The sequence below is a fragment of the Psychrobacter sp. M9-54-1 genome (genome assembly GCF_016613355.1).
Lineage (GTDB): Bacteria > Pseudomonadota > Gammaproteobacteria > Pseudomonadales > Moraxellaceae > Psychrobacter > Psychrobacter faecalis.
Genome location: NZ_JADGFW010000022.1, coordinates 1 through 57,671 on the forward strand (window position 1 = coordinate 1; position 57,671 = coordinate 57,671).

Below are 57,671 nucleotides of genomic sequence, written 5' to 3' on the forward strand. Positions count from 1 at the left end.
TTTTGAGCGCTTATCCCGAATTGGGGTTAAGCACGTATATGCAATAAAAAAAGACCTTGCCACATTATATGACAAGGTCTTTTTTTATCTAACTCTATTAACCTGCTAAAAACTAGCCTTTAAGCTTTTTGATAGAGGCAACATTACAGCCTTTATAAAGGATTTCACGGCTAGCGTTTTGGATATTAGCCGATGATTTATGATAGTTATTCAAACGCAGCGCACCCGTCATAGTACTAAAGTTGTCTTCATCACCAAACACGGTATCGACATCGTCAGAACGACCTAAGTTAATTGGTAAAAATCTTTTTTTGCCATTTAGATTGGCTTCTGCAAAGGTCGGTAAATACTCTTTGTTAAAACCGTAAGTCACGCTGATTTTCTTATCGCTTTGGCAAGTATAGTTGACTTGTCTAATTTTAACAGCGGTATCATAACTCTCGCTTGGCTCCATCACTTGGTCCGAGTAAGCCATGGCAGAACCAGAACCCAACATCGCCATCATAATACCCGCTGATGATAGAGCGGCAGTTAACTTTTTCATAAATTACCTCAATGATATAAATAGAATAGTCATAGATAAGAAAAATATGGACGTTAGCGGCGAACTATTTTTAGTTAGTCTAATCGTTCGCTCTTATTATCTTTGTCGTGATTTAAAATTTTTTTTAAAACTTTCATTCACGAGCCCTTATCTATACACATATTCTAATTAAAATTTTTGTTTGCGCTGTTATAACTATTAGTATGCTTGTTGTCTGAGCGTAAGACATTGTTGCGCGCGATGTATGCGCCTTAATTCATAGGCAAAAAAAAGACCCTGCTCATTCCTCTATAAAGGATGGCAAGGTCTTTTCAAATAACTGACTTCTCAGTGGAACAAATATCACACTGCTACAAGGAAGATGAGCGCAAATTGCACCTGTCGTACATTAAGCGAGTCTGACACCGTAGCAGGTCGTTATTCGGTCAACGACTTAAGAAGGATGCACCATATCAGCAGGGGTTACCCACTCATCAAACTGCGCTTCAGTTAATAGTTCTAGCTCAACGGCAACTTGCTTCAAAGTTTTGTTTTCTTTATAAGCAGTCTTGGCGATTTTTGCTGCGTTTTCATAACCGACATGACGGTTCAAAGCAGTCACTAGCATTAATGAATTATGCAAGAAGTCATCGATTTTGTCTTTGACTGGCTCAATACCAACCGCACAATTTTCATTAAAGCTATTGCACGCATCACCCAATAGCTTGATAGATTGCAACAAGTTAAAGGCAATCACTGGCTTATAAACGTTAAGCTCAAAGTTACCTGACGCACCTGCCATGCTGATGGTGACGTCGTTACCCATCACTTGCGCGACGACCATGGTCATTGCTTCTGACTGGGTTGGGTTTACTTTACCCGGCATGATAGATGAGCCTGGCTCATTTTCAGGAATCGTCAACTCGCCTAGACCACAGCGAGGACCTGATGCTAACCAACGGACGTCGTTAGCGATTTTATTTAAGCTGCCAGCTAGCGTTTTGAGTGCGCCAGAAGCAAATACTTCAGCATCACGAGCGGCTAGCGCTTCAAATTTATTTGGTGAAGTGACAAACGGTAAGCCTGTTAATTCAGCCAATTGCTCAGCCGCTTTTACCGCATAATCAGGATGGGCGTTTAGACCTGTACCAACCGCTGTGCCGCCTAGTGGCAATTCATATAGACCTTGTAGCGCGTTATCGATACGAGTTAATGAATGGTCAAGCTGGCTGACATAACCGCTAAATTCTTGACCTAGGGTCAAAGGCGTCGCGTCTTGCAAATGGGTACGACCAATTTTAACGATACTATCGAATTCTTTGGCTTTAGCATCTAACGTATCGCGCAATGCTTTTACCGCTGGGATAAGCAGGCTATTGATCTGACGAGCAGCAGCAACACGAATCGCGGTTGGGAAGCTGTCGTTGGTAGACTGTGCATGGTTAACATGGTCATTCGGGTGAATCGGCGTATAGCTGCCGCGCTCATTGCCAGCGATTTCGTTAGCACGGTTGGCCAATACTTCGTTCATGTTCATGTTTGACTGGGTACCAGAACCTGTCTGCCATACCACCAATGGGAACTGATCCGTTAGACCGCCGTTGATGACTTCGTCAGCAGCTTGCACGATTAAATCGCGCTTATCGCCTTCGATACGCTCAAGGCTCGCATTGGTAATCGCAGCGGCTTTTTTCACTAATGCCATTGCTTCAATCATCGGGCGTGGCAAGGTCTCGCCACCGATTTTAAAGTTCTCACGGCTACGCTGAGTTTGCGCACCCCAATAAGCGTCAGCTGGGACTTCCACGTTGCCCATGGTATCTTTTTCGGTACGAGTTGCCTGATTCTGTGTCGACATAACTACCCTCTTTGATGGTTTGTTGTATAGCTGCTTTGAAAAAAGTGCAACACACGCTGCACATAAAGGAAAATACGATGTAAAGTGGCGTTATGATAGCATGACTTATCACAAATTTCTCCAAGTCCGTGAGGCTAACTGATGTCTAAAAACACCGGCCAACAACATTCTGCTACTGCATTATCTGATTCGCTTTCTAAGTTATCGGCTGATGACGCTCACTCAAAAAACGATGTCAAAACCGCTGATAGCTTGGCTAATCCACCCAGACGACAATTTACCCGCCAGCGTCGGCAATTAACGGCTGGCGAGCGTAGACGATATGCGCACATGGCAAGTTTACATTTAATCAAGTTGCAACAGCGCTTACCTCCGCATGCGCGTATTGGCTTATATTATGATGGCTTTGGTGAGCTGCCCACTCAGCCACTGTTGGACTGGATTATACGTTCGAATTATCAGCCGTATCTGCCAGTGGTTGGTTCGCTAGGTCGTACTAGAAATGGTAATGATGATAAACGTCTGCGCTTTGTGCCTATTTATCAGTCGAAACTGCTGAATATACCGACGCGCATTCACAGCTTAGGTATGAATCAAAACCATCATCGCAGGTTATTATGGGCACGAGAGTTAGACGTCATTATCTGTCCATTAGTGGCGGTTGATAATAGCGGCAATCGTATGGGCATGGGTGGCGGTTTTTATGATACAACGCTTGGTAAAAGCCATCAGGCAGGGTTAAAAAAACCATTGAAAATTGGTTGGTGCTATGATTTTCAAGTGGTTGAGCAATTAGAACGTCAACCATGGGATGTACCATTGGATGGCATAATTACGCCAAGTGGCTTGAGGTGGTTTAAACGAAATCAGATTACAAGCCGCCATGACAAAGCATCTAGCGCTGATAGTGTTGATACGTACTTACGAGCATCGGGAGATGATGACGCTAGAGAGAAGCTCTACTACAGTCAAGAACAATCCTTCAACTCCGACGAATTAGCAAAGGTGGTTAATGAGAAACGCTTAAATGAGTTGCTGGCGCAAAGTGATGAGTTTTTGGCTAGTTTAACTGGTGAGATTGGGGATTTTGAAGATGACAATAAAGACCCATAAAGGATTTGCAAAGTCAACAATGAGCTACTTTCGCTCAAAACCACTAAGGGTAGTTTTTACTATCTTGTGGATCATTTTCGTCGGTCTTATTATCACGTTAGGTTTTAGCACAGATCCCTATTTACTTCACGTTCAGAATATTCCTCCTCCGCACCCCTATCCTATAGAATTAGTCGTTATATTAATAATGGCGATGCTGTTTCACTTAAGCCTACTGGTAACTATGGATGTATATATGGATAGTCGCTGGAAGTTCTTCGCTATGCTGTTGACTAGCATTTTATTTTTATTTGGTTTCGGTATGATGGCGATGCATGCACCGCCGTCATTAGGTGGAATGATTTTTTGGACATTCCTGTCATCTTTACTATTTTTATTGCTTTGCTTTCGGCAGGTCTGTTTATTTTTTTTAAGGCGATTTTTTCGTAGAGAATCAGTTTAATAACAAGGTAATTGATATTTTAAAGCTGGGTTAAAAATCTAGCCTACACCAAACTCTACTTAACTTTGATAGCTTTACAACACCATCGCCGCAATCCAGCCAAATACCAATAACGGAATATTGTAATGGATAAAGGTCGGTACCACACTGTCTTTGATATGGTCGTGCTGACCATCAACGTTTAGACCAGAGGTTGGTCCAAGCGTCGAGTCTGACGCAGGCGAACCGGCATCGCCAAGCGCGCCAGCTGTACCGATAATCGCCACGGTTGCTAAAGGTGAGAACCCTAAAGAGATACATAGTGGTACATAAATCGCCGCCAAAATAGGAATAGTTGAAAAAGACGAACCAATACCCATGGTCACAATCAAGCCAATGAGTAGCATAATAAACGCAGCCATCGCTTTATTACCTGCAAACAACGATGCCGCACCATCAACCAACGGCTGAATCTGTTCGGTCGCTTTCATCACTTCGGCAAAACCTTGGGCGGTAATCATAATAAAGCCAATCATCGCCATCAATTTGATACCGTCATTAAAAACGGTATCAGCATCACGCCATTTGACCACGCCGGTTGCCATAAAGACGCCAAAACCAAACATTGAGCCGAGTAATAATGAATCGGTATAGAGCTGTACGACAAAGGCTGTGACGATAGCAATTAGCGCGACGATGGTTTTCATTTTACTTTGCGTTTGGGCATCGGCAGCTGTTTTGCTTAACGCGTCTTTTTCTACTACCGCATCGCGAGCCTCTTTATCAATGGCTAATTGGGCATACTGGCGCGGCTTACGATAGCTGATAAATACCGCCACTAGCAAACCAACGAGCATACCAAGTGCCGGAATCGCCATAGCTTTGGTGACCGAAATATTCGATACATCAATACCGGCTTCACCGACGTTTTTAAGCATGATTTGATTAAGATAAATATCGCCAAAGCCATAAGGGATAAACATATAAGTGGTCACCAGACCAAAAGTAATCAGACAGGCAATTAGGCGTCTATCGATTTGCATGCGATTAAAGGCAAGCAATAAAGGCGGTACAAGCAGAGGAATAAAGGCGATATGAATCGGGATTAAGTTTTGGCTAAAGCAGCTCATGGTGACGAGCCCTGCAAACAGCATGTATTTAATCATGCCGCCTGCACCTATACCTGCCCCGCCAGCATCAATGCGTTTAATCACCGCCCCTGCCAAAGACTGCGGTAAGCCCGAATGCGCAATCGCTACCGCGAAAGCGCCCAATAAGGCATAAGACAACGCGATTTGCGCGCCATTACGGATACCTTCTTGAAAGGCATTCAAGGTATCGGTCATACCAAGACCCGCAATCAGCCCACCTGCCAGCGCGCCGATTAATAAACTGAGTACCACGTGTACCCGCGCCAAAGACAGGCCTAGCATGATGACTACCGCTAGTAGCACCGCATTGATGGTCATATTCTCGCCCCTTACCCTATGTTTTTTGGTCCGCTATTGACTATTGGCACGCTATTATCACATTGCCGACCTATTTATTTCGCCCTAGCGTTTTAACTCACACGTTAACCCATATAGTTGCTATTTGAACGGAGCGGTTAAGACGCGCGTCATTTTACCTGATTTTAGCTATAAATCCCACGCGCAAAACTGAGCAGACAGGAGCGACCCTGCAAATAAAGACGCAATATTGTCATGATTGTCATGACGGCTCGTCATATAGCCTTGCAATTTCATTTAGCAACACCATTTATCTAAACATGAACCACTAACTTGACTTTACAAGTCTGGTGAACGAGGAAGAATATATGAGTGAACATAAAATTGCCCAAGACAATATCGACATCGATGTCGACGTTTCATCTAACGTTGCTGATGATAAGGCGCTAAATACTTCATCTGACGATACCTTAGAAAACGTCTCGGCGTCTGAAACTATTCAAGACAGCGCTGAAGACATCGAAGCTGAAAACGTTAAGGCAAAAGATGGCGAAGAGAGTTATCTGCCGCTACTAGCATTGCGTGATGTGGTTGTTTATCCGCATATGCAAATTGCCTTATTTGTCGGCCGTGCGCCGTCGGTAAAAGCCGTGGAATTGGCACAAGCTGAGTATGGCAATAAAGTATTGGTCGTGGCGCAAAAAGACTCGCTAACCGAAGATATTGATCAAGATAACTTGTATCAGTACGGAACGGTGTGCCGCATCGTCAGCACTATGCCGCATGATAGCGATGAAAATTGCATCAAAGTATTGATCGAAGGTCAATACCGTGCGCGCGTTGATAATATTGAAAATCACGACGAGCTATTGATGGCAAGCTTTACGCGTGCTGATCTCGATATCAGCATGAGTGAGAGCCAACAAAAAAACACCATTCAAGCCTTAACGACGTTATTTGAAGGCTATGCCGATGCTCGTCTGCGTAATGCTCGTGAGCTAACTCGCGTGGCGAAACGCATCGATGATTTGCTTGAGCTGGTATATTTTATCTCAACCCGCGTGTCGATGGATTTGGATATTAAGCAGTCATTCTTAGAAGAAGACGATATCAAAACCCACATCAATACCTTGACCGAATATCTCGTTAAACAAAGCGCTGAGCAAAATATCGAGCAAGATATCCAAGATGCCGTTCGTCAGCAAATGGAAGACAATCAGCGCGAATACTTCTTAAACGAGAAGATGAAAGCCATCAAAAACGAGCTGTCAGATATGAATGACGGCGCGTTCGATGAAGATGATGTGGCTGAGCTTGAGCAGCGTTTAGAAGATGCTGACTTGCCAGAAGATGTGCGCAAAAAAGCCGAGCAAGAGCTGAAAAAACTTAAAATGATGCCGCCTGCATCGAGTGAATCATCAGTGGTGCGCAACTATATTGAATGGATTTTGGATACGCCGTGGAATGCGACGACCAAAGTGTCTATCAATTTAGATAAAGCGAAAACTGTCTTAGACGAAGACCATTATGGCTTGCAAGATGTGAAAGACCGCATCTTAGAATACCTTGCCGTACAATCGCGGGTGAAAAAACTGCGCGGTCCGATTCTTTGTTTAGTCGGTCCTCCGGGTGTCGGTAAGACCTCATTGGGTGAGTCAATTGCGCGCGCAACGGGTCGTAAGTTTGTACGTATGGCACTTGGTGGCGTCCGCGATGAAGCGGAAATCCGTGGTCATCGCCGTACTTATATCGGTGCGATGCCAGGTAAAATCGTTCAATCACTGGCGAAAGTCGAAGTTAAAAACCCGCTATTCTTATTAGACGAAATCGATAAAATGGCGCAAGACTTCCGCGGCGATCCAGCGTCAGCATTGCTTGAAGTATTAGACCCTTCACAGAACGATACCTTTAACGACCATTATTTAGATATGGACTTAGATTTATCGCAAGTGATGTTTATCTGTACCGCTAACAGCATGGATATTCCACCTGCCCTGCTTGACCGTATGGAAGTCATTCGTCTGCCGGGTTATACGGAAGAAGAAAAGGTCAATATCGCGCAGAAATACCTTGTACCAAAAGCGATTAAAAATAATGGCCTGAAAGAAGGTGAAATTGAAATCGTTGAAGCGGCATTGCACAGCATCGTGCGTAGCTATACGCGTGAAGCAGGTGTGCGTAACCTTGAGCGTGAAGTCAATAAAATCTGCCGTAAAGTGGTTCGCGGTTCGGTTGAAACCCATGGTGCACGTGCTCCGAAAAAAGCCGAACGTGAGCTGGTAGTAGTCGATGACAAAAACATCGATGACTATTTAGGTGTGCATCAGTACGACTACGGTCTAGCAGAAGAAGAGCCTGAGATTGGTCGCGTGACTGGGCTTGCTTGGACACAAGTCGGTGGCGAGCTATTAACCATCGAAGCGGTGGCGATGAAAGGTAAAGGCGAGCTGAGCTTTACAGGGTCACTCGGCGATGTAATGAAAGAGTCGATTCGTGCTGCCATGAGCGTAGTACGTGCCCGCGGTGACAGCTTAGGGATTGATTACGAGACCTTTAAAACTACTGACGTCCACGTGCATATGCCAGAAGGCGCGACCCCGAAAGACGGTCCATCGGCTGGTGGTGCGCTCACGACAGCGCTGGTCTCTGCCTTGACGGGCATTGCCATTCGTCCAGATATTGCGATGACAGGCGAGATTACCTTGCGCGGTAAAATCCTACGTATCGGTGGTCTCAAAGAGAAGCTGCTAGCTGCGCATCGCGGTGGCATCAAGCACGTCTTGATTCCAGCGACCAACGAGCGTGACTTGGCCGATATCCCTGATAATGTCAAAGAAGGATTGACCATCCAGCCAGTAGCGACGATTGATGAGATATTAAAAGTAGCATTGGTCAGTATGCCAGTGCCGCTGAAACCTGCCAAAGTGACGGTTGATAAAACCTCAGGCAAAGCGCTGCATAACTAATCTGATTAGTTACTAATCCAGTCTTACAAATTAAAGAGCCGCTCATCGTCATGATGGGCGGCTCTTTTTTGGCAATAATAAAAAACAATCTAGTTAAGACCTTGTGCTATATTTTAGACAAATGTTTATTTGGTAATAATTATGATTTTAAAACACTTGATTTTAAATCGTTTCGCTCTATGTGCATGTTCAGCTGTCTGGTTTTCAGTAAGTCTAATGGGTTGTCAGCCTAACGTTGTTCCGAGCATTATGACAACACTTCCTGTTCCCGACAAGATGACGTCTGCGCCAACACAGCAAACGCCAGCTATTAAAGGGCAGGCTCCAGAACCTACTAAAGCCACAACTCTGCAATGGGCAAGCCATTATCAGTGGCAATTGGCACACGTCAAAGATCAGAAAGGAAACCTTGTTAATATCGACACGGCTAATCCCATTACTTTAGCAGTCGCGCCCAGCTCATTAAGCTTATTTCAAGGCTGCCAGCATTTTTCAATCGACTTTGGGTGGATGGATGCGCCACCTTTTGAGTATGGTAGCGATCTTAGACAAAAACCCTCTGACTGTAAAAACACCCCTAGCAATAAAATGAATCAAGGCGATATAGAAGCGCTATTTCCTAAAAACGGCCTATTAAAATTAGGGATTACGCTGTCAGCAGTAGCAGAAAATAAGCTCGACAACATTCAAATGGCACCGAAAAATTTGATGATTAAAATCGAGAATGGCAATACATTAATATTCACAGGTAAGCCTCTAGCCTTTAGAAAACCAACGGGATTACCAATTGATAATGCATTACTAGAGCGTTACGATTGGCAGCTAAAGAGCGCCGTTCGTAATACTTTTGATGTTAATAGAAAGATTATATCTCGACAATCTATTGGTGATTTTTATCATCCAGAGTTTCCAGTATCGTTGATATTTAGAGGATATGATGATAGTCAATATGCGTCATTTAACTCAAACTGTAATGGCGTCGGTGGTCCATATATTTTGATGAGAGATTATACCTTGCTAGTTGGCTCAGGAATGCAAACCGTCATGGGCTGCGGCATCACTGGCAATAGAATTGAAAATGAGCTTTCTAAGCTGGTTAGTAACAGTAAAAGCACCCTGAGCTTAAGCCTACAGCCGTCTATTTCATCAGAATCTCAGTCAAAAAACCAAACCGATTTTCCGCGCTATAACCTATTGCAAACTTTTGATTCAGGCGAAACACTCATTTGGAAAAACGAAGTAAAGAAAATACCTTAGCCTCTATTCATTTTCATATTTTTTAAAAAGGATTTTACAATGCTCCTGCCAACTATAAAGCGCTCATTAACTATTATCAGCTTGTCTGTAGCAGTGGGATTAATGGGTTGCCAGTCGGCGCCATTGAATAGTACCCAGCAGACCACTATCGTCAACACACCTATTACTAAAGATAAATCTAACTTTACTGACCAGATAGTAATTAAAGAATCACAAGTAATGCAATGGGTAGCTCATTATGATTGGCAGTTGGCACAAGTGATTAATCAAAACGGTAACATAGTCGACATCGAAAATTTTGCACCGATTACCTTAGCAATAGAACCCAGTGCAGTCAGATTTTATCAAGGCTGTGAACAGTATATGATAGATTTTCAGTCGATGTCCGCGCCGCCTTATCCCTATTATTCTCATCTTGCTAAAGTACCCACAACTTGTCATGACGACAATAATACTGATACTGCAATTAAAGAGGATAATAGTATTCAATCGTTATTTGTTAAGTACGCACCTGTTAGGCTTAATTTTGAGTTATTGCCAACTTCGCATTTAACATCAGAATCAGCGCCAGTCGTCACACAAGCTGCCACTAAACGCTTGGCACTTAATATCGAAAACGGTAATCGCTTAATATTCTCAGGCACAGCCAAAGCGATACCTACTGCCACTGGATTGCCCATCACTAACGAGCTTTTGGAGAAATATCATTGGACGCTGGTGAGTGCCGTCAGTAATGCTTATGATAAAAAAGGGGAGTTAAATAGAAAACCTTTGGGCAATTTTTATCACCCTGATTACCCTATTTCAGCGAGCTTTGAGAGTTGGCCTAACAATCAATACGCATCCTTTAGCTCAGGCTGTAACGGCTCGCGCGCGCCCTATTTTTTACTCAATGATAATACTTTCAAAGTCGGCACCATCATCAGCACTGTAATGGGCTGCGGTGAGACAGGCAATAGAATCGAGTCCGCTTTGTTTGATTTGATGCGTGATAGCAGCAGTCAGCTAATGCTAAGTTTGCAGCCTTCACAACCGCTATCGCCAACAGCAGACAATCAAACTGATATGCCTCGTTATAATTTATTGCAAACGATGGCAACAGGCGAAACCCTCATTTGGCAAAACGAAGTAAAGAAAACGCTGTAAACCTTTTTCAAACGCATACGTTATTTACATTTATTAACTGATTGTTGCGCATTTGATGAATAGTTATATTTAAACCTTAGCTATACTGATTGCGACATTGAGCAATGTTTGAGTATTTTGATAAATAACAGAAATTTATCACAACAAATAAATATAAATGGAGATAATAATGAATAAGACGATGCTTGCAAGTGCGCTATTATGTGGTTCAGCTCTAGCGATGACAGGTTGCCAAACCGTCAAAGGTCAAATGCAAACGGGCAATCCACTTAACCAACCTGCGTTGAAATCTACCATCAATGCAGTCGCTGGTAATAAAAACGAAGTGGGTCAAGTATTTTTACGCCCAGTCGATGGCGGTGTCCAAGTTTACGGTAAGCTAATGAATTTGCAGCCCGGCAAGACTGTGGCATTGCACATTCATGAAACCGGTAGCTGTGCCGATATGGGTAAAGCGGCTGGTGGTCACTTTAATCCAGACAAAAAACCGCACTCTCATCCTGATGATATGAATGGTCATCCAGGAGATTTGCCGAACTTAACCGCCGATGCGAATGGCGTTGCTACTATCAACTATGTGAATAAGAAAATCTCTGCCGCTGATGCAGGTAAATACAGTGTTAACCGTCTAGCCTTTATCGTCCATAGCGGTGCTGATGATTATAAGAGCCAGCCTGCTGGTAACGCAGGCGATCGCGTTGCTTGCGGTATCATCGAAAAGAACTGATAGCCCAAAAGTTAATAGCAAAAAACCTCTTAGATTATCTAAGAGGTTTTTTATGGTTTAAAGATAAGGTGATTAAAGAGGTTTACTCTTCTACCCACTCGCCATTACGCCAGTACACGCCCCAACGGGTGGCTTTGCCGTTTTTCTCAGAGCCAATATACTGCTCTTTTTTCTTCCGTGACCAACGTAGAATGGTTGGATTGCCATCTGGGTCTTCGTCTGGACCTGCAAACAGATACTGGAACTTATCTTCCATCTTATCTTTGATTTCGCGTAGCTCAGCCAGCTTTGGTGGACGGGTCTCGCGTACTTTTGGGAACTTAGACGCCGCTAAGAACATTCCAGCCGCTCCTTCACGCAAGATAAAGTAATCATCATGTTTGGTCGATTTTAGCTCCGGCATATGGATTGGCTCCATACGTGGCGGTGCCGCTTCACCGGTTTTAAGCACCTTACGGGTATTGTCACATTTCTGACAAGCAAAGTATGGCCCAAAACGTCCGGTTTTTAGTTCCATCTGTCCATCGCATTTATCACAGTCGATGGTTGGCGCATCTGAACCCGGTACTTCAAACTTACCTTCTTCTAGGATATAGCCGTCGCAATCAGGATTATTACCACAGATGTGCAGCTTTAGACCACCATCGACGATATAGCCATTCATCGCCGTTCCGCATTTCGGACAGCGTTTTTTCTCCATCAAATCTTTAACTTCGGCTGCTTCATCATCGCTGTCGCCATCATCAAGATTGGCAAACGCTTCGACTGGCATCAAGTTCTTGGTACCTTTGCAGCGCTCTTTTGGCGGTAAATTATAGCCAGTACAGCCTAAGAATACACCCGTTGAGCCGGTACGTAGTTGCATCGGACGATCGCAAATATCGCAATGGACGTCTGGCACATCGGTTGGATCATTCGGACGCATACCATCTTTTTCTTTGGCACGATCTAGAGTCTTTTTAAAGTCGCCATAAAAGTTATCGAGGACATCTTTCCAGTCGGTATCGCCTTCAGCAACATGGTCAAGCTTGTCTTCTAGCGCAGCGGTAAAGGTATAATCCATCAAATCTGGGAAACTTGCCGTCAATCTGTCGGTGACAATATCGCCCATTTTTTCAGCAAATAAACGTTTATTTTCAAGCTTCACATAACCGCGATCTTGAATGGTTGAGATGATAGACGCATAAGTCGAAGGTCGACCGATGCCTTTTTTCTCAAGCTCTTTGACAAGGCTTGCCTCTGTGTAACGCGGTGGCGGCTTGGTAAAGTGTTGACTCGGATCGAGCTTATCGAGCGTTAACTTATCACCTTGTTTGACATCAGGTAATAAAGTATCGTCAGTCTTCGCTGGTGGCATGACTTTAGTAAAGCCATCAAACACTAGGGTGCGACCGCGTGCTTTTAGCTCGACATCGCCGGCAGCGACAAATAGATTCACGGATAAGTATTTCGCAGGCGTCATCTGACAAGCGACAAACTGACGCCAAATCAGCTCATATAGACGAATGGCATCACGCTCAACGCCTTTTAACTGCGTCGATTTCATATTGACGTTAGACGGACGAATCGCCTCATGCGCCTCTTGTGCGCCTTGCTTATTGCCATAGAAGTTTGGCTTTTCTGGCACGTATTTGTTGCCATAACTGTCTTCGATATAGCCACGTACGGCGGCTAATGCATCACCAGACAAGAAAGTCGAATCGGTACGCATATAAGTAATATGACCAGCTTCGTATAAACGCTGCGCCAAAATCATGGTTTTCTTAACTGAAAAGCCCAAGCGCGTACTGGCAGCTTGCTGCAATGTCGAGGTGATAAACGGCGCACTCGGACGCGACTGCGTTGGCTTCTCTTCGCGCTCTTTCACGATAAAGTCGTTTGAATTAAGAACTTCTAGGACTTTATCGGTCTGCTCTTTATTAACAAGCTTTAGCGTTTTGCCGTCTTGCTTGGTTGCCTCTAGACGAATCGCAATGTGCTCAGCGTCTGCCGCTTTCTTGGCTTTACTATCAGCAACATGAGTATCGGCGTGAATCTGCCAGTATTCTTCTGGAATAAAGGCGCGAATCTCATGCTCACGCTCGACGACCAAACGCATGGCGACCGACTGCACGCGACCAGCTGACAGACCGCGAGCGACTTTTTGCCAAAGTAGCGGCGATACCATAAAACCAACGACGCGGTCTAAAAAGCGCCGCGCTTGCTGCGCGTTCACGCGGTCAATATCGAGCTTTGAGGGCTGTTTAAAGGCATTTTGAATGGCGGATTTAGTAATCTCATTAAAGACCACGCGCTCATATTTACTGTCTGCGCCGCCGATGACTTCTTTGAGATGCCAAGCAATCGCTTCCCCTTCTCTATCCATATCCGTTGCTAGATAGATTTTGTCAGCGTCTTTGGCGAGGGCTTTTAGCTCTTTGATAACCTTGGTCTTATTAGGCAATACCTCATAGACAGCCGCCCAGTCATGTTCTGGGTCGACGCCCATGCGCCGTACCAATGCCTGCTGGGTTTTTTCTTCTTTGCTTAGGCTGTCATCTTTTTTACTCGCGGCTGGCTTCTTCGCGCTTTTGCTCGCGCCCACTGGCAAATCACGGACATGACCGATACTTGAGCGGACGATAAAGTCGTCGCCTAAGTATTTATTAATGGTTTTTGCCTTGGCGGGTGATTCTACAATCACCAAAGACTTGCCTTTGGGTTGGTCTTTTGCCGTGGCTGGGCTTTTTTTGGTTGCGGTTTTTGCCATAAGTGACGACACCATAATAAGTAAATTAAAATAAGGATAAACTCGGCAGCTGGCAATTTATAATAGTTAGTTATAATGGCTCAGCGAATTATTGTAGTAATGGCGGCCGATAAAAACGGTTATAAAACAAACAATAACCATAACGCATAGATACAGTTATAAAGACGTTACACTGCAAAGCGTTAAGCTGTCAACTTAAAATGACTGAGAGTTTGCCAAAAGGACTTGCATATTGCCTCTTTATGGAGACGAAAAAATTTTTTACTAGCACCGTGCGTTTTTTATGCCGACTTTTGCATCTGTAATGCCCATTTCTCAAGGTTCTCTTTCATGATTAATAAGTCGCTTTCAATCGTTTGCTGCTGATAAGCAGGATTGGTCGCCGGACGCACATAAGCAATATCTTCCCAATAAATAACAATGCTATTCGACTTCACCAATAACGCTTTCACAAATGGCTCGATGCTGGCTGGCAGCGCTAAAGGTTCTTTATCCAAGCTAAAATTGGCTTGTACAGGTAAGCTATTGTTTAAGCTGTTGTTGTCGCTGCTATTGTTATCACTACTGCTGGCGTTACTTGCCGGACGCCATTGTCCATCTAACACCTGATAGCGAGTTAATGGCAGTTTGACATTATCGAGCACCAAACCATATTGCCCAATCATGCCGCGACCATACTCATTGTCACGGCCTTTTACCCAATCAGGGCAAGTAACTAACTTGGGATTGAGCTGCAAACGGCGCGCCGTCATACGCAGCTTATCCAAACGCTGGTCGATACCGCTAGGTTTGAGCGCCATCATACTCCCTAATACAAATAGTACAATGGCGATCGCAATCCACATTCCCATAACAGTCTGACCTTTTAACAAAATTAATGGTGTGCTAGTGATTAAAACGTGCTGAATAATCTATCAGCGTGGCTCTTTATATAACAGCTTAAATATAAACGGCGACTATCTAGTCGCTTATAATGAGCGTAAACCTTTAAAAAACAAACGCTCGTAAATACTATCTTCTATAAAGGGCTAGTTGCTAGGCACACCTGACATTTACCAACGCCTTGCTATTTATAGTGGCATATCAAATACTTAGTACATAAAACCACTGATTCGATAACAAGATGCAAAAAGTTGGTCGCCTAAAAAGGTGCTATGATAAACCATAATTTTAAGCGCGCGCAGGTTTATTATGAATTATCTTCTTAAACAAAACTCATCGACTGCTGCATCAGTAAGTAAAGGTGTCGGCAAACTTATGGGTAAATCTGGGCTGACCATCTCGCTAGTAGGCGTAGCTTTACTGACTTTATCGGGCTGCGCGACCACCCAAAGTCTGACGCCTGAACAATGCCAAAATAGCAATTGGCAAGAAGTCGGTTATGTCGATGGACTTCATGGACGCTCAGGTGCTTACTTTGGCAATTATACCAATCAATGCGCAAGTGTCGTTGGCGCAACGCCAAACCGCATATTGTGGGAGCAAGGTCGTCAGCAAGGACTAAAAAACTACTGTACCGAGCTCAATGCCTATAAACTTGGCCGCGAAGGTTATGATTGGCAGCCAGTTTGTCCGCTCGAAGGCATCGAAAAACTTGAGGAAGCCTACGCACAAGGACGCTACTATTATATGCGTCAGCGCGACCTTGATTATCTGCGCTCGCCGTATCCGTTCGGTTATGGACCTGGACGCTTTGGCTATGGTTATCGCCCGTTTGGTTATGCTTGGTAATTACTATGATTAATGCTCGCTATAGCCAAGACCACTTAAAAGTGTTATAAGCTAATTATCAAATTCAATTGTTATTATAAAGACCATGACTTACTCACTAGATTTTCGCAAACAAGTATTAAAAAGCTTAGACGAGGGTATGACCTTTGCCGGGGCGGCTGAATTCTATAATCTCAGCCCAACCACCATACAAAACTGGAAGAGACGTGTTCAGAGCAAAGCAACCAGGCAAACCAAACCCTATAAAATACCAGATGACGTGCTACTTAATGATGTCAAAGAACATCCTGATGATTACCAGTATGAGCGAGCACGTCGTTTAAACTGTAGTAAAACAGGCATTTATCATGCCCTAAAGCGCCTAGGTATCAGTCAAAAAAAAGACATTAGAGCATCCAAAAGCGTGCCCAATAAAAAGAGCGGCGTATCAGGGAAAGCTTGATAGCTTTACGCAGCAAGGCTATCCCATTGTTTATATGGACGAAAGCGGCTTTGAGCACGAGACCATTCGCTCTCATGGTTATGCACCGATTGGTAAGCCTTGTATCGATAGCTACAACTGGCAAGGTAAAAAGCGAACCAACGTTATCGGTGCTCTCTATGAAAAGATGCTGTTTGCACTAGATTACTTTAAGCACAACATTAACAGCAGCATATTCTACGAATGGTGCAAACAAACCCTAATCCCAAGTCTTAAAACCAAATGCGTGATTTTGATGGATAATGCTCGATTTCATAAGAGTAAGCGTATTCAAAAGCTACTTAATAGACATGGTCATCGTATTTTATGGTTGCCGCCGTACAGCCCAGACCTAAACCCTATCGAAAAGAAATGGGCACAGGTGAAGTTTCTGCGGCAAGGCTGGATGCAAAATGACTTATCTAAATTATTTTATGATATTTATCCTGGTCATAACAATTTTATTTTAAACTGACTATATATAGTCAAAATATCCTGAAAGCGCGACGGTATTGCTGATACCAATTTTTTGTAGCCTCTGTCTGCGTAGGCACAGCAAGCAAGAAAAATTGATATCAGCAGTGCGTGATGTATCGATATTACTTTTCACTCACTATATCACCCACCGAATGCCATACAGTCTACTAAATTGGCTTAAGGGTTGCTAAAAAAAGATAACCTCGCAAGGTTGCCCAAGCGAGGCGGGAGAGAAAGTTTATTATTTTAATTATTCTTGTTATTGTCGTGGTTATTTTCTTATTACTAAGCTTACTTATTTATCTTGCTAGCTTATTGTTTTAAAAACTATTTTTACTGCTCAACTGTATTAATCAGTCGTTTAAACCTTACTCGTTAACAAAAGCCACCTTCGTTAATCCTGCTTGACTGGCTGCCGCTAATACTTGCGCCACGGTATCATACCTACTTTCTTTATCGGCACGCAGCTGGATAGAAGGATCCTTGCCATTCGCCGACTGTTCTTGCAGACGCACTTCTAATGCTTCTATACTGATAGGCTTGTCATCCCAAAACAAACCTGCATCTTTATCGATGCTAATTTGAATCGCCTCGGGCGGTGTTTCATTGACCTCGGCACTGGTTTTCGGTAAATCCAATGGCACCGTTGGATTCAGTACGGTCGCTGTCAATAAAAAGATAATCATCAATACCAGCATGATATCGATAAGCGGAATAAGATTCATCTCATTCATGCTTTGACTGTCATCGTCACCCAATTGAAATGCCATAATTGTTCTCAATACCGTTAATTGTCGTCTTTGCTGCTCGTGCTTTTTTGGCTTATTATCTCTACTGAACCATCACTACAACTGCGATGGTGCGGATTTATGATAATGCTCAGCTTGTTTATCTGCATTTGACTGCTTCGTTAACTGCGTTACTTGATTAGTAGTATCACGTTGGACTGCTGGCTTTTGAATTGGCGCTTGTTGCACTGCAGCAAGCTCGCTAGATTGTGCCAATAAATCATGCGCTCTATCATTGGCGTGATACATGACGCGGCGATTGATACGTATCGCAAGGTTATAAAACACCACCGCCGGAATCGCAACAGCAATCCCTAAACCAGTCATAATAAGAGCCTCACCGACAGGTCCTGCGACTTGTCCTAATCCTGCCTGACCACTGACACCGATATTATGCAGCGCATGGAAAATACCCCAGACCGTGCCAAACAGACCGATAAACGGCGCGATTGCTGCTGTCGTACCAAGTATCGGCAAACCGCGCTCACTGGCAAAACGATAGCGACCGATATGCTTGAGTAACGTCTGCTCAATCACCAAACGCCGAGACGCGGCATCGCTTTCAACCAAACTGACCTGCTTACTATGAATCTGCGCACTCAAATCATCGGCGACGCTAGCTGCCAGTTTGCGACTTTGCAATATGCGAATGATACCCGTCACCCAAGAGGCAATAGATAAAACAAGAAGCAAAAAGAATAAGGTTCTGGTCACCATATCGCTATATTGCCAGTAGGTTGTAAAGTCCATATCAGACTCCTTAATGTGGGATGTCGTTACTTGTCATTTTATGATTGTTAGCAGTACGAGTTTTGATAACTATTTTCGTACATCGTTGCTATATTTCGCTGTGTTTCACTATATTTTGTATGTGTCGGTTGTTTTATATCTGCTTGTATAAATGCGCTTTTCTACACCCAGTCTTTTATATTTAAGGAACCGCATAGGCAATTGGCAGGGTGACATTGCCGACCACTGGCGCGCCGTTTTTGGTAAAGGGTTTGAATTTACCTGAACGCACTTGGCGCTGTGCTTCTTTATCTAACAGCGGATTTCCTGACGATTGGGCCACACGTATGCTATCGATACCGCCTTGTTTATTGACTCTTAATACCAACACCACGTTGAGCGTATCTCCCGAACGGGCGCGGCGAGCGGCGCGGTCAGGAAAGCTAAAGTTTGGCGCCGATGCCCAGTTCGCAGCACTGGCGGTAAAATTGACAGGCTCATTACTTGCCGCAGCCGCAGCTTTGGCTGCAGCCTCTGCTTTTGCTCGAGCAGCGGCTTCCGCTTCTCTTTCAGCCTTTGCCTGCGCTGCTTTTTGCGCCGCCTCTTTAGCGGCATTGGCGTCTGCCTGCGCTTGAGCGTCACGAGCCGCTTGCGCCTGCGCTTCTTGCAGCGCTTTTGCTTGCGCTTGTCTTTCCGCTTGTTGCGCTGTCTTTTCTGCCTGCGCAGCTATTATACGGCGCTGTTCGTCAGCGACTGACTTATCAATAACTGGTGGCTTGTCTTCTATTTTTTTCTTTACAGGTGGTTCTTTTATAGGCGGCGTCTGTACAGGTTTTTCTTTCTGAACGATTGGTTCTTCTTCTCTTACCACTGGATCTACTGGCGTAACCGCTTTCATTTTTTGTTGCGTTTTTGGTTCAGGCTTGGGTTCGGGTTTAGACGTTGGTATAGATTCAGCTTTACTTTGCGGCACTTCCTCTACCTCAGTAACCACGTTTTCGATGGGTTGAGTAGGTAATGTGACCATTTGGATTTCAAGCGGCGGCGTCTCTTTAATGGACTCATCTTTAAGCGTAGGCGCTTTGATGATCACCAAAGCGATTGCGGTAAGCAGGTGTAGCCCGACCACTAAAATAATAGCGATAAGTATCAATCTAAGTGGTGGCGCCTCTAAATCCGTTGAACTCATAACACCCTAACATTTAACCGTTATAGAATAGCGTAGATAATAATGCAAACGATAACTATTATCAATAGTAAATTATTAATCTCTCCATTTTTTTACTGCCTATCTTAAGCAAAGTTCTTGAGCAAAGTTGTTTAAAACTAAAAATTTAATGAATGAAAAGTCAGTTAATAAAAACCATTATCGTTAATATTGATAATAAGTCTCAATTACTTTATTATGGCAATTGTTTTTATAGTGAAAATAGCAAATGATCGTAAAACTTTAATTATAAAGCCGCTATTTTTTATCATTATTCTGCTGTTTTTTTAGCATTCTTATAACAATACCAACCAAACCTTTGATATACCGAGTTATTTATGACTACTACTTTATGTTCTAATCGTACCGCAAGCCTCCTTGTTAAACGTCCATTATTGACCGCCATGATGACCGCGTTCATTGCTAGTGTTGGCTTAGCAGGTTGTAGTTCGCCTGATTCAAGTGATAATGAGATAACAGAAACCAAAGCTGAAAACCAAACGGCTGATGCGGCCTCGAATGTAGCTGAAAATGACAACGTTTCTGTTGCGACCATCGCAGTTGATACGGTAAAAGGTAAAGTCGATTTGGCCATGAATCCATCACCATTGGTCGTTTATGATATGACCTTGATGCAAGATTTGGCGGCGCTTGACGTAGCGGTTGACGGTATGCCAAGTGGGCTACTTTTAGATAACTTACAGTCAAAAGTACATCCGGATCCTAAAGAAGTCGGCACGGTATTTGAGCCTGATCTTGAAGCGTTGAACGCCATGCAGCCGCAAGCAATTTTGATCGGCTCGCGTATGGCAGAAAAATACAATGAGCTATCGAGTATCGCACCCACGCTGGATATGAGCATTGATACGGCAAATATTTATGAGTCAAGCAAGCAGCGCTTACACGATTTGGGTGCGTTATTTGGCAAAAGCGATCAAGCAGTAAAATTGCAAGGCAATATTGACACGCTGATTGACGAGACCAAAGCCTTAACCAAAGAAAATAAAGGCAAAGGCTTGGTGGTTATGGTCAATGGCAATAAACTGTCAGCCTATGGTGATAAGTCGCGTTATGGTTTTATTCACAGCGTATTAGATATTCCAATGGCAGATGATAAAATCACTGATGCGCGTCACGGTCAGCCTATCTCATTTGAATACATACAAAAGACCAATCCAGATTGGTTGTTCGTCGTCGATCGTAGCGCTGCAATCGGTGAAGATGGTGCGGGTGCCAAAGCCGTATTGGACAACCCACTGGTGGCGCAAACCACTGCGTGGGATAAAGCCCAGGTAGTGTATCTAAGCCCAGACTCTTACTTAGCCTTTGGTGGTTATTATCAGTGGCTACAGGATTTAACGACGATTAAAAACGCCTTTACTAAGGCAAAATAAATTTTGACGCTATACAAGATACAAGTAGCAGCTGTTGCTTATGACAGTTGCTATCCATAAAATTTTTCACACCCTATTCGTAAGCCAGTAGCCGTTATGCCATTATTTTCACCTCGTGCTCAAGCCAGCGTTAAAACCAGCTCTACTCTGCCAGCTGCGCCATCAAGCTGGCAGCCGAGTGCAAGTAGTGGCAGCCGCTACGCCCGTGATAAAAAGCGCCGCGCTGCGATACCGCCGTGGTTAATAAACACAGCCAGCCTCATTATTATGGGGCTTTTGGTGTTATTAAGCTTATCCATTGGGGTGGCAGATTTTTCGTGGTCAGGTATTTTGCAAAGCCTTATCAGTCAAAGCGCCAACTCTGATAGCTCATTAATGTTGGTGAGCCGTATTCCGCGCACCGTTGCCATTATTTTGACGGGTATCGCGATGGCGGTGGCTGGGATGATTATTCAAGTGGTGCTGAAAAACCGCTTTGTGGAACCCTCGATGGTTGGGGCAACCCAAAGCGCCGCATTGGGATTACTGGTAGTCAGTTTATTGTTCCCAGCCAGCGCGCTACTGGTCAAAATGGGTGTCGCAACCATTGCGGCAGTCGCGGGCATGATGCTCTTTATGCTGCTGATACATCGCGTTCCGCCGACGGATTTTTTGATGATTCCACTGATTGGTATTGTCTTTGGTGGCATTATCGAGGCGATAACCACTTTTATCGCCTACCAAACGGAATCGCTACAGATGCTTAGCGTTTGGCAATTTGGCGACTTCTCTTCGGTATTAGCTGGACGTTACGAGCTGCTTTGGTTGACGGGCGCACTGTGCGTGCTGGCTTATATTATCGCTGATAAACTGACCATCGTTGGTTTAGGCGACAATATCGCGCTAAACTTGGGGATTAGTAAACGGCAAGTGACGTGGCTTGGCGTTGGCATGGTGGCGATGATGAGCGCTGTCGTCGTCGTAACCGTTGGTATGATTCCCTTTATCGGTTTGGTCGTACCCAATATCGTTAGCCGCATCATGGGCGATAAATTACGTCGCAGCTTGCCTGCAGTCGCGCTCTTGGGCGCATCAGCCGTGCTACTTTGTGATATTATCGGGCGCTCCATTCGTTATCCTTTTGAAGTGCCTGTGGCGACAGTTTTTGGTGTGGTCGGCACGGTGATATTTTTATGGTTGTTATTACGTGCGCCTGCTGAGCAATAAGCCCTAGCGCAATCTTGTCGCTGCCTGATTATTAACAATTTTCTTAATTTATTCGTCCTGTTGTCTGATTAGATAAGCTTGGCGTTGTTACTATTGAAGGTAGCATAGTAGGATTTATTCATGTTCTCATCGTCTAAGCATAACTTTATAAATGACAATTCTACCAAGACTGGCTCGGCAAAAAAGAGCGCTCTAGCAAATGCTACTTTAGAAAATGACAGCCTTGAAGATACCTCTACTCAAAACCCTTTAGCAAAACTTTGGACCTTTATCGCCAGTCATCCAAAATCCATTGCCGCGATTATCTTACTTATCTCAATGACACTGTTTTTGACACTTAACGTCAACGGCTATTGGGACTTTGCCCTGCCATTACGCGGTAAAAAATTACTGGCGCTAATGGTCGTCGGTTATGCCATCGGCGTATCGACCCTGCTCTTTCAAACCTTAACCCACAATCCTATTTTGACACCCTCCTTATTGGGCTTTGACTCACTGTATGTGTTATTACAAAGCTTATTGGTGTTCTTTTTAGGCGCAATTAGTTTTACCAGCATCAACCCCATTACCAAATTTACCCTTGAAATCGTCCTCATGTTTGGCGCGTCGTTATTGTTGTTTCGACTGTTGTTTTCAAAAAGCAGTCAGGATTTAACGCGGCTGATACTGGTAGGCGTTATTTTTGGCGTGTTGTTTCGCAGCTTATCAGCGCTGGTTGCACGGCTCATTAACCCCGATGACTTCGTGGTAGTCCAATCGGCCAGTTACGCGCAGTTTAATACGGTTAATCCGCAGCTTTTGGGCATTAGCTTTGTTATTTGCGTCATCAGTGCGCTATTTATCTGGCGCTGGCGCTATCAATGCGATGTCTTGATGCTGGGCAAACCACAAGCAATTAACCTTGGTATCAACTATCAACGCCTCGCCTTTGTGCTATTAACGGTCATTGCGGTATTAGTCGCTACGGCAACCGCCTTGGTCGGTCCGGTAACTTTTTTTGGCTTACTGGTCTGCGCATTGACCAATCGTATCGCGCGCCATATGTATCACAGTGAGCGTCTGATATTGGTCAGCTTGGTGGCGATGATTTGCTTGGTCCTCGGTCAAACTATATTTGAGCAAGTACTCGGCATGGCGGGTGTATTGTCAGTAGTAATTGAATTGGCAGGCGGCTTGGTATTTTTATTACTCATATTTATGACCTATCGCCGCTAATGATGACTTTTTAAAACGCAACGGTTAAATTTTTCTAAAAACAAGAACTGCTATGATTAAAGTAAATAATGTCTCCCACCATATTGGCAAACAGCAAATCCTGCATGACATCAGCCTGTCTTTACCGCCCTCGCAAGTGATTGCCTTAATAGGGCCAAATGGTGCGGGTAAATCGACGCTGTTTTCGGTGATGTCGCGCTTGCAACCGTTACAATCAGGGCAGGTCAGTTTCGTTATAGGGAATGAGGAGCATGACATTGTCAGCTGTCATGCACGAACGCTGTCTAAGACCGTAGCCATGCTTGGGCAAGACAACCAAGTACAAGGTCGGTTGCGTGTGCATGAGCTGCTGATGTTTGGGCGCTATCCTTATCATCAAGGACAACCAACGGCTGATGATCAGCAAAAAGTGCAGGAAATTATCGAACGCTTTGAGCTTGAGCCGTTAGCCGAGCGCTTTTTATCGACGCTCTCTGGGGGTCAACGTCAACGCGTGCTGATTGCGATGATTGTCTGCCAAGATACACCGTACCTACTCCTTGATGAACCGCTCAACAATCTAGATATGTACCATGCTGGCCGTCTGATGCGTGAGCTGCGCGAATTGAGTCATACTGAGCAAAAAACCGTGGTGATTGTCTTGCACGACATCAATCAAGCGGCGCAATTTGCCGATACGGTAGTGACGATGAAAGAGGGTCGCGTACTGGCAACCGGTGCGCCTGTTGATGTACTCACGCATGAAACCATGAAAGAGCTATACAAAGTCGATGTGACTGTCCTTAACCATCAAGGCCGACCCGTGATTGTCGATACGGTTTAAGTACGGGGTGTTTTATAACTGTTTTTTAATAGCTAGTTTTCCGTAATGGTTTGAAAATTTATTTTTAATGGTCAATTTTTGCTTTAATCGGCTTTGACGAGCTTTGACCCATAAATACACACCGGTAGCGGACAAAACTGCCACGGCCAACCCTATCATTGCTAAAAATATTTGATACAGTAAATGAGCGTTACCCTGTCCAATATGTCCCATATGTAAGGTTGAGCACCATTGGTCGATTTTATTACCAAATACGCTTTGATAACCGAAATTAACCTTTTCAACTTTGCCAGTCGCCGCAGACACTGTGATAGACGAGGCACCACCGTGAGTGCCGACATCTTTGTCGGTTTTAAAACGCATTTGCCATTGCTCCTCCTCTGTAAGCCTGCGGATACCCAATGTCTGCTGTACGGTTACGCCATTTTTTTGCGCAGCAATATGCGCTTGCTCAGTTAAATACGCAATACTATTCGCTTTATTAACAAAGGTATTACTACCCGTTTCAGTGCTCATTGGTGCAACGGCTGACATAGCCTGCTCGCTCGATTTATCTGTTGTCTTTGACTTGCCTTTTTCTTCTCTTTTACCCTCTCTGCCTTCAAATCCAACTACTGCTTGCATCACGGGTTGATACACCGATTTTAAATTAAAACCGACACTCGACCACGCAATGACAAATAGCATCAGCCACAACCATAAACCAAAAGCGTGATGCAAATCATAATTGAGCTTAAAGGTATTGGTTTTGCGGCGGATTTTCCACGCCGGTAGCCAGCGCTTAATAAAAGACGCACGTTTTTTAGGCGTAGTTTTAGGTACAGTTTTCTGCAATGCTTTTTTACCGTTAATAGCTCTAGGAAAGGTCAAGTAAAAGCCAATAAAGCAGTTAATCGTCCAAATAAGGGCAATCAAACCTAGCAGCAGCTTACCAATATCGCCGAGCAATAAATCACGGTGCAACCAAAACACCTTCCACATGGTATTACGCCATGCCCACGCGTCTTTATCACGCGTTCCTACGATATCGCCGTTATAAGGATTGACATAAACCTCTTGAAACGGGGCTTTAGGCTGATCTGTAGCGCTTTGACCTCTAGCTCTATCGACCGAGAATACCGCAGATTTATTCGCTTCTAATAATGTTGGCATACTAGAAAAATTGTACTCTGGATAGGCGGTGATCACCTTGTCGTGCAGGGTTGCAATAGGAAGCTGTGGCCCATCTTGCCGCTCAATTTGAGCCAATTTATAATTAAACACATCATCCAACTCGGCATGGAAAGCCAATAACGAGCCAGTAATGCCAGCCATGATTAAAAAGCCTGCCATCACAAGCCCAGTATAACGATGAATCCATAGACAAATACGGCGTATATTCGATGCAAAAGAAGATAATGAAAGTGAAGTCATGAGTGCTGATTCTTTATGAATATATAGGATTAATGGGGCTACAGCCGAAGCGTAATGTTTAAAAAGAAAGTTTGAGTGCCAAAAAATAGCGATAAAAAAGCCAGCTCTTTTTTATAAAAAGCTGGCTCTATTGCGACTAGAAAATAAATACAGGGTTAAAACTGATAGGTTAAAGAAGCTTTGATATTACGACCTGGCTCGAAGTCAGTAGCAACATCATCAATCGGGTTTAGGCGAGATGAGTGGCTAGCATAAGCTTCATCGAAAAGATTGTAAACGCCAACCGTCGCTTTTAGTCCTTCAATTTGTTTTGGCGAATAGTTCATAAATATATCATGAACGTCATAGCTTGGTTTTTCAATATCATTCGCGCTAGTATTTGGCATTACTGAAGCGACATAGGTACTGCGCCAGCCAATATCTGTGGTCTCCGTTGGACTATAAGCCAAATTGACCATATATTTATCACCCGACTCTGAGCTGCTTCCGGTCACTGATGGAATACTATAGCCTGTTTTGTCGCCTTTACTGCGCGCTCGCGAATAGCTCAAACCCATACTAAAGTTATTCATTTTATAATCAGCGGCGAGCTCAACGCCTTTAATTTTAAAATCTTCATCTTTATTGATGACACCTTGGCAATCGCCACCTGGTTGTCCATTTGCACAGTTCAAGCCCGGTCTTGTCCCACCTGATCTCACAAACTCAATATAGTTTTCGATATCGGTTTCAAAATATTTACCGCTTAGTTGCAGGGCATCACCGGCGACCGTTAGGTCACGTAAGGTTGTAACGATTCCCACTTCAGCGTTAGACCCTTCTTCTGCTTTTAAGTCATTATTAACGTACGTTTTATCACCGTCCGAATTAAAGATGGTTTGGCTTAAATCAGGACCATTAAATAACTGTGTGTAGCTAGCGAATACTTGCGTTAGTGGTGCAATCTCATAGCTTGCAGCAAGTGCACCGACGACATTGTCATAGGTTTTGCCACCAGAAATAAACTCAGGAGATTTGTAGCGGTCATAACGCACGCCTGGCGTTAAGCTAAACTTGCCCATTTGCCATTGGTCTTCTAGATAAACAGAGGTGTTTGTTGCCTCGTCTGACCCTGTTTTAACGAAGTCGCGCTCCATCTCCGATTCTTTTTTGTAGTGCTCAATCCCAGAGATGAGCTTGTGCGTGCCAACATTCGTAGCAATGTCACTGGTGTTTTGGATTTTTGCGCCTGTGGTTTGAACTTGCGCGTTAAAATCAAAACCTGGATCATTGATATAATCAGAATCGCGCAAAATACGGGTTTTAGTCTGATACACATTGGTATCTATATCAATCAGCGGATTGCTAGGATTAAACTTATAATCAATACCATAAGTATCGCGCTTCACCTGTTGCGGAATTGGTGGCTCAGAGCGACTCGGAAAATCTGGACGGAATGGGAAAATCCCTTCTTTCTCAGTACGGCTAAAGCTTGCACCTACATGATGGTCATTACCAACATAAGCACCGGCTTTTAATAAGAAGCTCTCGCTCTCACTGTCTTCAAACAACTCACGGCCTTCACCGTCTTCACCCGAGCTGGTATCACGCTTGCCATAATAAGCCAATAAATCGACATTATCAGATGGTGCGCCAAAAACTGTGGCTGACGTCAGTAGCTCATCATTATTACTGGCATAACCTGCTTTTAGCTTGGCACCAATCTTTTGACCAGGTTTAAGTAAGTCAGCGGCATCGACCGTTTTAAAAGCAACCGCGCCGCCAAGTGCATCATTACCGAGCGTGACAGAATTGTTACCCACTGCCACATCCGCTTGTTTGAGCAAATCAGGATCAATGGTAATATCGCCCATATGATAGAACAGCTTGCCTTCTTGGCGCGCGCCATCAATGGTGACTTTTAGGTTGCTATCTTCAAGACCGCGAATACGAATGCGCTGGTTGACCGCTGACGTACCACCTATGGTCACGCCTGGCACCACATTTAAAAAATCGCTTAAATGGCTCGCTTGCTGTGCAGGCGTATAGTCTTCGACATCGACGCCATCCTCTTGCACCTTTTCACGTACCGAGCTATTGGCAGTTACGGTGATGGTTTGTAAGGTCGTACTAGGTACATCCGTTGCCGCAACCGCCAGCTGTGAACACAGAATTGCTGAAACAGCGACCGATAACACCGTTAATTGATTAGAAAATGTTGCTGACTTAACTTCACGCATAACACACTCACTTTACTTACTATTAGGATTGAAGGATTTAAGTGCCACTTTAGAAAGACAGTTTGAAAAAGATGGTCCGAAAAAAACAATTTGGGATTTTGCTTTTTATTTTCTATTAAAATTTTTGGTGGTGTTCTAAAAAGTATGCTGGCGATAGAAGTCAATAAGAAATCTATGCTAAGTTCTCTGATTCTATAGGGCTTTCAAGGCTTCAAAAATTGTTCAAGTTTTAATCAGCATACTTTTTGACACACCACCAAATTTTTGTGTTTTATTGATTGACCACGCCTACTCAATCAACAAATACATATAGAAATAACATGATTAACACTAATGATAATGATTAGCATTTGAAATATGACAGGCATAATAACGAAGTATTAACAATTTGGCAATAAATAAAGTAAGGAATTTAATTCAATAAGATAGACGACATTGTGAAAGTTAAGCAGCACCTAACATCGACTGCTATTAAGTACTTAATAGCAGTCGTAATTTTATTTGTCATAAGCGCATTAAGGTTTTGTTAAATCGCCGAGATGAAACAAATTAATATTTTAATCGCAAAAAAAACATTGCAATAAGCAAGGCTTTCGCTATACCCTTAGATAGCTGACTAATTAGTCAGGTTTTAATCACCATATCTGGCAATATTGATAAATAATGGTGAGCTGCTTTTATTTATTAGCACACGGAAAAGTGCGACTCTCTGTTGGTAAATTGGTAAATGCTTAGATAGCTACACAAACAAGATGAAGATTTAGAGTTTACTGAAAGGCTTTTTTAAGTCACGGACTCAACTCTCAAATCATCAGTTTTCCTACGCTGTTTAGGTCTACCTTCAGAGATTGGACTAAAAGTCACTTTAGGAGAAAGCCAAAATTAGTGAAATGACTCAAGGAAACCCTGATTTATTATATGGGCTGCATGACCGTCCCGCCCCTGCAAAAGCATTTTTAGGCGCGGTACAGCATGTACTTGCCGCTTTCGTTGGGATTATTACGCCTTCCCTCATCATTGGCGGCGCTTTGGGTTTGGGCGAACACATCCCCTACCTTATTAGCATGTCGTTGATGGTATCAGGGGTCGCCACCTTTATTCAGACTCGCAAAGTAGGGCCCGTCGGCTCTGGGCTGATGGCATTACAAGGCACCAGTTTTGGTTTTTTAGCCGCCGTCCTTGCTGCAGGTTTTGTAGTAAAAAATAAAGGCGGCAGTCCTGAAGACATTCTCTCTGTCATTTTGGGGGTTTCTTTTTTTGGCGCTTTTGTTGAGATATTTTTAAGCCAGTTTATTACCAAGCTTAAATCTTTGATGAGCCCTATCGTCACCGGCTGTGTCATTGTCACCATTGGTCTGTCTTTAACCAAAACGGGCCTGACGGATTTGGCAGGCGGGGTTGGGGCAGAAAATTTTGGTAGTATGGAAAATTTACTATTGGGCGGTGGTGTGCTGGTCAGTGTGGTGCTGATTAGTATCTTCAATAATAAAGTGATTCGCTCGAGTGCTATTTTTATCGGTTTGATGCTCGGCTTAATTGCAGCGATGTTTATGGGCCGTATTGACTTCTCTTTAGTCTCTGAAGCGCCCTTATTTACCGTACCTGTGCCCTTTAAATACGGTTTAAGCTTTGATTGGCAAGCGTTTATCCCGATTGCCTTTATGTATATCATCACCAGTATTGAGACGGCAGGGGATTTGACCGCCACCTCGATGATTTCAGGCGAACCCATTCAAGGTCCTGTCTACGAAAAACGTATCAAAGGCGGCGTGCTAGGTGATGGCGTCAATTCGTGGATTGCCGCGGTATTTAATACCTTTCCGGTCACTACCTTTAGCCAAAATAACGGCGTCATTCAAATGACTGGTATCGCCAGCCGCTATGTGGGTTTTTATGTGGCGGCGATTTTATTTACCATGGGGCTATTCCCTATCCTTGGCGCTGTCTTTACGCAGCTACCAAAGCCGGTGGTTGGCGGCGTGACGCTATTGATGTTCGCAACCGTTGCAACCGCAGGCATTCGCATCCTATCCACAGTGAATTTTACCCACCGTAATATCTTAATTATTGCGACCTCGCTCGGCTTATCGATGGGTATCGCGTTTGTTCCTGATGTCTTTGCGCAAACGCCGCAGCTGTTCCGCAATATCTTTGGCTCGGCAGTGACCATGTCAGGTATCGTCGCTATCACGTTGGATATGATTTTGCCAAAGAACTATGGCGTCGAGTTTGATACGGCTGATCAGCACGTTGACGATGGCTTCAAACCTGTGCGCGTGTTGCCGAAAAGTGAGATTGAAGGTCAGCCATTATAAAAGATAGCTGGCTTGGTTGAATAAGTGGTCATTGCGCCAGTCTCCCAAAACTGGCGCGCTATGTAAAATCCGCTATTCAAGCCCGCAACCGCGCAGAATAAAGGGTATCAAGAAGTCAGCCGCGCGCGCTTGATCTTGCTTATCATAAGCGTCTTTTTGCAGCAGACCGACGATTTCTGTTTCAAATTCTGCATAACGCTGCGTCGTTGCCCAAATCAAAATCAACAGCTGCAATGGGTCAGCGATGCCAATTCTGCCTTGCTCATGCCAGGTTTTCATTACTTGTGATTTATCAAGCGCCCACTCTTTCATGGTGGTCGACATAAAGTCATGCAAATACGGCGCGCCGCCGATGACCTCTAACGCAAACAATTTATGACGGTTGGGATGCGCGAATGCTTGGTGTAATTTGGTGCGTACGAACTTTTCTATCACGGTTTTTGGGTCACTATCGACGGTCATCGTCACCAAACCATCGTTCCATTCTTCAATAATAGAGCGCAAAACCATTTTGTAGAGGTTTTTTTTATTTTTAAAGTAGTAATGCACATTGGCTTTTGGCAGTCCTGCTCGATCAGCAATGCCCTGCATCGTGGCGCCGCGATAGCTTTGTAATACAAACTCTTCTTCTGCTGCCGCCAATATAACCGCTTGGTTTTGGGCGCGGATATCTTGCTGATTGCGATGAATGGGCGTCTCAGAATCGGACAATTGAGAAACTTCATTAGGTTGGGTCATAAAATAAACCATTGGATAGAAGGATAAATAAGTAGCCATATTGCAACATATAACGGCACTGATAAGCCAATTTTATTTCTTATTTAGCGAAAATACAGCAAAGTTTTCATCTGCGCCTAAAAATAATTTTCATAAAACAGTTGACCAAATGGTCAGGTTTAAGCAGAATGGAAGTCATTAATCACTTATCACTCAATTAAATATAAGAACAAAAAGCTTTAAATTTCAATGAAAAGGATGTCACTGTGAGCTTATCACTAGCGCAATTCAATACCCTCTCGCCAGCCGAAGCGCGCTCGCAACTATTAACTTGTTGTACCAGCAGCAACTGGGCACATAACGTAGCAGCTGCGAGACCTTTTAAAGATATAGACGACCTACTTGCCAGTAGCGATAAGGCTTGGCAGCGAGCGCAAACCCAAGAAGCCAATTTGCTTGAGGCCTTTGATGGTCATCCACAAATCGGCAACGTTAACTCATTAAAAGAAAAATACCGCAACACGCAAGACAGTGCGGCACATGAGCAATCTGGTGCCAATAATGCTGACATGCCTGTCATTGAAGCATTGGCAAAAGGCAATCAAGCGTATCTCGCTAAATTTGGCTTTATTTTTATCGTCTTTGCGACGGGTAAAAGCGCGCAAGAAATGCTGGATTTATTACTCACACGCCTGCCAAATGACCGCGCCACTGAGCTACTCAATGCGGCTACTGAGCAAAATAAAATCACCCGTTTACGCTTACAAAAACTGCTCGGCGCCGCTTAAGATAAATGTGCCTATTTTTACTATATAAAAGGAATGATCATGTCAGGTACTCTCTCCTCCCACATTTTAGATACCCATCTTGGCAAGCCTGCCGCTGATATCGCGGTCACCCTCCACCGCCTGCCTGCAAACGGTGAGACCTATCTATTGGCAACAGGTGTCACCAACGCCGATGGTCGAGTTGCCGCTGACAGCTGGAAATTTGATACCAGTATCGATATCGCTAAATATCATTTAGATGTTGGCCGTTATACCTTGACGTTTGCGACCCAGGCCTATTTTGACGCGCAAAATCTCACGGCATTTTACCCGCAAGTAGTCATCGATTTTATGATCAGTGATGGCGGTCATTACCATGTACCGCTGCTGCTCAGCGCACACGGCTATAGTACCTATCGCGGCTCATAAATGAATGGCTTAATGGATTTATAGCTGTCTGTTTTACCGTTTTCAATTAACGACAGAACGCTGAACCAAACATTGAATAAAAAAGTATTGCAAAGAAAAGGACAATTCGCGCATGGGTGCATATCTTCTCGACTGGGTCGCTTTATTTTTCCGCTGGTTTCACGTCATCGCTGGCGTGGCGTGGATTGGCGCCTCCTTTTACTTTGTTTGGCTAGACATGAGTTTACGTAAGCCGCCACAGTGGAAGGCGGACAAGGGTATATCCGGTGACTTATGGGCGGTACATGGCGGCGGCTTTTATGAAATAGCCAAATATAAGCTTGAACCAGAAGAGATGCCAAAAACCCTGCATTGGTTTAAATGGGAAGCTTATACCACTTGGCTTACTGGCATGGCGATGCTGGCTATCGTTTATTATTTCAATGCGACTGCCTATCTGATTGATCCCAGTAAAGTCGCTTTTGGCAGCAGTATCGGCGCGATTTCGACCAGCTTATTGTTTTTATTTGGTAGCTACTTTCTGTATGAAGTGATTGTTCGTAGCCGTCTTGGTAAAAACTCGCTGATTTTTAGCAGTATTATCTTTATATTACTAGTGATCGCTTGCTGGGGCTCTTATCAGCTATTTAGTGATCGCGCTTCATTTATTCATATTGGTGCCATTTTAGGGACGGTAATGGCGGGTAACGTCTTCTTTGGTATTATGCCTGCTCAGCGCGCGTTGGTAGATTGTGTGCGCCGCGGTGTGAAGCCCGGCAAAGAAGTGGCGGATTTGGCGCTACAAGCAAAAAACCGCTCGCTGATGAATAACTATTTTACCCTGCCGCTTATCTTTACCATGATTAGCAACCACTATCCGATGATGTATTCACATGCGCACGGTTGGTTGGTGTTAGTATTTGTCGGTATCATCACAGCAACGGTACGTCATTATTTTAATCAAAAACACTTGGGGCATCACAAGCCAAAATTCCTCTGGATTCCGGCATTAGCAACAGTGTTATTGATTATTTGGATGCGTCCTGCCCCTGTTGAGCCATTACCCGCTGCTAGTGCCTCTGTTTCTACAGCAAACGCTACACCAGACACTACATCGGACACTACGCCACCAGTTACTGCTGGTTCAGCCGATAACTCGGAAATGAGTGCTGCTACCGAAACTGGCGCTGCCAATGAAGCGGCTACCGAAGTCGTACCTGTGACTGCCTCAGCAGATGATGCCATTATGGATATCGTCCACACCCGTTGTACCACTTGCCACGCGGCGCAGCCAACCCAGCAAGGATTTGCCGCACCGCCAGCGGGCATCATTTTGCAGACGCCAGCAGATATGAAAATCCATCAAGACAAAATTGTCACAGCGGTACAAACTGGCTATATGCCACTGGGCAATCTCACTCAATTGACCGATGCAGAACGCCAACAACTCGTCGCTTACGCTTCAGGGCTATAGTTATTTAATGAGACAGTTATTTAGTCAGATAATTAGTTAATGAGCCGACAGTAGAAATACTCACCTTTAATTTGCTTTATTGTATTTAGGATAGTTTAAAAATGAGTCAAAAAATAACCAGTGATTTTAATCACGATACTTACCTACGTGACTTAAAAGGCTATGCAGGCAATCCGCCAAATGCCAATTGGCCGGGCGGAGCAAAAATTGCCGTACAATTTGTACTAAACATTGAAGAAGGCGCAGAAAATAGCGTCATTCATGGCGATGGCCAATCAGAGCGTTTTTTATCGGATGTACTAGGTACGCCCGAATTTAACAACCGCCACCAATCTATCGAATCCGCCTTTGAGTATGGTAGCCGCGTGGGCGTTTGGCGCGTGTTAGATACCTTTAAAGAGTATGGTTTACCCATCACCACCTTTACCTGCGCCGCCGCCGCTGAAAAAACGCCGCATATTATCGGGCGTGTGCTAGAAGATGGTCATGAAATCGCCAGTCACGGGCTACGCTGGATTACTTATCAATACATGTATCGCGAAACGGAACGCGAACACGTGCGCCGCGCTACCGAAATCTTCGAGCGTATGCTTGGTCGTCAGCCGCTTGGTTGGTATACCGGCCGCGATAGTCCCAACACACGTGAGCTGGTCGCCGAACAAGGCGGTTATATTTACGATTCAGATTCTTATGCCGACGAGCTGCCCTACTGGCTCAATGTCAAAGTAGAAGATGGTGATAAAATCACTCGCAAGCCGCATTTGGTCATTCCTTATAGTTTAGAGACCAATGATATGCGCTTTGCTTCAAGCCCTGGTTTTACCAATGCTGAGCCTTTTTATCAATACTTAAAGGACAGCTTTGATACCTTGTATGAAGAAGGGGATAAAAATGGTAAAAACGAACCCAAAATGCTGACCATCGGTTTGCACTGCCGCATCATTGGCCGTGCGGGCCGTATCACTGCTCTCAAACAATTCTTGCAATACATTACTAGCAAACCCGATGTCTGGATATGCCGCCGCGATGACATTGCCAAACACTGGTATGAAAACCATCCAGCTACTGACGATAACATCGCCAACTGGATGTAATCATCTGGCGCTAGCTAAACTAAATACATAAAACTGCTCATTAAACAAAAGGTGACATCATGACTACCGCAATTATCGCGAGGCCTTTAACCAAGGCCGAATTTGCACCTTATGGTACGGTGATTGAACCCTATGACAAAGAAGAGCAGACCTCTGAAAACTGCTTCTTTATTAATAAAGGTTATGCGTGTCGACATCATGCGATTACGCAGGCTACGCTTGACGGCGGCGATGTTGGCTTCAGTATCTTTCGTGCCAAAAAGCGCGAACTGCCTATCGCCTTATCGGTGATGGAGTATCATCCCTTTGGGTCGCAAGCGTTTTTTTCGATGAATGGTCAAGATTATATTGTCGTCGTCGCACAAGCTGGTGAACCACCACGTTCGGCCGCTGATTTATCAGTGTTTTATGCCAAATCGCATCAAGGCGTGCAATACGATGCCAATGTCTGGCATCATCCGCTGCTGGCACTTGGTCGCGACTCAGATTTTTTGGTCATTGACCGTATCAATGGTGAGGGTAATAACTGCTACGAGCTGGCCATTGATGATTGGCAAGTGAATATTGAAGTAGCAAATGAACAAGCCGAACCAAATACACAAATCGCAGACTAAGCTGAACTATTTAAGCTATTTTTAATGCCTTGCTTAAATGAAAATAAGACTTAAACAGCCGTACTCACCCTTTATCTCTTGAAGATAGACACTAATTTAACACAGCAAAACCCCCTAAGGATTATTAATAATGCCAATTAAAAGTGCCTATTACGCCCCAACTGGCGGCTTACCGCCGCAAACGCAACTGTTATCTGACCGCGCTATTTTTACCGAAGCGTATGCGATTATCCCCAAACGGGTGCTCACCGATATTGTGATTAGCTACCTGCCGTTTTGGGAAGGTATGCGCATGTGGGTGATTGCGCGTCCTTTAAGCGGTTTTGCAGAAACTTTTTCACAGTACATCGTTGAAGTCGCCCCAAACGGCGGCTCCGACAAGCCTGAGCTCGACACTAGTGCCGAAGCCGTGCTGTTTGTCGTTGAAGGTGAGATGGATATTACTATCGAAGGCGTAGCCCATCATCTTGAAGCCGGTGGTTATGCTTTCTTACCACCTGCCTGTCAATGGACGCTAAAAAATAATAGTAATGAGCCTGTTAAATTTCACTGGATTCGCAAAGCCTATCAGTTTGTAGAAGGACTTGATGCGCCAGAAGCCTTTGTCACCAGCGATCATGATGTTGAAGCAATTGAGATGCCAGAAACCAATGGTGTTTGGAAAACCACGAGATTTACCGAACAGTCTGATATGCGTCACGATATGCACGTCAATATCGTTACTTTTCAACCAGGCGGCGTGATTCCGTTTGATGAAACCCATGTCATGGAACATGGTTTATATGTGCTAGAAGGTAAAGCCGTCTATCACTTAAACGGTGAATGGGTCGAAGTTGAAGCAGGTGATTTTATGTGGCTACGCGCATTTTGCCCGCAATCTTGTTACGCCGGGGGCCCTGGTCCATTTAGGTATTTACTCTATAAAGACGTAAATAGACACATGCCGTTTATACGTCCACAGCGTTAATTTATCTAAAATTATAAATGACCTAAAAGCCAGCATATCACCATGCGCTGGCTATTATTTTTATTTTCAATTTAACCTTCAACATCAAGCGTTAAACAAATAACGCTAAACGTCCAAACACGTTACTTGTTTTTCTTGTACTACTGTACTAGAATACTGAAACGAAACAATATTTTGCTTATTATCCTTTCTCTTACTAAGATTATATATTATGAGCGCCAATCCTTATCACAGTCTATTAACTCATTTGGCCAGCTGTCACGATAGTAGCGCTATCGACGAGCTATTTACTGCTCTATTGACCGATAAAGAACAACAAGAAATCGCCAATCGCATCCGTATTTTTGATTTGTTAGAGCGCGGTATCACCCAGCGTGAGATATCTGAGCAGCTCGGCGTCGGTATCGCCACTGTCTCGCGCGGTGCGAAAGCCATGCAAAGTCACGATGTGAGCGCCCTACTTAAAACTCATAGAGAAAATACGCATAAAAAAGACGCTTAATTGGGCAAAAACATAATTTCATTCTGCCTTATTTTTTTGATAAATCATTGAACTATTTTGGACATCGTTATGACCGCTTCTACTTCCAAGCCTGACCAACCTGCTGCTATCGAAATTCCTAGCAAACCACAGCGTATCAAACTCACGCAGGATATAGATTTTTTTGCGTTATTTAAGCGTATTGAGCACGCTTTTGAAACTTGTTATTTGCTTGAATCATTGGGCGAGGATGGACATATGGCGCGCCACCATGCCATTGGTTTTGACCCAGTGATGACTATTGCCGCTATCGACCGTACCACCTTAGCAATTACTGATAATAAAACCGCCGAAACCACACATTATCAAACTGACAATCCTTATCAGCTATTACGCAGCATCACCCCGCAGCACGTTATTGCGCGCGACCAAAGCGGCGGACTGGTTGGCTACTTGGGTTATGACAGTGTCAATTTCTTTGAGCCAAGTCTCAACGCCAAAGCCAGTGATGATTTTGAACCCTTTAAATTTGGCGTGTATTTAGATGGTTTAACGCTTGATAAGATGACCGGTGAGATTTTCTATTTCTACTATCCAACCGCGCAGCAAGAAAATCGCATCGAGCAAATCAAAGCCTTACTTGACGCGCCCATCCCCAATTATGAACCACCCTCGGTAGAGTTTTTGGGTGATGGCATGAGTCAAGAGGAGCACGCCAAAGCGGTGCTGCAAGTCAAAGAAGACATCATCTCTGGGCGCATCTTTCAGTGCGAAGTTGGCTTTAAATCTAAATATTGTATTAGCGGCGATAAGATGCCGATTTACGAAAAGCTACGCGCGGTTAATCCGTCACCGCATATGTATTTTATGAAATTTTCTCAGCAATGCATCATTGGCGCCTCGCCTGAGTTGCTGTTTCGCCTGCGTCAAGGTGAGATGGAAACCTACCCATTAGCGGGCACTGCCAAGCGCGGCGTCGATATCGCAGAAGACCGTAAGCTTGCCCGCGCGCTACTGAATGATGCCAAAGAGATTGCCGAGCACAATATGCTCGTTGACTTGCATCGTAACGATATCGGCCGTGTGGCACAATTTGGTACGGTAAAGGTGCGTAATCTCATGGATATCAAACGCTTCTCACACGTGCAGCATATTTCTTCTGAAATCGTCGGGATCTTGCATCCCGATGAAGACATGTTTAGCGCCCTTGCCAGCAACTTCCCCGCCGGTACTTTATCAGGGGCGCCAAAAGTGGAAGCCATTAAAGTGATTAATGAGCTTGAGCCTGATGGCCGCGGTGCTTATGGCGGCGCGCTAGGCTCCTTTAATTTTAATGGTGATTGTATTTTTGCCATTCCTATTCGCAGTCTATTTATCAATGGTGAGTCGGCTTATGCGCAAACTTGCGGCGGCAATGTTTACGACTCCAATCCTGCTGATGAATACTTAGAAATCCAGCGTAAGCTGTCAGCGATGAAAGTGGTGTTAGACAGCTTTATGACAGCGTGAATCCATTGTACTTTTGCTAAAGAGCTTATGCCTTATGAATGTTTTAATTATCGACAACTACGACTCTTTTACCTTTAACCTTTATCAATATATTGGCGAGATTTTACAAACCATGGATGGTGATAAAGACGGCGCTAAACAAGCGGCAAATGTCATCGTCAAACGTAATAACGAAATTACCTTGGCTGATGTGCAGGCGATGAATCTTGACCGCATTATCATCTCACCCGGCCCTGGTGCGCCTGACGACTCGGCCTATTTTGGTATTTGCGCCGAAGTGATTGAGGTTATGGGCAAGACGACGCCGCTATTGGGCGTTTGCTTGGGCATGCAGGGCATTGCGCATGTCTTTGGCGGCGAAGTGGTACGAGCCAGCGTACCAATGCATGGCAAAGTCTCAGCCATTCGCCATGATAATGCAGGTGTCTATCAAGGCTTGCCACAAGAGATAGAAATCATGCGCTATCATTCCTTGATGGTAAAGGCAGATACGTTACCAGATTGCTTAACTGTTACCGCCGTCGTGAGTAATGACGCCCATCATGACTTAAGACTGACAGATGCAGCGGTCGCAGGTGATGAGATTATGGGACTTGCGCACACTGACTACCCGATACAAGGTGTGCAATTTCACCCAGAGTCGTTTGCGACTGAGGGGGCGAAGCGTTTATTAACGAATTTTTTATTGCAGGTGTAATGCAGGGTTTTAAAAGGCTAATGTTAAAAAGCATAAAGGTGTAGTCAAAATGTCCTAAAAACGCTACGGTATTGCTTTTCACTTACTATACAATAAAAAAGACTGGCTATTTAGAAGCCAGTCTTTTTTCAAAATGAACTACTGCTCGATACGCTGCAAAAACGCTTGCGTGCGTGGATGCGTTGAATCCTCAAATAGCTGCTTGGCGCTGCCCTCTTCAACGATATGCCCATCCTCGATTAACACCACATGGTCAGCAACATCACGCGCAAAGTTAATCTCATGGGTCACCACCACCATCGTCCAACCTTCAGAGGCTAACTGCTTCATCGTTCCAAGCACATCTTGTACCAACTCAGGATCAAGCGCCGAAGTTGGCTCATCAAATAGCAACAATGAAGGCTCAATCGCCAGTGCACGGGCAATACCAATACGCTGCTGCTGACCACCAGACAACTGAAACGGGTACAAATCTGCTTTATCAGACAAGCCGACTTTATCAAGTAGTGCCAACGCTTGCTCGCGCGCTTGCGCTTTACTTTGTCCTTGTACCACCGTTGGACCAAGCATCAAATTCTCAATGGCCGACTTATGCGGAAATAAATTATAAGACTGAAATACCATGCCTGACTTGCGTTGCAAAGCGAGTAAGGTTTTCTTTTTTGGCTTGGTGGCAAAGTCGACGGTCAAGCTGCCATCATCAAATGCAATTACCCCTTGATCAGGAATCTCTAACGCATTCAGACAGCGCAAAAACGTGGTTTTACCCGACCCTGATGGACCCAAGATGACCACTACCTTGCCTTTTTCAATGGACAAGTCGATGCCTTTGAGCACTTGATTGCTACCAAAGGCTTTGTGGATATTAGTGACTTGAATCATAGAGGTTTCCGCTTACAAATGAAAAAACGCTGATGGTAAAAAACGACAAGATGGCTATATTTTTTAGCAAAAATTTATTTCGCCACATAACGATCAAGCCTGGTTTCAAGTTTGCCCTGAATAAAGGTTAAAAACAGACAAATTGCCCAATAAATAAACGCCGCTTCAGTATAAACCAGCATAAACTCATAATTACGGGCGGTAATGATTTGCGCCTGTTTAAACAGCTCCGTGACCAGCACCAATGACGCCAAAGACGTGTCTTTTACCAAACTGATAAAGGTATTGGACAATGGCGGTACCGACACCCGCAGCGCTTGCGGCAAAATCACATGGCGAAAGGTTTGTAGATAGGTTAAACCAACTGTGGAGCCCGCTTCCCATTGACCTTTTGGAATAGACAGAATCGACGCACGCACCGTTTCCGACGCATAAGCGCCAATGTTCAACGAAAAGGCGATAATCGCTGACGGAAACGGGTCGAGCTTCACGCCAACACTTGGCAAGCCATAAAAGATAATAAATAGCTGCACCAACATCGGCGTACCGCGAATGGCAGACACATAGATACGAGCAAGCCGATAAAGTATCTCATGGAACCATCCTGCACGCGGCACGATGCGAATCAAAGCTACCGTCAGCGCAATCACCATTCCAATCGCAAATGATATCAATGCCAGCGGTATCGAATAATAAATACCGCCTTTGAACATTGGCCAAAATGAGTTGATAACGATTTGGGCGCGTGCAGCATCCATAAAGGGCAATAGTGCCAATGAATCGCTTAATACTGAGGTTATAGACGCTAGCATTATTTTTGTTGACTTATATCAGCACCGAAGAATTCTTCGCTAAGTTTGGTTAGCGTGCCGTCAGCTTTTAGCTCAGCCATGGCGCCATTGAGTTTTTCGACAACTGCGTCATCACCTTTCAGCAGCACCAAGCCCGAACCCGTCTGCTCACTGGCAGGCGCAACCAATTTAATCTCAAGATTGGCGTCTGGGAATTTTTTTAGATAGTCCAATACGGCAAGGTTGTCATTCATCGTAAAGTCAGCGCGGCCTTGTTTGACCAACTGAATCGCTTGCGCCATACCATCGACGGGAACGATTTCAGCTTCATAACGCTCTGCCAGCTCACCATAATTACTGCTAAGCGACTGTGCAGAACGCAGTCCTTTTAGCGCTTCCCACGAGCTATAACGATTGTCATCAGTCGGTGCCAATACCACAGCGCCTGACCAGCTATACTCAGTCGCTTTATCGTACTTTGCTAAGCGCTCAGGCGTGGTCAAACCTACCTGATTGGCAACCATATCAAAACGTTTTGAATCCAAACCTGCTAGCATGGCATCCCACTGGGTTTCTTTAAATTCAACATCCACCCCTAGTTTATCAGCAACCGCCCGCGTTACTTCGACATCATAACCGGTCAGCTTACCGCTCTCATCATGATAGGTGAACGGCGGATACGTACCTTCAGTACCGACATTAATAGTGCCGCCATTATTGATACGTTGGAGCAAATCAGAACCACCAGTCGCCGCACTATCGGCTGCATTGGTATCGGCATCAGTAGTAGGTGACTGATTACAAGCGGCAAGTAATACCGTACTGGCGACAAAGGCTAAAAGCGTACGACGTTTCATAAGACGTCCTTATAAAGTAGGTGAATAAGGCAAAAAGTAGCAAACCAATAAATAGGGTGAAAGCATTACAAGCAGTCTTGACTAAAAATTGTGCCTATTAACTATCATGCTTGGCTTTGGCTTCCCGATTTGAGGATACTGTGGCTATTTTTCAATACTATTTTTCTATTATGTTGCATTAAATAGGCTAAGTGACGGTTAATATTCATAATATTTTTGACGGCAAGCCAACTTATGCAACCATGACTTGCTTATATACTAGCGCAGTTGGGTAAGAATAAACGTACAAAAACAGTGAGTATGCGTAAGATTGTTAAGCTTTACTCATTTATAAAGCTTTATATAGCGGCTTTTTAGATGAAACTCCTTGATGAAGCTACTTATTCATAATAAGGGTAAGACGAGCTTACTTTGGTTATATTCATATTAAGCGTCTATTATATTGAGTGCTCGCATAGTAAATAAGCCGTTTTCAATAAAAAAGACATCAACCTGATGACTGATGCCTTTTATACTATTTTTATCAAAATAACTGCTATTTTTTAAACTTATTGGCAAATGTTTTTCCGCTGTTAGCGTCGACATTAATACTAACAATCTTGTTACCTTTTAATAGGTCAGCTTTATAATACGCTGTATGATTGGCATAATCGCGATCATTCTCAAATTCGATTTCTAGTACCTTACCACCCGTTTGTTTTTCAGCGATATTGATGGCCTTCATAATATCGGTTTTCGCTTTTTTTTGAACTTGGTAAGCGTTAATATCATCGCCATCAAGACGATCCGTTTCCTTTTTTACAATTTTACCTGTATTGGCATCTACTTTGATTTCATAATTGACGCTATCGGTACTGAATTCTAATTCATAGACGCCACCTTTACCGACGGCATCGCTATCATCCTCATCAAAATCGGCACTGATTAAAATACCTGAAGCTGATTTACTGGCGATAGTAATGGCTTGCTTTAAACTAATTTTTGCGGCTTGCGCAGCGCGTACTTCGTCTACATTACTAGCAGCGCTGGCAGCTGTAGTTATGACGCCCGTCGTCAAGGCTAATGTCAGACAAGCACCCAATGTTGTTAGCTTAAAACCTTTGAGAATTTTATTCATGATATCGTCTCCTGATTCATATTTTATTTATTGCTATCGATTGTGTTTACCGTATTTTTTATTCAACTCTACCGCTTTTCTTATCATAACGCTGATGAGATAGACCTGTGCAGCAAAAAAGTATCCTAATGTATCATCATTGTTTGCAGTCAAAAAAACCGCGCCTATCCTCTTAGATAAGCGCGGTTTATGAAAAACTGCTTTCGTATTAATACAAGTTTAGTTCAAGATACCATAAGCACATAAGGCATCAGCAACGCGTTTGAAACCAACGATATTTGCCCCTGTCATATAGTCGATATAACCGTTATCGGTCTGGTTATATTTTTCTGAAGCGTCAGCGGCGCAGTCGTGGATATTTTTCATGATGGCTTTTAAGCGCTCATCGACTTGCTCAAAGGTTTTGTATTGGCGTACTGAGTTTTGTGACATCTCAAGACCAGAGACCGCCACACCGCCAGCGTTAGCCGCTTTACCTGGTGCATAGTGCACACGGTGCAAACGCACATAATCAATCGCATCAGCGGTCAATGGCATGTTCGCGCCTTCGGCAATATATTTAATGCCGTTTTCAACCATTAATTTGGCATCGTCTTCATCAACTTCGTTTTGGGTCGCCGATGGAATCGCGATATCACCTTTGATATGCCACGGTTTTTGCTTAGCCAACCATTCACCGCCGTACACGTCAACATAATCACAAAGCGGCTTGCTTTCGGCTTTTTGCGCTTTTAGCCAATCAATTTTTTCTTGATCCATGCCGTTTTTATCATACAGCGTACCTTGTGAGTCAGATACCGTCAGTACCGTTGCGCCCAGCATATACGCTTTTTCAGCAGCGTGAAGTGACACGTTACCAGCGCCTGATATCAGCACCTTTTTGCCTTTGATGTTATCGTTTTGCGCCGCTAGCATGTTTTCTAAGAAATAAACCGCGCCATAGCCCGTTGCTTCGGTACGCATCAAACTACCACCAAAACCGACGCCTTTACCGGTCAAGACGCCGCCGTGCTCACGCGTCAGGTTTTTGTACATTGCAAACATATAGCTGACTTCGCGGCCACCGACGCCGATGTCGCCTGCTGGTACATCAATGTCTTTACTGACGTATGGGTGCAGCTCACGCATAAAGGCGTAGCAAAAACGGCGGATTTCGCTGTCAGACTTGCCTTTAGGATCAAAATCAGCGCCACCTTTACCGCCGCCCATCGGCAAACCCGTTAAGGCGTTTTTAAAAATTTGCTCAAACCCTAAAAATTTAAGTACCGATTGGTTAACGGTAGGATGGAAGCGAACGCCTCCTTTATAAGGACCTAATGCGTTATTGAACTGCACGCGCCAGCCGCGGTTCACCTGTATTTCCCCTTTATCGTTTTCCCAATTGATACGAAAAGCGATAACACGGTCAGGCTCAACGAGGCGCTCAAATATTTTGAACGTATCGTATTCGGGATGGGCGTCGTATAGCGGAGCAATAGTGATTGCAACTTCTTTTACCGCCTGAATAAATTCAGGTTGATGGGCGTAACGTGCTTCGACTTTTTCGATTGCCTGACTGATACTCATATAGGTTCCTTAGGGTAAAAATTGAAATCATGCTGATTCACACGGACGTTTTATCGCTTAAGCGCAAACGATGGGATTTAAAACGCGAGTGCGGGACTGAAATCGCTTCTAGGCCTTGTGAGACATAGAAACTGGTGGGATTAGAAGCCAACTGAATGTGTCCCTAAATCGTAAATCCAGAAGCACAAACAATTTTTATCTCATAACTATATAGCATTTTTTTGCTGTATAAGTCTAGTAAATATCACCATCATCAAAAGTTATAAGAGACTTTTTTTAATTATAATCTATCAATAACCTTGCTGTGAAAACTCGTTAGTCAAAAAAATGACCCCTATTATTTGCGCAATTTTAGGTCATTTTGTGCAAAACTGTTTTTTTAAACAGCGATTTTTTACACTTACTTGCCACCCACAATTCGCAGTAAAAACGCCTGAATGAAAAGTAAAAATACTAATATTTTATCCAAAACCAACTTTTATTTATCAGTTGTAATAATATTACGATGAACGGTTGGGAAATAGGAATAAAAGGTTAAATATACATTTTATTTATATATAAATGGGGTCTTCCTATATCAATGCTAATAGTAAGGGTTTATAATCTCGCCCTTATTATTGTCTACTTAAGACAGTATTAAACACGGTTTAATCCATTTTATTTAATCATTCGTCACAGAGAAATCGTTATGCGTACAGACTCATTCCAGCAAATCTTGGAAGACCTAAACAGCTCATCAGCCGATGTGGAAGCTTCTGCCCTTATCTCGAACGATGGTCTTATGATTGCATCCGCGCTGCCAACAGGCGTTGATGAAGACCGCGTTGGCGCTATGTCTGCCGCTTTATTGTCACTTGGTGACCGCGCAGGTCGCGAATTGGCTCGTGGCAGCATCGACCGTATCATGATCCAAGGCGAAAAAGGCTACGTGATTATGACTTCATCAGGCGATGAAGCGGTATTGACCATTATGGCAAAACCAAACGCTAAGCTTGGCTTGATATTCTTAGACATTAAACGCGCATCAGAAGCCTTGGCAAAACTTATCTAATCGATGACTTCTACTCTCGTCCGATAAGGCTTTACGCGACAGCAGTGCTACAAACTACTTGATAAACAACACTTTAAATGAAAATTACCGGCATGTCTTATAAAAATTATTTAAGGTATTGCATACTGTTTATATTGAATGAGTGATTAGGTTTTCTAAACGTTTACCGAACACTTAACAAGTACTCAGCGCGCCGAATTTGCCTAAAGTTGATCGGCCTGTATTTAATAGCTTTAAAAACTCTAATAGCTTTAACCACTTTAATAATTATCGCACCAATGATAAACAAAGGAGATTACAATGGGTTCTCCACTCCCCGACGCCATGAAACCTGATATGCCAGCCGAACAAGTCACCATGACTTACCACGACGGCACCTCGCGCACTGTTTATGACAGCGGTATCGAACGCCCTTATCCTGACGGTAAGCTGATCGTGTCACGTACCGACCTAGACGGCGTTTTGACGCATGTCAATGATGCCTTTGTCGAGATTAGCGGCTATGACGTCGATGAATTAATCGGTAAGCAGCATTATATTTTGCGCCATCCTGACATGCCAAAAGCCGCCTATAAAGACTTGTGGGCGACCGCCAATGCTGGGCAAAAATGGCATGGCTATGTGAAAAACTTATGCAAAGATGGCAGCCATTATTGGGTTTATGCCACCGTCGTACCAAACGTGCGCCGCGGCGAAACCGTTGGTTATACTTCTGTGCGCCGTAAACCATCGCGCAGCAAAATTGAGGCGGCAATCGCCCAGTATGCCCAAATGAAACAAAACGAGGAAGGCTAAATCATGACGACACATAATATGTTAATCGCCCCTGATTTTTCGCCGGAGCGTTTTGCAGGCTGGCACATGTTTAACACCTTGATTCAAAAGCGTGCCAATCTCAACATGCACCTAAACATCCCTACCTCGCATGCTGAACAAGAAGACATCATCAATCAAGGCGATATTCAGGTTATTTATGCCAATCCCTTTGATGCGGCTACCCTTATCCGCGAACAAGGCTACCGTGCGATTGCGCGTCCTATCGGCAAATCTGATGAGATGGTCATTGCGGCAGCAGCAAATAGCGACATCAATCGCTTAGAGGATATCAAAGCTGGCGCTACCATAGCAATGGCAGATAACCGCGATGTAAAATTAATTGGTTTACGCCTGCTAGAAGCTGTTGATATAGAAGAAGCCGACCTTAACTGGTCAGTGACTGAAACGTATCAAGCAGCGGCGCGCCAAGTCATTAAAGGCGACGCACAAGCGGCGTTCTTTTTGGCAGAGATTTTCCACAGCTTTTCACGCCTGACCAAAACGCAGCTATCAGTGTTAATCGAAAGCGATCTGGCCGATATCAGTCATGTATTGCTTATTAAGGAGGGCTTCCCAGACACTGACATCTTAATGGATGCCATCTTGAATCTGCATAACGATGACGACGGTAAAGAAGCGTTGGCCGAACTTGGTATGCCGCAAGGTTTTGAAGCCATGAGCGAAGAAGACGCGGAATTTATGATTGATTTGATGCAAACGTTACTTGACTAGCAGGTTCATTGGCATCTTACTGACGTCATAGCCTATTAGGCTACAATAATACTAAGCAACAATCGCTATGGTCTATTACCTCATAGCGATTGAGCAAAGTGGTGCCCTAATAGCATTTTTATTAATACTTTTTGAATAACTTTTTAACCGCTTTTTGCATAGTGCTATGACTAACAGGACACGCTTATGTCTGATTTAGATCTCATCAAAGAAAGTGAAATGGCAGCACGGCGCGTCTATCGTCTTTACTCACGTAAGATATTTATCGCACCCAACAACCGCCATTTTCACGAACAACGTATCAATGCTGCCCTACTGTTAAACGAAAAAGAACCACTACAAGGTGCGGTAGCCGATTTTTTTTATGGCTGCTGGTATGACATTCCCTATGATGTCACCAATATGTTTACCCGCTTGCAAGGGCGCATGCTGCCGCATATCGAGCAAGGCTTTCGAGATTGTATCGATAAAAAAAGCTATATCCAAAAAAACAGTATGCTGGCAACGCGCTGGAGCGTACTGGTCTCACCATCTTTAAATGAACAGACGCAGCGCCTGCGTATCAGTAGCGATGACGCCAAAGAAATCGCTAAAGACATCACCAACGATTTGATGCTCGCGCGTGACAATCAAGACTGGGATACCATAGAGCAAATCGAAAACGAGTTTTTTGCCCATTGTATCGCGCGTCACGACCGTCTGGCATTCTCCTTGGTGTGGTTTCGCTTGGGTAAAAGCGATTGGCAATTCGATGCGCGCTGGAATGACTGTCAGCAAAAACTTGAGCAAACCAAAAATGCACAAGACGCTTAACCTGCTTATTTTTATAGCATCACCAACATTCTTCTAACGAGTAGCCGCTATGTCTTCTTATTTAAACGCTGATAAAACCTATCTGACCTTGACCCCAGCTGGCATTTTTGAGTCATTTTCGCAAAGTGAACCAACGCCTGAGCAGTTATCCTTGCAAGATTTATTGTCGCATAACGAGACGCTGCTGGCCGCTGACTGGCTCGATCGCTATTCTGATGAATGGTTAGACAGCTTTTTGGAACATGGCTGGATTGAGAAGCTGTCGTTATTTTTGCCCGCGCCAAATTTGCCGCTTGATCAATTTTTACCTTATGTGGTTTCAAGCTTATCGGGTAAACGCCGAGCGGCGATTGGTTCTGATGAAGGTTTTTGTCTGGCACGGATTGGCTATAGCCAAGAAGAAGCGGACATGCTCAGTGTGGCGGCGGCGGACTTTTCAGGCTTTATGCTGCGCCAAAAGCAGCGCGGCTGGGCGGTAGAGAGCCAAGCGATTTCTTTCTTTCAGCAAGTTGATCTGTTGATTCCTGAAACCAGTTTTGTATTTTTATGGATTGATGGCTCAGGCTACGTGCTTATCATCGACGGCGAGCCTTTAACCAACAACCGTGCTTTTGTTGAGTTGGTATGGGCGCTTAAAACGTCTGGATTGCGCTTTACTAATTAGATCTAACCTTTAGCAAGCTACACTTAATCAAACCAGCTACTTGTTATAAATGCACCCTTTAACCATAAGCGGTGCATTTTTTATGCCTGCAACTTGAACCACTGAATATACTAATAAAAATTACCATTTATAATTTTATCGCGTAATAACAATACCCTTAGAATTAACAATAAAGGTTTAAACGTTAGATTATAATTATTATAAGCAACTGTTTACTTTTTTCGTTAAATTTATAATTTCAATAAAAAATTTCCATTGCTAGATTTTCCTCATCTTCACATTTTCAATGTTTTAAATCATCTTTATTAATAACTACATTCCTGAACGTGGCAACTTTTGCCAAACCTTGCATTCTTGCTTATTTTTAGGACAGTTTATGGCTTCGCTAACCACTGTGCGCGTACGTTATCAAACGATTGAAATTGGCAATACTGACATTCATATCTGCACCCTACGCGACAATCAACAATTTAGTGACCCTGACAATGAGGCGCTAGACCTTGGTATTTGCTCGGCGTCGTGGCCGATGTTCGGCGTGATTTGGCCATCAAGCTTGGTACTCGCCAATCATATGCTGGATTATGACATTGCAGGCAAGCGTATCTTGGAAGTTGGCTGCGGTATGGCATTATCAAGTTTACTACTGAACCATCGCCATGCCGATATTACTGCGACCGATTATCATCCGACGGTTGAGTATTTTTTGGATAGAAATACCACGCTGAATAATAATAAAGAAATTAACTTTGAGCGCTTAGACTGGGCCGAAGACAATAGCCATCTTGGCAAGTTTGATATCATTATCGGTAGCGATTTGCTGTATGAAGACCAGCATATCGATATCTTGGCGGAGTTTATTGAGCGCCATGCACTGCCAACTTGTGAAGTTATTGTCGTTGACCCTGGGCGCGGGCGCAAAAACAAGTTGACCAATAAAATGGTTGAATTTGGTTTTAGCAGTAAGCATGTTAAACCTGAGGACACCACTTATCTTGAGCTACCTTTTAAAGGACATATTTTAACCTTTTCGCGTTAGGCTTTGGAAAACTAATAGGTTATATAATAAGAAAAGACGCCATTTTACGGCGTCTTTTTTATGCATTTTATAGCATGACTTATTATTAATGTAATTTATAAGTTTATAAATTTATAAGCGTCTAACCAAAGGTGGTTGCACACGTGAATACATGATTAATGAGATGCCATTAGATATCAGCTCAACGGCCAATAGGACGCCAAGAATATAGGTTGCTGACTGCGGATAGCTGGTAAATATCATGATAGCCAACGTAATCGAGATAAGCCCTGAGATTAATATTGGCACAAAAGCCACGGTTCTGCGTAGACCGAAAGCAACCATCACTCTGACGATACCCGTTGCCATAAATAAAATAGCAATTACCATGGTCAAGGTTAAAATACCTTGTAGCGGGTTTTGTAGCAGCTCAATACCGATAAATATGCCAAGCACACCGCCAATGGCCGCTAGCACTTTATCCGTCGTGGTATAAGCACGGAACAGGGCAATAAACTGTAAGATACCGACAAGAAGAAATACAAACCCAGCCAGTTGTTCAGCAGCGAAACTGGCGCTAAGCGGATTGAAAAAAGCAAAGATACCGCCAAGAATACTGATGATACCAACGACTAGCCACAATATACGACTCATAAGATACCCTTATTTTATATTTATAATGCGCAAATGATATCGCAGATTATTGGCAGGCTTGTATGACGGTAGTAATGTATTCAGGTAATCCTGTTACCATCAGTACCCAGGCGTTGTATTATGCTTATAACCCTACTAACGGTTTAGGCGTAATATGCCTATCATCCAAACGATTCTTGGCATCAAATTATTTATCAACCCAGCCCTGCTGTCGGGCATAGGCAAGTTGCTCGGGCGTATCGATATCATAGCTCAGCTGTTTATTGAAGACTGTCCTGATTTCACTGGGCGAGAGCGCTCTGATTAAATGACGTAGGCCTTTGTCTCCACTTATATGAAGCTGCCATTGTTTAAGTAGCTGATAATCGATAACTAACGGTAGACCAACGATAAGGTTTGTCGACTCATGATTGGCATCTGCTCCACGCTCAATATGGTCATCTTTTGATAATGTATCTAAAAGCTGCCAAGGCTCATAAGCGCTAGCAACCACTAGATGCTTACCAGCTAGCAACTCGTTTGCATGTTCAAGATCCAGTAGAATTTGGTCGACACCCATGATTAATACTCGCTCAACCGTTTTATGATTAGAATTTTTATCATTAAAGTTTTTATTACTAACAAAGTAAGTTAAGGCTTCAATAGCAGTATAAAGACTATGTCCCATACCAGTTTCGGGCGTTTGGTTAATGACAGTCTTGATATGTAAATGGGTGTCGCTTAGTTTTGCTACCTCACTAGCTATCGATGCCTCATTTTTAGGAATAACGACGATAATAACTTGCGGATTTGTACTTACTGCCAGTTGTAGCATGTGATTAATGAGAGGAACGCCATTTTTATAAAGCAGCTGTTTAGCCTCTCCAAGACGACGACTGAGGCCGCTGGCTAGAAGAATAATGGTATGGCTTGATTGCTGGCTAGAATTTTGATTTGGTAATGCCGCGCTATTTGACGTTAAATCACTTTTCTTCATACACCGCTCAATATTTCAGATATGGTTCTATTATTATCTAAAAAATCATTAGCAGGATTTTGCTCGTGCATGACAGCGCTTATTTGTGCCATGATGCCAAGTGCTAAAGCTTCAGGGCCATCACCGCCTAGTTTATAACCAATCGGATAATGGAGTTTTTTTACGCCCTCACTTAAACTTGCCGGATTGTCTTTGACAGCACGAATCTCATTTACCAAGCGCTCGGTTCGATAACTTGGGCCTAATTGTCCAAGATACTTATAATGAGTCGAATGCGCAAGCAATAACGAAAGACGGGCACGGTCTTGAGTCAAACTGTGCGACATCAACGCGACCGCCGCATGACGACTGAGCTTGAGCAGTTTCTCATTATCGTCCAATGCGACTGGCATCACGATATCCGCTTCGGGAAAACGCATCCGCGTGGCATACTGGGCGCGGCTATCGATAACGCTGACGTGCCAATCTTGTAATTTTGCCATGGTCACAAGCGGCATCACATCATTCCCTGCCCCGCAAACAAGCAAACGGTGCTGTGGTTGTAGACGCTGGATAAGCCATTCTGTGGTGATATCACCGTTTTTTAAGACAACGTATTCGGTATTTTTGTTAGAAACTACATGCGTTGACAGAGTTTTAACTAACCCTTCAATCTCATGAGTAAAAATATTCGCTTGCTCAATGAACGCTTGATTACCCATACGAGCACCGCTGACAAAAGTTATTTTTTCGTTGGCAATATAGTCTTTTAGATCTAGCCGAAGCCCAATGGGTAAATGGTATTGATCATTTGCGCGAATTAACGTCGCTATCGTTGTAGGATTTTGGCTACGACGAACATGACGAATAACTTCTAAAAACGGCCTTGCGGCTGTCAAACGCTCAAATAATACATGAACCTTGCCATTACAGCCCAAACCGAAATTTAGCTCATTTTCTAAATCGCCATTTCCATTGCCATTACTTTCACTATCATCATCTGCCTCGTCACTCTCATCACTACCCGTTTGATAAACCTGCACGTTTGCGCCATGACGCGTCAACCAAAAAGCACGTTTGATGATATGTGGTTCTAGGCAACCACCGCTAATCATCCCAACCGAGCGTCCATCAGCGCAGATAAGCATCATTGCCCCAGGCCGACGATAGGCCGAGCCTTCGGTACGTACTACCGTTGCTAACACCGCACCGATGTTTTGCTGCTGCGCCTCGCCTGCGAGCTTTAGAATATCAGCGACCTGATTCATAGTGCCTCTTATCTCTATTTATTTTTATTTTAGTTTCAGTTTTAATGATTAAAATTGCATTTCGCCTTATAAAAACCCGCTAGTGATGGCCGCTAGCGGGTTTTTATATCAAGCATCAGTTAGCCATTCGTTAATATCGACTATCAACAATAGTTATTCTGGCAACTCATAAAGCAGCTTATCAAGAGTGATTGGGAAATCGTAAACGCGCACACCGACCGCATTATAAATAGCATTAGCAATAGCCGCCGCTGCTCCAGAAATCGCGGTTTCGCCAATCCCTTTGATATGCATGGGATTGGTATAAGGGTCATCTTCTTCGACCAATATTACCTCCAGTTGCGGCACATCGGCATTGACCGGCACATGGTATTCAGCAAGATCATGATTGCATAGGCGACCATCACGCTTATCATGGATGATTTCCTCCATAAGCGCCGAACCAATACCGAAAACCATACCCCCGTAGCATTGTGAAGTGGCGGTTTTATGGTTAAGAATACGTCCGGCAGCAAAGGCGCCCGTCATGCGTTTAAGACGAATCTCGCCAGTCACTCTATGGACGGCGACTTCCGCGAAATTGACACCAAACGACGCTTGGCGATGGCTTTTGGCATTTTTACCCGGTTTGATTTGACCTTTAGCGCTCATTTTTTGCTCATCGCATTCAGCAATAATATCTGCCAATGCATAAGACTGAGAATTGCTAAAATCGTATTTTTCGGTAGCAGACTCTGATAATGCTAGACCCGTTTTCTCAGCGACTGTATCTTTTAAGTCTAGCGCTTTGTCTTTAATCGTTTCGACCGCTGCTTCTGTAACGCTAGGGTTATGCTCGCCTGCTTGTTTGATCTGACCTTTATCAAGCTGAATGGTATCTGGATAAAGCCCGACTTTTTCTGCCAACATATCGCGCAGCTGCTCACAGGCAAGATAGATACCACTACCTGCACTTGCTGCACCCCAACTACCACCCGAGCCTGAGGCTGATGGCAGCTCACTATCACCGAGCTTCATCTCGATATGGTCTATCGGCAAGCCTAGTAAATCAGCGGCAACCTGGGAAAAAACCGTATAAGAGCCTGTGCCGATATCGGTCATGTCAGTTTCGATAATGGCATTAACGCCAAGGGCTTTTGAATCGTCAACTTGCAGTGTCGCCCGCGCCTCTGACAGTTTTAACTGATTACCACGAGCGGAGGCCGCCATTCCCGTACCAATCCACCAATCACCCTCTAACTGACTGGCAGGCTTGGGATTGCGCTGCTCCCAACCGAACTGCGCCGCCCCTTGCTCCATACAAGCCAACAGCTGCCGTGTCGAAAACGGAATGTCTTGGCTTGGGTCTTGCTCAGGCTCGTTACGGCGGCGCAGCTCAAGCGGATCGATATTCAATTGCGTGGCCAATTCATCCATCGCACATTCAACTGCAATCATACCGACCGCTTCACCGGGTGCGCGCATAGAGCCAGAAAGCACGTAATTCATGTCTACTTGTTTATAATTCACGCGGCGATTTTCACCGCGGTATAAATATTTGGTCGACAGCGCCGTCGGCTCAAAAAATGCCTCACCCGGTAAATTACTGCCAACGGTATCGTGAATAAAGGTGTTGATAATGCCGTCTTTATCGCAGCCAATGGCGATACGTTGGCGAGTGTTTGAGCGTCTAACGGTTGCTTCCATCACTTGCGGACGCGTCATACTGATCAGCACAGGACGACCAAGCTCTTTTGCCGCAATCGCTGCTGCAATCGACTCAGGCGCGATACCCAATTTACTACCGAAACCACCACCAACAAAATAAGAGATTAATTGCACCTGATCCTTTTTTAGATCTAAAGCATCCATCACTTGCTGCTTGCAAGAGGCAATCATTTGGTTTGAGGTATACATGATGAGCTTATCGTCTTCCCAATAAGCCAGCGTCGCATGCGGCTCCATCGGCGAGTTGCTTTGACTTGGCGTATGATAAAAGCGATCGAGAGTCACCTCTGCATCCGCTAAGCCTTTATCAGGGTCGCCTGTAACAGAATTTTTATCTGAGCCCTTTTGCTCATTGACGTCATGAGCACTTGGCAGCTCCTGGGTAAAGTTTAATGCCGCTTGTTCGGTCTCATTTTTATATGTGACTTTCAGGGCATTAGCGCCTTCTGTCGCTGCTTCAAAAGTCTCAGCAACCACTACCGCTATCGGCTGCCCGTGATAATAAATCTCGCTGGCGCCTTGGGTTGGTGCTTCGGTCTCACCGCCTTGCTGTGAGTTTCGCAAAAAATGCTTAGGATCGGTTACGACTTTAATGATGCCAGAAATACCATCTAAAGCACTGCTATCGATATTTTCCACTTGTCCTTTGGCTATTTTCGCGCCAACTAGAACGCCGTAAACTTGATTTTCTCGATAAAATTCTGCTGAGTAAGGCGCTTGTCCGCTGACCTTTAACGAGCCATCAACACGGTTGATCGGTTTGCCGACCAACTTGCTTGCCGTTTTGTCAAAAAGCGAATCGACAGGCTCATTCATCATCATTTTTTTGGTAGGTTCTGATGGCAATACTGAGTCCAATAATGACATGATTATGCTCCCTCGCCCGCTAAGGCGCGCTGAATAACTTGTTTAAGTAGGCGACGCGTCAGTGGTATTTTAAAATCGTTTTGACCACTGCCTTTGGCCTCTTTTAATAATAAGTCTGCGGCTTGTGCGATCGTAGCGTCATCACCCGCCGTACCCGTTAATAATGCTTCAACGTCTTCATTACGCCACGGCATCACCCCAATACCACCAAAGGCCAAACGTACGGTAGCCAAATTACCATTATCATCAACCTCTATGACAGACGCACAAGACACTAAGGCAAAGGCGTAAGAAGCGCGGTCACGTACTTTGTCATAGGTATGCATGCCTTTGATAGGCGGTGGTAAAACAACATGAGTGATAAGCTCGCCACTCTCCAAGACATTTTCGATATGCGGCGTGTCTTTTGGCAGACAATAAAAGTCTTTGACTGGAATAGAACGGGTCGAACCATCTGCTTTCACCGTTTCAATAACGGCATCAAGCAACCGCATTGCCACCGCCATATCAGAGGGATGTTGGGCAATACAAGCATCACTTGTACCTAAAACAGCAAGGGTACGGTTCTCGCCGTTAATCGCTGGACAGCCACTGCCGGGCTCGCGTTTATTACATGAACTGTCAGTCTGATAAAAATAATAACAACGCGTCCGCTGCAAAAAGTTACCGCCAGTCGTGGCTTTGTTGCGCAGCTGACCAGTAGCGCCCGCCAAAATAGCACGAGACAATACTGGATAATTGGCAATCACTTCAGGATGCGCGGCCAGATCGCTATTGGTCACCAGCGTGCCGATACGTAATCCGCCGTCAGCCGTGGTTTCGATTTGCGCGAGCTCTAAGCGCGTCACATCAACCAATTTGGTTGGTGTTTCAATCTCAAACTTCATCAAATCTAAAAGATTGGTGCCGCCGCCGATAAATGACGCATCTTTTGGGCTGGCAGCAGTCGCCGCTTGTTTAGGCGCCTCGGCACGGACATAGTCAAAGCGTTTCATGAGTGAGCTCCTGCTTGGGCGTTGTGGTTTTTATTTTGTGACGCCTTGTTTTGCGAGGGTTTACTAAGCTGTGTCTCACTAGGCGGCGGCGACCAAATACCGGTAACGCTTGCAGAATCTGAGCCTTTTGTAGTTATAGTATTTTTTGTAGTTATAGTAGTAGAGACAGCTTTATCTGTTATGTTATTTTCCAAGACTTGCGAGATGGCATTAATAATGTTCGGATAAGCCGAACAGCGGCAAATATTACCACTCATGCGTTCGGCGATTTCTTGTACCAGCAAGCCGTCAGGATTTTGCAAATCAGTGGTCACGTAGCTTGGCCAGTTTTGCTTAATCTCTTCAATCAAAGCAGTGGCTGAACAAATCTGCCCCGGCGTACAGTAGCCGCACTGAAACGCATCGTGGTCTTTAAACGCTTGCTGTAAATCTGAGAGCGATTCAGGCATTCCAATGCCTTCAATCGTCGTAATCTCATCACCGTCGTGCATGACCGCAAGGGTCAGGCAAGAATTGACCCGTCGCCCATTAATGAGCATGGTACAAGCGCCGCATTGACCGTGGTCGCAGCCCTTTTTGGGTCCGGTAATTTGTAGATGCTGGCGACAGACATCGAGCAATGTCGTGCGCGGATCAAGATTATTGAGCTGATAATCTTGCTTATTAATCGTTAAGGTCAAAGTAGACATGCTGGCTTCTCGCTGGCAGTTATTCATAAAAAGATAAGTGTGCACGCTCTTAAACAGCGTCAATCGTTTCATTATGGCGTATCAAAAACAGCGCTTTGTTTTTAATTTGTAGTCATTGCAGTGTAGTTTTTTTAAGCAAATAGCGATGAAAAAACTTTTTTGTCAACTTTTAACTCTATGATAAATCTCCTTTACAACTGCGGTTGACTGCTTAACCTCGTTAATAGAACCTGTAACTTAGCAACCATTGTAATCACGTTTTCATTCTCTTAATATGGATTCACCTTTATAAAACCTTCTATAAATAAATCGAACATAATCAATAAAATAGGTATAAAAATATGGAAAACTCAAATCAACCGCTATCCAAAAAACCTCTGCGCATCGATATAGTCTCAGACGTGGTTTGCCCGTGGTGTATTATCGGTTATCGTCAATTGGCGGAGGCGCTCAAGCAAACTAATACCGAGCACGAAATACACTGGCATCCGTTTGAGCTAAATAGCAATATGCCAAGCGCAGGACAAAATTTACGTGAGCATATTATGGAAAAATACGGTTCGAGCAAGGAAGAATCAGACGCGAGCCGCCTTAGAATGACGCAAGCGGGCAATGAAGTTGGCTTTGAATTTAATTTCAACGATGACACGCGGATGCACAATACTTTTAATCTGCATCAGCTGTTGTATTGGGCAGGTCAACAAGGACAAAAGCCGATGCATGACTTAAAGCAGACGTTATTTAGCGCGCACTTTACCGATGGTCGCAACATCTCTGATAATACGGTGCTGGCTGATATCGCAGCGGAAGTTGGACTTAATCGTGAAGAGGCGCTGGCTGTGCTGGAGGATCAGCGTTTTGCCAAAGAGGTACGCGCAGAAGAGCGCCACTGGCAGCAGCAAGGTATTCAAAGCGTGCCAGCGATGATTTTTAATGAGCGGCATTTGGTCAGCGGCGCGCAAGGCGTAGATAATTACGTCAATATTTTACAACAATTGGCTGCCATGCAAGAGTAAATAAAGCTTTGCTAATAGGACTATGATTAATGAGTAAAGAAAAATTACTGACGCTGTCAGACGAAGCAGAAGAAATTGTTTTGGATAAGCTTAGAGAGTATATGAGCGAGGAATTTGATGTTGATATTGGCAACCTGCCAGCGAAGTTTTTATTAGACTTTATCATCGAAACCTTGGGACCACCTCTCTTCAATCAAGTGGTAGACGATATTGAACCTTGGTTATACGATAGATTTACAGGCGTTTTAGAAGACATGCACAGCTTTAAAAAAGATTAAAAACAAAAAAACGCCGCCCCATTAT

The 57,671-nt window shown here is 44.1% G+C and carries 52 protein-coding genes; 30 read left to right on the plus strand and 22 right to left on the minus strand.

What is annotated here, in order from left to right:
- Positions 1-112: 112 nt before the first annotated feature.
- Positions 113-544, minus strand: a complete 432-nt coding sequence (locus IQ457_RS09105; protein ID WP_068407161.1) for an ACP-like domain-containing protein — start codon at positions 542-544, stop codon at positions 113-115.
- A 433-nt stretch (positions 545-977) separates the two neighbouring features.
- Positions 978-2,381 (minus strand): class II fumarate hydratase, encoded by a 1,404-nt coding sequence (fumC, locus tag IQ457_RS09110; RefSeq protein WP_068407164.1) that lies wholly within the window; start codon positions 2,379-2,381, stop codon positions 978-980.
- A 141-nt stretch (positions 2,382-2,522) separates the two neighbouring features.
- Between fumC and IQ457_RS09115 the strand changes: the two genes are divergently transcribed.
- Complete coding sequence (locus tag IQ457_RS09115; protein WP_193032201.1) at positions 2,523-3,494, plus strand: 5-formyltetrahydrofolate cyclo-ligase; 972 nt, start codon at positions 2,523-2,525, stop codon at positions 3,492-3,494.
- A 516-nt stretch (positions 3,495-4,010) separates the two neighbouring features.
- Here the strand turns inward: IQ457_RS09115 and IQ457_RS09120 are convergent.
- Positions 4,011-5,384, minus strand: coding sequence for a Na+/H+ antiporter family protein (locus IQ457_RS09120; protein ID WP_068407169.1), 1,374 nt, complete (start codon positions 5,382-5,384; stop codon positions 4,011-4,013).
- Positions 5,385-5,731: 347 nt separating this feature from the next.
- Between IQ457_RS09120 and lon the strand changes: the two genes are divergently transcribed.
- From lon to IQ457_RS09140, 4 genes are all read left to right on the plus strand, one after another.
- The gene (lon, locus tag IQ457_RS09125) at positions 5,732-8,329 is read left to right on the plus strand and encodes an endopeptidase La (RefSeq protein WP_156508525.1); all 2,598 of its coding nucleotides are present in this window, start codon (positions 5,732-5,734) and stop codon (positions 8,327-8,329) included.
- A gap of 249 nt (positions 8,330-8,578) precedes the next feature.
- Entirely contained in the window at positions 8,579-9,586 is a 1,008-nt protein-coding gene (locus IQ457_RS09130; protein WP_144297010.1) for a hypothetical protein, read from the plus strand.
- 39 nt (positions 9,587-9,625) lie between these two features.
- Positions 9,626-10,732, plus strand: coding sequence for an META domain-containing protein (locus IQ457_RS09135; protein ID WP_200662916.1), 1,107 nt, complete (start codon positions 9,626-9,628; stop codon positions 10,730-10,732).
- Positions 10,733-10,901: 169 nt separating this feature from the next.
- Positions 10,902-11,459 (plus strand): superoxide dismutase family protein, encoded by a 558-nt coding sequence (locus tag IQ457_RS09140; RefSeq protein ID WP_144297007.1) that lies wholly within the window; start codon positions 10,902-10,904, stop codon positions 11,457-11,459.
- Positions 11,460-11,541: 82 nt separating this feature from the next.
- On the opposite strand, the gene topA is transcribed toward IQ457_RS09140, so the two are convergent.
- The gene (gene topA, locus IQ457_RS09145) at positions 11,542-14,208 is read right to left on the minus strand and encodes a type I DNA topoisomerase (RefSeq protein WP_200662917.1); all 2,667 of its coding nucleotides are present in this window, start codon (positions 14,206-14,208) and stop codon (positions 11,542-11,544) included.
- 281 nt (positions 14,209-14,489) lie between these two features.
- Positions 14,490-15,059, minus strand: coding sequence for a hypothetical protein (locus IQ457_RS09150; RefSeq protein ID WP_200662918.1), 570 nt, complete (start codon positions 15,057-15,059; stop codon positions 14,490-14,492).
- Between the two features lie 340 nt (positions 15,060-15,399).
- Between IQ457_RS09150 and IQ457_RS09155 the strand changes: the two genes are divergently transcribed.
- From IQ457_RS09155 to IQ457_RS09165, 3 genes are all read left to right on the plus strand, one after another.
- A complete protein-coding gene (locus IQ457_RS09155; RefSeq protein WP_242465401.1) occupies positions 15,400-15,939 on the plus strand; it encodes a DUF2799 domain-containing protein in 540 nt (179 codons plus the stop codon).
- Between the two features lie 85 nt (positions 15,940-16,024).
- Positions 16,025-16,381 carry an IS630 transposase-related protein gene (locus IQ457_RS09160; RefSeq protein WP_200662919.1) on the plus strand — a complete coding sequence of 119 codons (357 nt, stop codon included), beginning with the start codon at positions 16,025-16,027 and terminating at the stop codon, positions 16,379-16,381.
- Positions 16,350-16,874, plus strand: a complete 525-nt coding sequence (locus IQ457_RS09165) for an IS630 family transposase (protein WP_200662956.1) — start codon at positions 16,350-16,352, stop codon at positions 16,872-16,874. The genes IQ457_RS09160 and IQ457_RS09165 overlap by 32 nt, the downstream gene beginning before the upstream one ends.
- Positions 16,875-17,244: 370 nt before the next feature.
- Here IQ457_RS09165 and IQ457_RS09170 read toward each other — a convergent pair whose 3' ends face one another.
- The 3 genes from IQ457_RS09170 to IQ457_RS09180 all read right to left on the minus strand — a co-directional run bounded on the left by IQ457_RS09170 (position 17,245) and on the right by IQ457_RS09180 (position 19,582).
- The gene (locus IQ457_RS09170; RefSeq protein ID WP_068407187.1) at positions 17,245-17,646 is read right to left on the minus strand and encodes an ExbD/TolR family protein; all 402 of its coding nucleotides are present in this window, start codon (positions 17,644-17,646) and stop codon (positions 17,245-17,247) included.
- A gap of 75 nt (positions 17,647-17,721) precedes the next feature.
- Complete coding sequence (locus tag IQ457_RS09175; protein WP_068407190.1) at positions 17,722-18,414, minus strand: MotA/TolQ/ExbB proton channel family protein; 693 nt, start codon at positions 18,412-18,414, stop codon at positions 17,722-17,724.
- Positions 18,415-18,595: 181 nt separating this feature from the next.
- Complete coding sequence (locus IQ457_RS09180; RefSeq protein ID WP_200662920.1) at positions 18,596-19,582, minus strand: energy transducer TonB; 987 nt, start codon at positions 19,580-19,582, stop codon at positions 18,596-18,598.
- A gap of 356 nt (positions 19,583-19,938) precedes the next feature.
- Here IQ457_RS09180 and IQ457_RS09185 point away from each other — a divergent pair, with 356 nt between their 5' ends.
- The 4 genes from IQ457_RS09185 (at position 19,939) to IQ457_RS09200 (ending at position 24,238) form a co-directional block, all read left to right on the plus strand.
- A complete protein-coding gene (locus tag IQ457_RS09185; protein ID WP_191690457.1) occupies positions 19,939-20,994 on the plus strand; it encodes a siderophore ABC transporter substrate-binding protein in 1,056 nt (351 codons plus the stop codon).
- 96 nt (positions 20,995-21,090) lie between these two features.
- Positions 21,091-22,200, plus strand: coding sequence for an ABC transporter permease (locus tag IQ457_RS09190; protein WP_228706605.1), 1,110 nt, complete (start codon positions 21,091-21,093; stop codon positions 22,198-22,200).
- Positions 22,201-22,320: 120 nt separating this feature from the next.
- Positions 22,321-23,415 (plus strand): iron chelate uptake ABC transporter family permease subunit, encoded by a 1,095-nt coding sequence (locus tag IQ457_RS09195; RefSeq protein WP_200662921.1) that lies wholly within the window; start codon positions 22,321-22,323, stop codon positions 23,413-23,415.
- Positions 23,416-23,467: 52 nt separating this feature from the next.
- Entirely contained in the window at positions 23,468-24,238 is a 771-nt protein-coding gene (locus IQ457_RS09200; protein ID WP_200662922.1) for an iron ABC transporter ATP-binding protein, read from the plus strand.
- A 12-nt stretch (positions 24,239-24,250) separates the two neighbouring features.
- On the opposite strand, the gene IQ457_RS09205 is transcribed toward IQ457_RS09200, so the two are convergent.
- Together IQ457_RS09205 and IQ457_RS09210 are read right to left on the minus strand one after the other, a co-directional pair.
- A complete protein-coding gene (locus IQ457_RS09205) occupies positions 24,251-25,651 on the minus strand; it encodes a PepSY-associated TM helix domain-containing protein (RefSeq protein WP_200662923.1) in 1,401 nt (466 codons plus the stop codon).
- A gap of 155 nt (positions 25,652-25,806) precedes the next feature.
- Complete coding sequence (locus IQ457_RS09210) at positions 25,807-27,870, minus strand: TonB-dependent receptor domain-containing protein (protein ID WP_200662924.1); 2,064 nt, start codon at positions 27,868-27,870, stop codon at positions 25,807-25,809.
- 890 nt (positions 27,871-28,760) lie between these two features.
- Between IQ457_RS09210 and IQ457_RS09215 the strand changes: the two genes are divergently transcribed.
- Positions 28,761-30,185 carry a uracil-xanthine permease family protein gene (locus tag IQ457_RS09215; RefSeq protein WP_207161729.1) on the plus strand — a complete coding sequence of 475 codons (1,425 nt, stop codon included), beginning with the start codon at positions 28,761-28,763 and terminating at the stop codon, positions 30,183-30,185.
- 72 nt (positions 30,186-30,257) lie between these two features.
- Here the strand turns inward: IQ457_RS09215 and IQ457_RS09220 are convergent, their stop codons facing one another.
- Positions 30,258-30,923 (minus strand): TetR/AcrR family transcriptional regulator, encoded by a 666-nt coding sequence (locus IQ457_RS09220; RefSeq protein WP_200662925.1) that lies wholly within the window; start codon positions 30,921-30,923, stop codon positions 30,258-30,260.
- A gap of 245 nt (positions 30,924-31,168) precedes the next feature.
- Between IQ457_RS09220 and uraD the strand changes: the two genes are divergently transcribed.
- From uraD to IQ457_RS09265, 9 genes are all read left to right on the plus strand, one after another.
- Positions 31,169-31,690, plus strand: a complete 522-nt coding sequence (gene uraD, locus IQ457_RS09225; RefSeq protein ID WP_200662926.1) for a 2-oxo-4-hydroxy-4-carboxy-5-ureidoimidazoline decarboxylase — start codon at positions 31,169-31,171, stop codon at positions 31,688-31,690.
- Positions 31,691-31,729: 39 nt separating this feature from the next.
- A complete protein-coding gene (uraH, locus tag IQ457_RS09230; protein WP_200662927.1) occupies positions 31,730-32,098 on the plus strand; it encodes a hydroxyisourate hydrolase in 369 nt (122 codons plus the stop codon).
- 112 nt (positions 32,099-32,210) lie between these two features.
- Positions 32,211-33,551, plus strand: a complete 1,341-nt coding sequence (locus tag IQ457_RS09235; RefSeq protein WP_191690445.1) for a urate hydroxylase PuuD — start codon at positions 32,211-32,213, stop codon at positions 33,549-33,551.
- Positions 33,552-33,652: 101 nt separating this feature from the next.
- A complete protein-coding gene (puuE, locus tag IQ457_RS09240) occupies positions 33,653-34,645 on the plus strand; it encodes an allantoinase PuuE (RefSeq protein WP_200662928.1) in 993 nt (330 codons plus the stop codon).
- Positions 34,646-34,704: 59 nt separating this feature from the next.
- The gene (locus tag IQ457_RS09245; protein ID WP_200662929.1) at positions 34,705-35,259 is read left to right on the plus strand and encodes an ureidoglycolate lyase; all 555 of its coding nucleotides are present in this window, start codon (positions 34,705-34,707) and stop codon (positions 35,257-35,259) included.
- 130 nt (positions 35,260-35,389) lie between these two features.
- Complete coding sequence (locus tag IQ457_RS09250) at positions 35,390-36,226, plus strand: bifunctional allantoicase/(S)-ureidoglycine aminohydrolase (RefSeq protein WP_200662930.1); 837 nt, start codon at positions 35,390-35,392, stop codon at positions 36,224-36,226.
- 211 nt (positions 36,227-36,437) lie between these two features.
- The gene (locus IQ457_RS09255; protein ID WP_068407232.1) at positions 36,438-36,728 is read left to right on the plus strand and encodes a Trp family transcriptional regulator; all 291 of its coding nucleotides are present in this window, start codon (positions 36,438-36,440) and stop codon (positions 36,726-36,728) included.
- Between the two features lie 69 nt (positions 36,729-36,797).
- A complete protein-coding gene (locus IQ457_RS09260; RefSeq protein WP_200662931.1) occupies positions 36,798-38,216 on the plus strand; it encodes an anthranilate synthase component I family protein in 1,419 nt (472 codons plus the stop codon).
- A 34-nt stretch (positions 38,217-38,250) separates the two neighbouring features.
- Entirely contained in the window at positions 38,251-38,913 is a 663-nt protein-coding gene (locus IQ457_RS09265; protein WP_144296992.1) for an anthranilate synthase component II, read from the plus strand.
- Positions 38,914-39,051: 138 nt separating this feature from the next.
- Here the strand turns inward: IQ457_RS09265 and IQ457_RS09270 are convergent, their stop codons facing one another.
- The 5 genes from IQ457_RS09270 to gdhA form a co-directional block, all read right to left on the minus strand.
- Complete coding sequence (locus IQ457_RS09270; RefSeq protein WP_102077631.1) at positions 39,052-39,795, minus strand: amino acid ABC transporter ATP-binding protein; 744 nt, start codon at positions 39,793-39,795, stop codon at positions 39,052-39,054.
- 74 nt (positions 39,796-39,869) lie between these two features.
- Positions 39,870-40,607 carry an amino acid ABC transporter permease gene (locus tag IQ457_RS09275; protein ID WP_274600271.1) on the minus strand — a complete coding sequence of 246 codons (738 nt, stop codon included), beginning with the start codon at positions 40,605-40,607 and terminating at the stop codon, positions 39,870-39,872.
- The gene (locus IQ457_RS09280; protein ID WP_068407244.1) at positions 40,607-41,443 is read right to left on the minus strand and encodes an amino acid ABC transporter substrate-binding protein; all 837 of its coding nucleotides are present in this window, start codon (positions 41,441-41,443) and stop codon (positions 40,607-40,609) included. Before IQ457_RS09280 ends, IQ457_RS09275 begins: the two co-directional genes overlap by 1 nt.
- Before the next feature lie 535 nt (positions 41,444-41,978).
- Positions 41,979-42,560, minus strand: coding sequence for a PepSY domain-containing protein (locus IQ457_RS09285; RefSeq protein WP_200662932.1), 582 nt, complete (start codon positions 42,558-42,560; stop codon positions 41,979-41,981).
- Between the two features lie 219 nt (positions 42,561-42,779).
- The gene (gdhA, locus tag IQ457_RS09290; RefSeq protein ID WP_200662933.1) at positions 42,780-44,126 is read right to left on the minus strand and encodes an NADP-specific glutamate dehydrogenase; all 1,347 of its coding nucleotides are present in this window, start codon (positions 44,124-44,126) and stop codon (positions 42,780-42,782) included.
- Between the two features lie 688 nt (positions 44,127-44,814).
- Between gdhA and IQ457_RS09295 the strand changes: the two genes are divergently transcribed.
- From IQ457_RS09295 to IQ457_RS09320, 6 genes are all read left to right on the plus strand, one after another.
- Positions 44,815-45,177, plus strand: a complete 363-nt coding sequence (locus IQ457_RS09295) for a roadblock/LC7 domain-containing protein (RefSeq protein WP_010201036.1) — start codon at positions 44,815-44,817, stop codon at positions 45,175-45,177.
- A 300-nt stretch (positions 45,178-45,477) separates the two neighbouring features.
- Entirely contained in the window at positions 45,478-45,972 is a 495-nt protein-coding gene (locus IQ457_RS09300; protein WP_200662934.1) for a PAS domain-containing protein, read from the plus strand.
- 3 nt (positions 45,973-45,975) lie between these two features.
- Positions 45,976-46,725: a PhnD/SsuA/transferrin family substrate-binding protein gene (locus IQ457_RS09305; RefSeq protein WP_200662935.1), complete on the plus strand. Its 750-nt coding sequence runs from the start codon at positions 45,976-45,978 to the stop codon at positions 46,723-46,725.
- 186 nt (positions 46,726-46,911) lie between these two features.
- Complete coding sequence (locus IQ457_RS09310) at positions 46,912-47,538, plus strand: hypothetical protein (protein ID WP_200662936.1); 627 nt, start codon at positions 46,912-46,914, stop codon at positions 47,536-47,538.
- Positions 47,539-47,587: 49 nt separating this feature from the next.
- Positions 47,588-48,202: a hypothetical protein gene (locus tag IQ457_RS09315; protein ID WP_200662937.1), complete on the plus strand. Its 615-nt coding sequence runs from the start codon at positions 47,588-47,590 to the stop codon at positions 48,200-48,202.
- A 376-nt stretch (positions 48,203-48,578) separates the two neighbouring features.
- Complete coding sequence (locus IQ457_RS09320) at positions 48,579-49,238, plus strand: class I SAM-dependent methyltransferase (RefSeq protein ID WP_200662938.1); 660 nt, start codon at positions 48,579-48,581, stop codon at positions 49,236-49,238.
- A gap of 111 nt (positions 49,239-49,349) precedes the next feature.
- On the opposite strand, the gene IQ457_RS09325 is transcribed toward IQ457_RS09320, so the two are convergent.
- The 6 genes from IQ457_RS09325 to IQ457_RS09350 all read right to left on the minus strand — a co-directional run bounded on the left by IQ457_RS09325 (position 49,350) and on the right by IQ457_RS09350 (position 56,352).
- Positions 49,350-49,871: an HdeD family acid-resistance protein gene (locus IQ457_RS09325; RefSeq protein WP_200662939.1), complete on the minus strand. Its 522-nt coding sequence runs from the start codon at positions 49,869-49,871 to the stop codon at positions 49,350-49,352.
- 187 nt (positions 49,872-50,058) lie between these two features.
- Positions 50,059-50,847 carry an NTP transferase domain-containing protein gene (locus IQ457_RS09330; RefSeq protein WP_200662940.1) on the minus strand — a complete coding sequence of 263 codons (789 nt, stop codon included), beginning with the start codon at positions 50,845-50,847 and terminating at the stop codon, positions 50,059-50,061.
- Entirely contained in the window at positions 50,844-52,094 is a 1,251-nt protein-coding gene (locus IQ457_RS09335; protein WP_200662941.1) for an XdhC family protein, read from the minus strand. Before IQ457_RS09335 ends, IQ457_RS09330 begins: the two co-directional genes overlap by 4 nt.
- 153 nt (positions 52,095-52,247) lie before the next feature.
- Positions 52,248-54,668, minus strand: coding sequence for a xanthine dehydrogenase family protein molybdopterin-binding subunit (locus tag IQ457_RS09340; RefSeq protein WP_200662942.1), 2,421 nt, complete (start codon positions 54,666-54,668; stop codon positions 52,248-52,250).
- Between the two features lie 2 nt (positions 54,669-54,670).
- Complete coding sequence (locus IQ457_RS09345; protein WP_200662943.1) at positions 54,671-55,663, minus strand: FAD binding domain-containing protein; 993 nt, start codon at positions 55,661-55,663, stop codon at positions 54,671-54,673.
- A complete protein-coding gene (locus tag IQ457_RS09350) occupies positions 55,660-56,352 on the minus strand; it encodes a 2Fe-2S iron-sulfur cluster-binding protein (protein ID WP_200662944.1) in 693 nt (230 codons plus the stop codon). The genes IQ457_RS09345 and IQ457_RS09350 overlap by 4 nt, the downstream gene beginning before the upstream one ends.
- A gap of 341 nt (positions 56,353-56,693) precedes the next feature.
- Here IQ457_RS09350 and IQ457_RS09355 point away from each other — a divergent pair, with 341 nt between their 5' ends.
- On the plus strand, positions 56,694-57,368 hold the full coding sequence (locus IQ457_RS09355; RefSeq protein WP_200662945.1) for a DsbA family oxidoreductase: 675 nt from the start codon (positions 56,694-56,696) through the stop codon (positions 57,366-57,368).
- A 29-nt stretch (positions 57,369-57,397) separates the two neighbouring features.
- Entirely contained in the window at positions 57,398-57,646 is a 249-nt protein-coding gene (locus IQ457_RS09360) for a DUF2164 family protein (RefSeq protein ID WP_200662946.1), read from the plus strand.
- Positions 57,647-57,671 lie beyond the last annotated feature (25 nt).

Bases quoted from the DNA above. Each gene is read 5' to 3' on its own strand.
- IQ457_RS09105 (WP_068407161.1), bottom strand. From the start codon at position 544: ATGAAAAAGTTAACTGCCGCTCTATCATCAGCGGGTATTATGATGGCG.
- fumC (WP_068407164.1), bottom strand. From the start codon at position 2,381: ATGTCGACACAGAATCAGGCAACTCGTACCGAAAAAGATACCATGGGC.
- IQ457_RS09115 (WP_193032201.1), top strand. From the start codon at position 2,523: ATGTCTAAAAACACCGGCCAACAACATTCTGCTACTGCATTATCTGAT.
- IQ457_RS09120 (WP_068407169.1), bottom strand. From the start codon at position 5,384: ATGACCATCAATGCGGTGCTACTAGCGGTAGTCATCATGCTAGGCCTG.
- lon (WP_156508525.1), top strand. From the start codon at position 5,732: ATGAGTGAACATAAAATTGCCCAAGACAATATCGACATCGATGTCGAC.
- IQ457_RS09130 (WP_144297010.1), top strand. From the start codon at position 8,579: ATGACAACACTTCCTGTTCCCGACAAGATGACGTCTGCGCCAACACAG.
- IQ457_RS09135 (WP_200662916.1), top strand. From the start codon at position 9,626: ATGCTCCTGCCAACTATAAAGCGCTCATTAACTATTATCAGCTTGTCT.
- IQ457_RS09140 (WP_144297007.1), top strand. From the start codon at position 10,902: ATGAATAAGACGATGCTTGCAAGTGCGCTATTATGTGGTTCAGCTCTA.
- topA (WP_200662917.1), bottom strand. From the start codon at position 14,208: ATGGCAAAAACCGCAACCAAAAAAAGCCCAGCCACGGCAAAAGACCAA.
- IQ457_RS09150 (WP_200662918.1), bottom strand. From the start codon at position 15,059: ATGGGAATGTGGATTGCGATCGCCATTGTACTATTTGTATTAGGGAGT.
- IQ457_RS09155 (WP_242465401.1), top strand. From the start codon at position 15,400: ATGAATTATCTTCTTAAACAAAACTCATCGACTGCTGCATCAGTAAGT.
- IQ457_RS09160 (WP_200662919.1), top strand. From the start codon at position 16,025: ATGACTTACTCACTAGATTTTCGCAAACAAGTATTAAAAAGCTTAGAC.
- IQ457_RS09170 (WP_068407187.1), bottom strand. From the start codon at position 17,646: ATGGCATTTCAATTGGGTGACGATGACAGTCAAAGCATGAATGAGATG.
- IQ457_RS09175 (WP_068407190.1), bottom strand. From the start codon at position 18,414: ATGGACTTTACAACCTACTGGCAATATAGCGATATGGTGACCAGAACC.
- IQ457_RS09180 (WP_200662920.1), bottom strand. From the start codon at position 19,582: ATGAGTTCAACGGATTTAGAGGCGCCACCACTTAGATTGATACTTATC.
- IQ457_RS09185 (WP_191690457.1), top strand. From the start codon at position 19,939: ATGACTACTACTTTATGTTCTAATCGTACCGCAAGCCTCCTTGTTAAA.
- IQ457_RS09190 (WP_228706605.1), top strand. From the start codon at position 21,091: ATGCCATTATTTTCACCTCGTGCTCAAGCCAGCGTTAAAACCAGCTCT.
- IQ457_RS09195 (WP_200662921.1), top strand. From the start codon at position 22,321: ATGTTCTCATCGTCTAAGCATAACTTTATAAATGACAATTCTACCAAG.
- IQ457_RS09200 (WP_200662922.1), top strand. From the start codon at position 23,468: ATGATTAAAGTAAATAATGTCTCCCACCATATTGGCAAACAGCAAATC.
- IQ457_RS09205 (WP_200662923.1), bottom strand. From the start codon at position 25,651: ATGACTTCACTTTCATTATCTTCTTTTGCATCGAATATACGCCGTATT.
- IQ457_RS09210 (WP_200662924.1), bottom strand. From the start codon at position 27,870: ATGCGTGAAGTTAAGTCAGCAACATTTTCTAATCAATTAACGGTGTTA.
- IQ457_RS09215 (WP_207161729.1), top strand. From the start codon at position 28,761: ATGACTCAAGGAAACCCTGATTTATTATATGGGCTGCATGACCGTCCC.
- IQ457_RS09220 (WP_200662925.1), bottom strand. From the start codon at position 30,923: ATGACCCAACCTAATGAAGTTTCTCAATTGTCCGATTCTGAGACGCCC.
- uraH (WP_200662927.1), top strand. From the start codon at position 31,730: ATGTCAGGTACTCTCTCCTCCCACATTTTAGATACCCATCTTGGCAAG.
- IQ457_RS09235 (WP_191690445.1), top strand. From the start codon at position 32,211: ATGGGTGCATATCTTCTCGACTGGGTCGCTTTATTTTTCCGCTGGTTT.
- puuE (WP_200662928.1), top strand. From the start codon at position 33,653: ATGAGTCAAAAAATAACCAGTGATTTTAATCACGATACTTACCTACGT.
- IQ457_RS09245 (WP_200662929.1), top strand. From the start codon at position 34,705: ATGACTACCGCAATTATCGCGAGGCCTTTAACCAAGGCCGAATTTGCA.
- IQ457_RS09250 (WP_200662930.1), top strand. From the start codon at position 35,390: ATGCCAATTAAAAGTGCCTATTACGCCCCAACTGGCGGCTTACCGCCG.
- IQ457_RS09255 (WP_068407232.1), top strand. From the start codon at position 36,438: ATGAGCGCCAATCCTTATCACAGTCTATTAACTCATTTGGCCAGCTGT.
- IQ457_RS09260 (WP_200662931.1), top strand. From the start codon at position 36,798: ATGACCGCTTCTACTTCCAAGCCTGACCAACCTGCTGCTATCGAAATT.
- IQ457_RS09265 (WP_144296992.1), top strand. From the start codon at position 38,251: ATGAATGTTTTAATTATCGACAACTACGACTCTTTTACCTTTAACCTT.
- IQ457_RS09270 (WP_102077631.1), bottom strand. From the start codon at position 39,795: ATGATTCAAGTCACTAATATCCACAAAGCCTTTGGTAGCAATCAAGTG.
- IQ457_RS09275 (WP_274600271.1), bottom strand. From the start codon at position 40,607: ATGCTAGCGTCTATAACCTCAGTATTAAGCGATTCATTGGCACTATTG.
- IQ457_RS09280 (WP_068407244.1), bottom strand. From the start codon at position 41,443: ATGAAACGTCGTACGCTTTTAGCCTTTGTCGCCAGTACGGTATTACTT.
- IQ457_RS09285 (WP_200662932.1), bottom strand. From the start codon at position 42,560: ATGAATAAAATTCTCAAAGGTTTTAAGCTAACAACATTGGGTGCTTGT.
- gdhA (WP_200662933.1), bottom strand. From the start codon at position 44,126: ATGAGTATCAGTCAGGCAATCGAAAAAGTCGAAGCACGTTACGCCCAT.
- IQ457_RS09295 (WP_010201036.1), top strand. From the start codon at position 44,815: ATGCGTACAGACTCATTCCAGCAAATCTTGGAAGACCTAAACAGCTCA.
- IQ457_RS09300 (WP_200662934.1), top strand. From the start codon at position 45,478: ATGGGTTCTCCACTCCCCGACGCCATGAAACCTGATATGCCAGCCGAA.
- IQ457_RS09305 (WP_200662935.1), top strand. From the start codon at position 45,976: ATGACGACACATAATATGTTAATCGCCCCTGATTTTTCGCCGGAGCGT.
- IQ457_RS09310 (WP_200662936.1), top strand. From the start codon at position 46,912: ATGTCTGATTTAGATCTCATCAAAGAAAGTGAAATGGCAGCACGGCGC.
- IQ457_RS09315 (WP_200662937.1), top strand. From the start codon at position 47,588: ATGTCTTCTTATTTAAACGCTGATAAAACCTATCTGACCTTGACCCCA.
- IQ457_RS09320 (WP_200662938.1), top strand. From the start codon at position 48,579: ATGGCTTCGCTAACCACTGTGCGCGTACGTTATCAAACGATTGAAATT.
- IQ457_RS09325 (WP_200662939.1), bottom strand. From the start codon at position 49,871: ATGAGTCGTATATTGTGGCTAGTCGTTGGTATCATCAGTATTCTTGGC.
- IQ457_RS09330 (WP_200662940.1), bottom strand. From the start codon at position 50,847: ATGAAGAAAAGTGATTTAACGTCAAATAGCGCGGCATTACCAAATCAA.
- IQ457_RS09335 (WP_200662941.1), bottom strand. From the start codon at position 52,094: ATGAATCAGGTCGCTGATATTCTAAAGCTCGCAGGCGAGGCGCAGCAG.
- IQ457_RS09340 (WP_200662942.1), bottom strand. From the start codon at position 54,668: ATGTCATTATTGGACTCAGTATTGCCATCAGAACCTACCAAAAAAATG.
- IQ457_RS09345 (WP_200662943.1), bottom strand. From the start codon at position 55,663: ATGAAACGCTTTGACTATGTCCGTGCCGAGGCGCCTAAACAAGCGGCG.
- IQ457_RS09350 (WP_200662944.1), bottom strand. From the start codon at position 56,352: ATGTCTACTTTGACCTTAACGATTAATAAGCAAGATTATCAGCTCAAT.
- IQ457_RS09355 (WP_200662945.1), top strand. From the start codon at position 56,694: ATGGAAAACTCAAATCAACCGCTATCCAAAAAACCTCTGCGCATCGAT.
- IQ457_RS09360 (WP_200662946.1), top strand. From the start codon at position 57,398: ATGAGTAAAGAAAAATTACTGACGCTGTCAGACGAAGCAGAAGAAATT.